This is a genomic window from Acinetobacter sp. S4400-12 (genome assembly GCF_024129495.1).
Taxonomy (GTDB): domain Bacteria; phylum Pseudomonadota; class Gammaproteobacteria; order Pseudomonadales; family Moraxellaceae; genus Acinetobacter; species Acinetobacter lwoffii_C.
The window spans coordinates 1-40,909 of the sequence record NZ_JAMXYB010000024.1; the positions used below are offsets into that span (position 1 = coordinate 1).

Below are 40,909 nucleotides of genomic sequence, written 5' to 3' on the forward strand. Positions count from 1 at the left end.
TGTATCGCTTGAACTGTGTTTCAGAAAGCTTCTTTGAATCGATGTATTCCATCCGCAGATTATGCACGAATGCCAAGAAATCTGGAGTGCAAATATCAACCAAAAAGAAGATCATTTTTTGATTTATGAAAGAGATCTAGTTGTCATCATAATCGCCTCTATACCATCATCAAACCTGTTGAAGCTCTGAGAGCGGTAAGCAAGAAATATTAGAACTATAGCCGACACTTATTAAAACGATAATAAAATTCTGGTACTTCAAAACCTAAAAAGTCTAGCTCAACTCACATGACTGACCAAGCCTGAATATTATCTGTGGATATAATACTGGGGAAAAATGATCAGTACTGCTGTACTACTTTCCCCGACAGATAAGAAAATAAAAAATCCCTCAGGTGAGGGATTTTTTAATGATGTATTCTTTAACCTGGCAAAGGAATGTATTGTGAAGAACTATTTTGTGTCTTACGCTCACTTACCACCACGTCCAATATCAGGATTTTACCGTTACGTTCGACTTCAACCTGCATCGTACTGTTAGGCGCCTGTATGGCGACAAAGTTAATCAGATGCGATGCCGAAGTAATCACTTCATTATTAACCTTCAGAATTTTATCGCCACGCTGGATACCAGCCTTGGCTGCTGGACCATCTGCAAGTACTTCCGCAACCATGACACCAGTTTCTTTCGGCTGTAGCACATCATTTCGCTCACTTGGCAATAAGCTAATCCCCAACCAGCCACGCACTACACGCCCATCTTTTAAAATTGCATTCATGACCTGCTGACAAATTTTAGCCGGAATGGCAAAACCAATACCCAAAGATCCCCCAGTTTGCGAGAAAATTGCGGTATTTACACCAATCAGATTACCCGCCACATCAATTAATGCGCCCCCTGAATTACCCGGGTTAATGGCCGCATCCGTTTGAATAAAGTCTTCATAGGTATTAATCCCTAAATCCGAACGACCAGTTGCCGAGATAATCCCCTGAGTCACAGTTTGTCCCACACCAAAGGGGTTACCAATCGCCAGAACCACATCACCCACCTCATTGCCACTAAGCTTGAATGGCAGTACCGGCAATTGTTCCAGTTCAATTTTAATGACAGCCAGATCAGTATCAGGATCGGTGCCGACGACTCTGGCTTCAGCACGACGGCCATCATGTAACGCAACCACAATCTGATCTGCCTGAGCAATCACATGATTATTCGTTAAAATATAACCATCCGGACGTACAATTACCCCCGAACCCAGACTGTTTTCATTCGGGCTTTGGCTAAATTGCTCTGGCAACTGGTCACCAAAAAATTCACGAAATACCGGATCAGTCAGTAAGGGATGAGCCTGCTGTTTCACCTTTTGAGTGGTAAAAATATTGACAACGGCTGGTGCCGCGACTTTTACTGCTGCGTTATAAGAAACAATTCCACCTGAACGTGTCGTATCAATCAGGGGTTCTACTTTTTCGGCTGGCATTTTGACGCCATCAGGCGCAATTGGTGCTTTCGGTTTTTGCAGTTGTTGCCACCCCAAAAAACCGATAATGACTAAAATCAGTAATACCCATGGTAACCATGTAAAGGTCCGGCGCACGTTGCAATCCTCTAAAATATTTTAATTCGTTGATGGCTAAGTAATTTGTGCTCTATTGTAATGCCAAATACATAACTAAACACAAAAATATGCCAAGATATTTGTGCAGCTTTAGTTACAATTAATCTTATATTTTAATGATGACAAGTTTTTAAACTGGCGGAAATTTTATGGCGGATTTAAACGATATTATTCAGTGGTGTAATCAGACTTTACTTACGCATGAGTTCAAGGATTATGCACCAAATGGTCTACAGATCGAAGGCCGCGCTGAAGTAAAAAAAATTGTATGTGCAGTCAGTGCCTCACAAGGCGCAATTGAAGCAGCGATTGAACAGGGCGCCGATTTGTTATTGGTGCATCATGGCTATTTCTGGAAAGGTGAACCTTACCCCATTACCGGTATGCGCGGTAAACGGATTAAAGCCTTAATCCAAAATGATATCTCTCTGGTTGGCTATCATCTGCCTTTAGACAGTCATCCAACTTTAGGCAATAATGCGGCGATTGCAGATTTATTAGGGCTGGAAAATATCGAACAGTTGGATCCGAGTGAACGCCATCCAATTGGCAATATTGGCTATTTAAAACAACCGATGAGTCCTGAATATTTTAAAAGCCATGTTTCAGAAAAACTTGGCTTTGATGCAATTCATCTTCCTGCGGACAAGAATCAAATTCATAAAGTCGGTTTCTGTACCGGTGGTGCGCAGGATTATATTTATAAAGCAGCGGCCGCAGATTGTGATGCCTATATTTCTGGCGAAGTGAGCGAACGTACTTTTTATGAAGCTCAGGAACTGAATGTACATTATTATGCCTGTGGCCATCATGCCACTGAAAAATACGGTGTGCAGCGCTTGGCCAAAGCGATTTCAGAACAGTTTAATATTGAGTATGCTTATTACGAATTAAACAATCCGATTTAATTCTCGCTGACAGCATTTTCTAAGAGCTTTATTTATATATTTTCAGGATTTATTGTGTATTGTTATTTATACGCAATGCCCATTTTGTCCGATTATCTATTACAATAAAGCCACTTATTGTTAAAACCCAGCTAAATGCAAGGAATTGAGAACATGACAACCATTACTTTACCTGCTCTACCTTACGGTTATGAAGATCTTGCTCCTCATATCAGCAAAGAAACTTTAGAATACCATCATGATAAACACCATAATACTTATGTGGTTAACCTGAACAACCTGATCAAAGGTACTGACCTTGAAGGTAAAACTTTAGAAGAGATCATCATGGCAACTGCTGGTGATGCATCTAAAGCAGGTGTGTTCAACAACGCAGCTCAAGTTTGGAACCACACGTTCTACTGGAACTGTATGGCTAAAAATGGTGGCGGTAAAGCAACTGGCACTTTAGCTGCAAAAATCGACGAAGCTTTCGGTTCTTACGAAAAATTTGCCGAAGAGTTTGCAACTGCTGCAACCACTCAGTTTGGTTCAGGCTGGGCTTGGTTAGTAGCTGATGAAGTGAATGGTAAACTTTCTATCATGAAAACTTCAAACGCAGATACACCAATGGCTCACGGTAAAGTTGCAGTGTTAACAATTGATGTTTGGGAACATGCTTACTACATCGATTTCCGCAATGCGCGTCCTAAGTACATCTCGACTTTCTTGGAAAGCTTGGTAAACTGGGATTACGCAAACGCAAAATATGCTGGCCAACCTGCTGGTGTTGAGAAATAATTTTTTATTTCCTGCATAAAAATCACCCTTTATGGGTGATTTTTTTATTTTTAAGGCCAAGCTGCATATTAAAAAAGCAAATGATTCATTTCTTTACATGAATTGATTGACGGCTTTTGGTTTCCTGCCTAAAATGCCCCTCAGATTCTCCAATAGCTCAGTCGGTAGAGCGACGGACTGTTAATCCGCAGGTCCCTGGTTCGAGCCCAGGTTGGAGAGCCAATCTATTCTCCCATAGCTCAGTCGGTAGAGCGACGGACTGTTAATCCGCAGGTCCCTGGTTCGAGCCCAGGTGGGAGAGCCAAGATTTTTATAAAACCCACTCATTACGAAGTGGGTTTTTTTATATCTGTTTTTTTCAGCTTTAGTTTATATCAGGTAGGGCTAGCCTCTGACCTCATCATCTTCAAGCTCGTTTTCAAAGATGAGCACCCAGCTTTATATTCCTACTCAAGCTTCGATCTAAACATAACAGCTTGAACTACAACCATTTCCGATTACTTTTAAAACACTTGAGTCAATTTCTTTGGCTTTTTTTTAAAAGTGTCTTGACCCCTTTTTAAATCCCTCTATAATCGCTGTCAGATTCTCCAATAGCTCAGTCGGTAGAGCGACGGACTGTTAATCCGCAGGTCCCTGGTTCGAGCCCAGGTTGGAGAGCCAATCTATTCTCCCATAGCTCAGTCGGTAGAGCGACGGACTGTTAATCCGCAGGTCCCTGGTTCGAGCCCAGGTGGGAGAGCCAAGATTTTTATAAAACCCACTCATTGCGAAGTGGGTTTTTTTATTCTTCCCTGTTTTAGTCTGTGTTTAATTTGAGTCAGTTTATATTTTTTGTGATTGGCTGCATGGCGAGTTTTGCCTTAATTTGCCTGCTCTTTCCACGCCTGTTTACCCGTCGGCAGAAGTTTTATCCCAAACCGGTCATTACTGCTTTTGAAAGCAGAATGTTTGTACGCCTAAAAGAAGCTTTTCCTCATCATCATATTTTGGCACAAGTTGCATTTAGCGCCTTAATCACTCATGACCACATGAAAATGCGCAATCAATTTAACCGTAAAGTAACCGATTTTGTGGTACTGGATCGTGAGTATAAGGTGGTTGCCATTATTGAGCTGGACGACCCCAGCCATATCGGTAAAGAACAGGAAGATGCGGAACGTGATGCCATGCTAATTGCAGCAGGTTATACAGTCATCCGCTATACAGACATTCCAAGCATCCGACAATTACAACAGAATTTAAGATAAGCACAACAGCTTATACTCAGCGGTATTTTAACTTCAAAACTCGCCTGATGGCCAAGGATTCGATTTTGAATCTTTTGGCTGCTTGCCTGCCCCAACACAACTTATCATTTTCCTGATTAATCGCCCTACTTTTAAAAAGTTGCCTTTTAAACTTTTCTTTGTATATTTTTAGGGTGATAAAATTTAACTTATCGTTTTATAATCTCTTAGAAAATAACATATAAGTAAGATGCAATGAGCCAGCTATTGCATTTCCGGTCATGATCATCTTACTTATTTTAATACTCCTTCTTATTCAGTGATCGTCCATTTATGCAAAACTCTATTCGTATTGGTATCGCAGGTTACGGTAATCTTGGCCGTGGTGTTGAAACTGCAATTCACAAAAATCCTGATATGCAACTTGTGGGTATTTTCACTCGCCGCGCACCTAGCAGTGTTACTCCCTGCTTTGCAGAAACTCAGGTTTATAGCATGGATGCATTATTAAATGATTTTAGCGATAAAATTGATGTGCTTATTCTTTGTGGCGGCTCTAAAGATGACCTACCGCAACAAGGCCCGATTTTTGCAAGTAAATTCAATATCGTAGATAGCTTTGATACCCATGCACGCATTCCGGAATACTATGCAGCAGTAGATGGGCCTGCAACTGCCAATAATAAAACAGCCCTGATCTCTATTGGTTGGGATCCAGGCATGTTTTCAATTAATCGTTTATTTGGTGAAGCTTTATTGCCAGATGGTGAAACCTATACATTCTGGGGTAAAGGCTTAAGTCAGGGCCACTCCGATGCAGTCCGCCGTGTACCAGGCGTGAAAGCCGGTGTTCAATATACCATTCCATCTAGCGATGCAATTGAACAGGTACGCAGTGGCGCTCGCCCTAACTTAAGCACTAAAGATAAGCATCATCGTGAATGTTATGTGGTATTAGAACAAGGTGCTGATGCTGTAAGAGTTGAACAGGCTATTGTAACAATGCCGGATTACTTCGCCGACTATAATACGACTGTGAATTTTATCAGTGAGGAAACCTTACTGAAAGATCACCAGCGTATGCCACATGGCGGTTTTGTTATCCGTAGCGGCAATACCAGTGATGAGCAGGCTCAAGTCATTGAGTTTTCTTTGAAACTGAATAGTAATCCTGAATTTACTGCAAGCGTTTTAGTGGCATATGCCCGTGCCTGCTACCGCCTGCATCAAACTCAGCAGTATGGTGCCAAAACAGCATTCGATGTAGCACCTGGATTGCTTTCAATCAAAACACCTGAGCAATTACGTAAAGAACTGCTCTAAGGCCATTTAAATATAACCACTGATCAGGTGATCAGTGGTTATATCCTGTCTATTTAAGCAGAATGCTGTGATGCAACATTAAATATTTATAATGAGATCAGACAATACTCGTATGCGGATGGCATGAGCCTTCAACATTTGAAACAAGAAAAAGAAATCTCGTCCCGGATGCTCTGCGCCTGATAGCCAACTATGCAGCTGTTCAGTATAGACCTATAAAGTATCAAACCATCACCCCACTATTGAAGATCATAAGAACAACTAGTAAGGAGAAGCCTATTGGGTTTCAGAAGCAGCTTGACTCGCCTGAGCTTGCGGCTCTACCTTTAATTTCTCGGCGGCCTCTCGTGCTTCAATACGCGCGATCATCTCAGCTTGCTGCTGCTTATATTTTTCCTGATTTTTCGCATCACTGTTGACGGCCAAAAATGCCATGGTAATTAAAAAAATCGGGATACATAAAGCCAGTGTTCCAAGAATCACCAGCTTTTTAATACTGCGCTGTTGTGGCTGTTGCGACATAAACCGACCTGCTTTTCTCTATCATTCATTGCGCTGCCCAATATAACAAAATAAAGCAATTGCTCAAGCTATAAAAAGGAGCCGAAGCTCCTTTGGTATTAAGGACTGACACCAGCCGGCATATGCGTTTCAATAAACGATACCAGCAGATCATTACTTTTTACAATAGCTTCGGTATGCGTTGCATTTGACACAGGTACAAAAGTGACAGCGGTACCCATATTTGCCAAGTTTTTCTGTAAAGCATCAGTGATTATATAAGGCACTGCCGTATCTGCCGTTCCCTGGATAATCATGACTGGCACATTGATTTTTTCAGTTGCAGGCTGGTTTTCAAGCAGGAACTTTTTGACTGAAGAATTATCCTGAAAGTTCGCAACCAATCCTGGATAATCAATAACAGTTTTCCCCGGATTAGTATTCAGGTAAAGATTAATATCATTAATATATTCAGTAATTAGAGGCTGTAGACATAATCCATTTTCCCCCGTCGTCCCTTCGGCTTTTTCAGCAACAATGCCAGCTCGTTCCGAAAAAATATTGCGATAGTTAAAAGCTGGTTCATAGGCCTTAATCCCGACGCCCACATAGGCTGCATAAGCCAGCAACTCAGCATAGACCGCTTTGGCCCTCTCATCTTGCCCAGCATCCACCATAGCTTTTAAAGCTTGTGGTGCTATTTCACCAATAATACGTCCTAAGCTTGATGCCGGAGCTGCTGCAACTGCTGCCTTATAATTTGAATCACGATCCGCAAACTCTGCTGTTGCCAGAGAGGCATGCCCTCCCTGAGATTGCCCGACAGATACCCAAGCCCCATTAAATCTACTGCCCTGCTGCTGTTTAAATGCTTTTACTGCATAAATTGCTGATTGAGCAGCACTATCCAGATTCAAATAAGGATGGATTCCCTGGGTGCCCAAGCCCTCATAATCTGGTGCCACAATGACATATCCTTGTGTAAGCAGGCTACGTGCAAGCACTTTAAGGTTAGAGTTGAGCAGGTTATTCGTTGGCGCACATGAATCGCCACTACCTACCGTACCATGCTCCCAGACAACGACACGCCAGCCATCTTTTGGCTGTGGTGTATTCGGATACAAAACCATCGCCGTAGCCTCAGCCCGCTCACCACGTACATTTGGCATGTTATAGCGCATGACCTGAATATTGGATGCTTCCGCAAGTATATCTGCACTATAGGCTTTCTGACCCAAGAATACTTTTTCCTGGGGCTGAAATGACCTGTTATCATCATCGTTATGACACGCCGTCAGGAATAATGTCATTGAACACATCACTGCCAGACAGGTCTTTTTAAAACCGTTTTTCATTATCTTATTCATATGGTAATCCCTTATTGTTCTTTATAATTCTCATGCAAGAGCTTTGAATAAAACATAAAAAAAAGCATCCTTATAGGATGCTTTTGTAAGTCTGCAATCACCAGTTTTTTTACCAGAGTGCCAGAAAAATTCCGGTGAATATTATCAAACCTACCCAACGATTATGACGAAATGCCCAGAAACACCAGTGCGGCTCTTTCTCTTTGGTTTTAGTCCATTGATAGATAAAATCTGCAATCACCACCAGTAAAGCAATCAGGCCAAATGGCACCAACAGGTGTTCTATATATAGTGCACTACCTATGAGCACAACACTCACAGCCTGTAGCGCAGAAATCATTGTAATATCGTATTTCCCAAAAAGAATAGCGGTCGATTTTACCCCGATTTTTAAATCGTATTCACGGTCAGTAATTGCATATTGAGTGTCATAAGCCACAGTCCAGGCCAGATTACCAAAATACAGCAGCCAGCAACTCCAATCGAGCGGCTTGCCCATTGCTGTGAATGACATGGGAATTCCCCATGAAAATGCCATGCCCAGCACGACTTGCGGCAAATGCGTATATCGCTTCATAAAGGGGTAAATAAACGCAAGCGCCAGACCAGCAAGCGCGCAATAGAATGTCGCTATGGGCAGAAAAAACAAGGTGCAGGCGCTGGCAGCGACCAGAGCCAAAAATACCCAAACCGCTTCACGTGCTGAAATAACTCCGGTTGCCAGCGGCCGGTTTTTGGTGCGGTCTACATGAGCATCCACTTTTCGGTCGGCAAAATCGTTGATCGCACAACCCGCAGCTCGCATAAAAATAGTGCCTAAAATCATGGCAATTAAGATGGTTAAATCAGGAACACCTTCCGCAGCAATCCATAACGCCCACATGGTTGGCCAGAATACCAGTTCTGTACCAATCGGCTTATCAAAACGACAGAGATAATAATAAGCCTCAAAACGCTGACGCCATGTGATCGTTTGCAAAGTTGCCATGTTTATCCTTAACGATGTTGTAATGAAGTCTGATGTTGTAAAAACTGCTCAAAACTGGGCAAAAAAGTCTCTTGCACAATAAATTTACAACCGTGCCAAGTATAGCAGCTCTGCCTGGTCCAGCCATCTTCAAGCCATAACACACGGCGCTCACACTGAGGATTGGTACGTTGAAATAAAAACCAGCCAATCGGCTTTTTACCAATATGCTGAAAAATCCGTGCCCGTTTTTGCAAACTTAAAATAGGAAAAATACTTTTTGCTTTCACCCAAGGCTGAGCTTCACAGCCATATAAATGGCTTTCCCGTACCCATGAGGTATGCTGATGTGGCATTCCCATCCACCGTGCATCACTGAAGCTTAAGCGCTGAAAATGCTCTTTGACTGGCTGAACATTGAATTTTCCATTCGCTAAATCTGTCAGCTGCTGCGTTAAAGACCCTGAAGCATACAGCCATGATTTCAATTCAGCAGGGATTTGCTGCATAAGTTTACCTGTACACTCAATCTGCAAGATATTTGACTGCTTAATATGCATCTTGCAATTTATTCCATAACCAATGTTTAGCCATTGTCTGTTTTGGCAATAATTTCAAATTGACCATTTGCCTTTTTCTGCAAGATAAAACCCTCAGCACTTAAATAAAAACTTTGCGGATAATCACAATCCAGTGCCAGCTCAGGGTTTTTCAATGCAATAAATTGCGCCTGTTTATAGCCTTCGGGGGTACGTCCAACTTCAATATAAGTTACTTCTGAAAAATTGAGTTTGAAACCTTTTGCATGATCGTTCGGATCATTCCAGGGGAAAAATCCTGTGTGCTTTTTACGTTGCGCCATATTATCTACTAATTGTAAATCTCTAAACAGATGATACAAAAAAACCCGCGCAAGGCGGGCATTTTTTACAGTGAAATTCTATAAAGAATTAAAGACTGTAGTACATATCGAATTCAACCGGGTGAGTTGTGGTATTTAAACGGCGAACTTCTTCCGTTTTAATTTCGATATAGGCATCAAGCATATCTTTAGAGAACACGCCACCTTTTAACAGGTAGTCATGGTCAGCTTCGAGTGCCTCCAGTGCCATTTCCAGACTATGAGCCACTGTAGGGATTTTTGCTTCTTCTTCAGGAGGAAGATCATACAAGTTTTTATCAGCAGCTTCACCTGGGTGGATCTTATTTTGGATACCGTCCAGACCTGCCATCAACAAAGCAGCAAAACCCAGGTACGGGTTCATCATTGGATCAGGGAAGCGCGCTTCAATACGTTTGCCTTTCGGGCTAGATACGTATGGAATACGGATTGATGCAGAACGGTTACGCGCTGAATAAGCCAGCATAATGGGTGCTTCAAAATGTGGTACTAAACGCTTGTACGAGTTAGTAGAAGGGTTAGTGATCGCATTTAATGAACGCGCATGTTTGATGATACCGCCAATGAAATACAGGGCCATTTCTGAAAGGCCTGCATATTCATCACCTGCAAACAGGTTCTTGCCATCTTTAGAGATCGACATGTGAACATGCATACCAGAACCGTTATCGCCAACCATCGGTTTAGGCATAAAGGTTGCAGTTTTCGCGTATTGATGGGCAACGTTCCAAACCGCATATTTGAACTGTTGAACTTCATCAGCTTTACGCACCATAGTATTAAAGCTCACCCCAATTTCTAATTGGCAAGATGCAACTTCGTGGTGATGTACTTCTACACGGCCTGGCCCCATAATATCTTCAATTTTTGCACACATATCTGCGCGCATATCTTGTGAAGAATCTACAGGAGGAACCGGGAAATAACCGCCTTTAACACGTGGACGGTGACCAGAGTTACCGGCTTCATAATCGTTACCGGTTGACCATGCAGCTTCTTCAGCGATCAATGTATGGCGTGCGCCAGACATGTCGATTTCCCATTTTACTTCGTCAAATACGAAGAATTCTGGTTCTGGGCCAAAGAATGCTGTATCACCAATACCTGTCGACTTTAAATACTCTTCTGCACGGCGAGCGATAGAGCGTGGATCACGGTCATAACCCTGACCAGTCGATGGTTCAATGACATCACAAGTTACAACAACTGTTGGCTCTGCGAAGAACGGATCTAAGAAGCAAGTTTCTGCATCTGGACGTAAAATCATGTCGGATGCTTCAATGCCTTTCCATCCAGCGATTGACGAACCGTCAAACATTTTCCCGTCTTCAAACGTATCTTCATCAATACTGTCTGATGGGTAAGTGACATGCTGTTCTTTACCCTTGGTATCAGTAAAGCGAAAATCGACCCATTTTGCGCCACTTTCTTGTATGAGTTGAAGGACCTTGTTCGCCATGCTCATTTTGCTCCGATGGTTTTTGTTGCACTCGCAAAGTGCGTGTTAGTAGTTGGCATTCATTAATGCAATTATCGTACCAACTCTTAAAAGCATAGTTAAAATTCTGAATTCTTTATAAGAAAACATCTTAAGCTAAAAATACTTTGCGCCTATTATACTGGGAGTGAAAGGAAATGCACTATATTCAGGCACGCTTGATATATTTTATTGGTACTTATTTTCTAACGCACTTAAATAGTGCGCATAACCTTTTTTAAAGATAAAAATATAATTCTTAAACATATTTCTATAAATTTAGTAAATTTTAGCTTAAAGATTGCCCAATTCTGGCAAATAGCCATAAAGCTATAACAATTCAGCAACATAAAAGAGAAGTACACCGGCTGCTCTCTTTTCTGTTTTATATGATTTTTTGCAAAATCCGTACAATTATTCTGCTTTTCTTAGAGTATTGACAACCATTTAAGTGATGCTTTTTAGATCAAATTGTGGATAGGCTGTTTTATCGTTTTTTATTTTTATCCCATCGTTTTTTTTCATTTTTCACCAACAATCTATCTAAAAGTAAGCTTATAACTTTAAGAGAGTCGGTTACTCATTATCAGTTTATATGCAACCTAAAATAATAAGATTCAGGTACATCATTGCTGGAGCATCGCAAAATCCAAGCAGTACGGTTTGCCAAAAATACTATTTCTCAAACACATATCATTCATGAAAAAATATTCCAGGAAGAGAAGTATCCTTAGCATGCTTACATCAAGGCTACTTTTATCATTTTACAGCTATGCCTGAATTAGAGTAACGCTTTGAATTGGGCAGCCCTCACATTGTAGGCTAATAAAAAGAAAATGATTGTGAATCAATCACAGCCTCTAAAAAACAAAGCATAAGAAATAAATAGCACCCAAATAATTGGACGAATGAAATCATCACAAGACATTCAAAAACTGCTAAAGTAGCCGCTTGATAATGCAGCTATCTTAATGCCTGCAAAATCAATCACTTTATACAAAGTGAGTAACATTGTGGTCAACAAACTCCCGCAGTGTTATAAAATATATAAACTTCAAGAGGTTATGCTCAAAATGCTTCTCATGATCGACAACTATGACTCTTTTACTTATAACATCGTCCAATATTTTGGCGAACTGCAACAGGAAGTAAAAGTAGTCCGTAATGATGCCGTGACTTTGGAGAATATTGAGCGATGGCAACCGAAGTATCTGGTCATTGGTCCTGGTCCCTGCTCTCCAAGTGAAGCGGGTATCTCTATTCCGGCCATTCAGCACTTTGGCGGGAAAATCCCTTTACTCGGCGTCTGCCTAGGTCATCAAAGTATTGGACAGGCCTTTGGCGGTGAGATTGTTCGCGCCAAACGCGTAATGCATGGACGTTTGTCTGATATGTATCACAGCGATACCGGGATTTTCAGTCACCTGCCTTCTCCCTTTTCGGCGACCCGTTATCACTCTTTGGTGATTGATCAAGCGACGTTACCGGACTGTCTGGAAGTGACTTGCTGGACCAACGAAACAGATGGTTCGATGGAAGAAATTATGGGAATTAAACATAAGACATTGCCGATCGAAGGCGTGCAGTTTCACCCGGAATCCATCCTGAGCCAGCATGGTCATCAGATCTTTAAAAACTTTCTTGAAATTTATGCATAATGGGCGAAGCACAATAAATGAACATTCAACAAGCATTAAGTAATATTACAAAAAATATTCATCTGACTCAGGAACAAATGGAAGATGTGATGCGTAGCATCATGTCGGGCGAAACTACCGATGCACAGATTGGTGCCCTACTCATGGGTTTACGCCTGAAAGGTGAAAGCATTGATGAAATCACCGCCGCAGCACGGGTCATGCGTGAACTTGCAACTAAAATTGAAGTCAGCGACATACCGCATCTGGTCGATATTGTCGGTACGGGTGGCGATGGGCAGAACCTGTTTAACGTCTCTACCGCCTCGGCCTTTGTGATTGCGGCGGCAGGCGCAACTATTGCCAAACATGGGAACCGCGGAGTTTCCAGTAAATCTGGTTCTTCTGATTTACTGGAACAGGCCGGTATCCATCTTGACCTGAACATGCAGCAGACTGAGCGCTGCATCCGTGACATTGGTATCGGCTTCCTGTTTGCACCCAATCATCATAAGGCCATGAAATATGCGATTGGTCCACGTAAAGAGCTGGGTATTCGCAGTATTTTTAACTTACTTGGCCCGCTTACGAATCCGGCCGGAGTAAAGCGTCTGGTGATTGGTGTATTTTCTAATGAATTATGCCGCCCAATTGCAGAGGTCATGAAACAGCTCGGGGCAGAACATGTGATGGTGGTGCATTCACGTGATGGTTTAGATGAAATCAGTCTGGCTTCTGCAACCCATGTGGCCGAGCTTAAAAATGGTGAAGTGAGTGAATGGGAAATTACGCCTGAACTGGTGGATATTGAATCCCAGACATTAACTGGCTTAATTGTGGAAGATTCTGCAACAAGTCTGGCGTTGATTAAAGATGCACTCGGCAAGAAAAAATCCGAGATTGGTTATAAGGCAGCCAATATGATTGCTCTGAATGCAGGTGCCGGAATCTATGTATCTGGTTTAACCACCAGCTATAAGCAAGGTGTGGCGCTGGCGCATGATATTATTTATGGCGGTCAGGCACTTGAGAAAATGAGTGTACTTTCTGAATTTACAAAAACCATTAAGCAATATGAAGTTTAAACAGGTCAGGAGTTTTTATCATGGTTGATATCGCCAATACAATTTTAGGTAAAATTATTGACCGCAAGAAAGAAGAATTTGCGCTACGTTTAAAGCAGCACAGCTACAAAGACCAGGAAGAGCTGGCACAGGCAGCGACGCCAGTGCGTAGTTTTACCCAATCGCTCCTGTCTAAACGTCCCGGGGTGATTGCTGAAATCAAGAAAGCCTCACCTTCAAAAGGGATTATCCGGGAAAATTTTAATCCTGCAGAGATTGCACAGCAGTATGAAGAAGCTGGTGCAGCCTGTTTATCGGTACTGACCGATGAAGATTTTTTCCACGGTGCAGATGCAAATATTCAGATCGCACGTTCACATTCTAGCCTGCCCGCCCTGCGTAAAGACTTCCTGATCGACCCGTATGGAGTCATCGAGGCACGTGCCCTGCATGCTGACTGTATTTTGCTGATCGTGGCATCTTTATCAGACCAGCAATTAGAGGAAATGTCCAAGACTGCATTTGAACATAATCTTGATGTGCTGGTCGAAGTACATGATGAGGAAGAGCTAGGACGTGCCTTAAAACTTTCTGACCGCTGTCTGCTTGGTGTGAATAACCGTAATTTAAAAACCTTTGAGGTGGACTTAAACACCTCAATTCGGCTGAAAAAATTACTTGATCCGTCACGCTTACTGGTCACTGAAAGTGGTATTGCTACACCTGCTGACGTCAGCATGATGCAGGAACAGGATATTCATGCCTTTCTGGTCGGTGAAAGCTTTATGAAACAGCCGCGTCCTGACCATGCTTTCTATGAGTTATTTGGTGAGCCAGAAACTGTTTAAGAATTAACAAGCTTTTAAAAAACCCGATTTCAGAATCGGGTTTTTAATTTTTCACTCAAGCTTTACTATGGCCTAAGTATCAACAGCAGCTCTAAGCGCTTAAGTAAAAAAGACCCTTTGATAATACAATAAGCGCATATGGGCCAGCTGCTGCTTTCATCCTCTCCACATAAATAGCTCTTCTGACAAGTCCTTCTGATTATATTTTTGTCTACTCAATCCCCCTGATAGAGACTTAAATCATACTTCTTTATCCTCATAACTACGTGAAGATCTTATGATTTCCCTGTAACTCTCCGGCCTTAATTTTTTCTATATGCAGCTATAAATGCAAGTCAGTTCTCTTTTATGCAATTCAGGACTATAATTTAGTTAAATTTTGCATTTCTCTCCTGTTTTTTTCATTATGAGCAAACACGATTCTTCACTTTCCAAAGACCAGTTCAATTTGCTGAAACAGTTTAAAAAACAAATCAGCAATCCACACCCACAGGTGGCTCCTGTTACGCCTGTTGAAAAGACACCTGAACAAGCGCAGGAGGAGGATCTTGAGCTGTTTCGCAAGCAGATGCAGGGAGTGCAAAAAATAACTCAGGGCAATATTGCCAAAATAGAGAAAATGCCAAAAAAGAAAGTGGATGCCCAGACGCTGGCCAAGCGTGCAGCTGCCGAAGGCCCAATGGAAACGGATGAGGCCGCGTTATCCGATACTCAGGCGATGCTCAATCCTGTTGGAAGTCAGGCAAACTTAAGTTACCGTATTGCAACTTTACAGCACAAAGTCTTTGAAGATTTAAAAGCCGGCAATTTACGCTGGTTTGAAGCTGTTGACCTACATGGCTGTACTGTCGAGGAAGCCCGTCAGGCTGTACTCCAAATTATTCAGATGGCCAAAGACGAAAACCAGAATGTGATCAAAATTGTTCATGGCAAAGGTCCTGAAGCAATTTTAAAAACCTATGTCAACGGCTGGTTACGTCAACATCGTGATGTTCTGGCCTTTGTCAGTGCACCGGAAAGACAGGGAGGCACTGGTGCCGTGCTGGTTCTGCTAAAACGCGCAGAAAAAAATCCAAAGTTTAAACATTAATCGGATTCCACCCTAAAATAAGGCATTGTAATAGTTTTCTGCTACAATGCCCTCCTTGTTTCATTCTCAGTTTAAGTGAATATGTCATATGACTATGCAGCAATCCTACGCAAACATTCTTACTGCCGTTGGTGAAGATTTAAATCGCCCTGGCCTCAAAGATACGCCCATGCGTGCTGCGAAAGCCTTTTCGTATTTGACCTCAGGTTATAGCCAAGTTCTTGAAGAAGTCACCAACAGCGCGGTGTTTCCTTCGGATAACCGTGAAATGGTTTTGGTAAAAAATATCGAGTTCTATTCACTCTGTGAACATCATTTATTGCCATTCTATGGTCGTGTACATATTGCCTATCTGCCTGAAGGTCATGTGCTCGGCTTGTCCAAATTTGCCCGTATTACCGAAATGTTTGCGCGTCGCCTGCAAATTCAGGAAAACCTGACCCAGCAAATTGCCGAAGCTGTCGCAGAAGTGACCAAAGCGCGCGGTGTTGCGGTCATGATCGATTCTGCACATATGTGTATGATGATGCGTGGTGTAGGCAAACAGGAATCAACGACACGTACGGTTTCTTTTATCGGAGATTTTAAAACCAATAAAGAAGAACGTCGTGAATTTTTAAGTGCTGTGCCAGAAAGTTATTAATCCCTCAAAGCCTCAACGCATGTCGAGGCTTTTTTTATCCGGATAAGGTTATCAGAATGTCAATTTGGATTGCAGGTCAGGGTTTAAGTCAAACTGAGGCCAGTGTCGACTATCCAAGGCCGGAGCGTCTGGTTCAGGGAAATCCAAAACGTCTGACCTATAGCGCTTATGAGCATCCACATATGGACTGCGGAATCTGGAATTGTGAAGTAGGGGCATGGAATATTCAATTCGCTGAAAATAAACAGGAATTTTTTCAGGTGATTGAAGGTGTAGTCCGTATACATGATACCCAGAACCAGTCATTTATTGAGGTAAAAGCGGGCGAAGCCGGTATCATTCCCCCTGCATTTACCGGCACGTTTGAAGTCGTCGAAGCGGTTAAAAAGTATTATGTGGTGGTTGAATACTAAATATCTTTTACACAATAAGAAATTTTAAACTGTTTGATTCAGCCCCTGACTCCTTAATGCTGAAATCATTTCAGTGTTAGTCCATTCAAAACAATCATAAGAATCAGCTACTTTTGCTTTATTTTAAATTGATAATACATTTCCTGCTATAATGTCCTACTGATTTTTTACTGCTCCCCTTGCATCATATATAGCACTTCTATTTGCTGGAGTAGTAAAGGCATGAACAAGAAACCGTTAGATCCACCTAAACGTACTTCACGTGTATATTCATCTAGCTTTGATTATTCTCTTGATTTTAAAAAGATCGATTTTCGCAAGCGTCCGGATTTATACCGGATTGGTCGTGGAGAACAAGGTGTGTTGTTGGTCGAGCCTTATAAATCGGAAATTTTGCCGTACTGGCGCTTTGCCGATGCAGAAAAAGCTCAGCTTAGCAGCGCAAAAATTTATGCTCTATTCTTAGAATATTTACAGCAGAATGATTTTGTAGGCGCAGATATGGCACGCAAGTTTTTGCAGATGGGTTATACCCGTGCCCGGCGTTATGCCAATCATAAAAGCGGTAAAAAGTATGCAGGCCCTGTACCTGAAGATAAAAAAGGGTTAAGCGGTTCACATGGCCGGGATGAACTCCCACGAAGTCCAGAAGACCCTGTCAAAGCAGCGGCAGCAAAAATATTTAAGCAAAAGTGGGATGAAGCCAAAGCTCATCCCGATTATATTCAGCTAAAACAAAAGTTTCTGGCTTTTATCCAGCAGCAGCCCTCAGATTAAAACATACGCTCTCCAGCATTTAAGCCCTTCTTTGCTGTTTAATCTGTCCACAAGATGGAGACTTAGCCATATACACCAGATTTCGGCCAGTATTTTTTGCCATATACAATGCAGCATCAGCTGCATCCAGGAATTTCTGATAATCAGGATGACCATCAAATAAGACACAGCCGATACTGACCGTCAGTTTAAAGCACTGTCCCTGTCCGTCATTGATCAGGCTATTTTCCACATATTGACGAATACTCTCTGCAATATGGCGCGTACGTTTCTCATCGGCATCTACTAGCAGCAGTAAAAACTCTTCGCCACCGAGACGAAAAGCATAATCACTGCCCTGACTATACCTCTGCAACGCTTCAGCAATAAATTTCAGCGCAACATCCCCCGCTGCGTGACCAAACTTGTCATTAATATTTTTAAAAAAGTCGGCATCAATTGCCAATAGGGACAAAGGTGTCTGGTTTTGCCGCGAGTAGCTGATTTCACGAGAAATAATTGTATTTAAATAACGGCGATTGAGCAGCTGAGTCAATGAATCATTCCCGGCTTCAATATAATCAGCCACCTGAAACAATTGGTCTACCAGATGCTGGATTTCACGGTTAATATCACGGATGTGTTGAATCAACCCCAGCATGTTAGTGTTTTCTGTACATTCCCCTACAGCTTTATTCACTTCATCAACCTGATAAATCCGCTTGATGACCAGATCGACCTGATCTGACTCCGCAAAAGCATAGGCTGCCTTATGAATAAACCAAAGTCCAAATTCAGACTTGGACAACATCGGATGTCTGAACGGGCCAGTGCCTGAAAACACCTTGAACATCAAATCATTTTCCCAGTCCAGCAAGGCACTGCGCTGCTTGTCTTTTTGTACTGCAACATCCTGCATCGCAGAAAATACACGATAGCTATGCTTGATTTCCTGATTCGCTACTGTTTTAGCCTCATAGGAGCGGCACATAATTTCTGTAGCAAATCCCATGACTTCTATAATATAACTACAGGTGGTAAAAGCATGGGCAGATGGGTTTAAACCCAATAATTGAAAGACCATATACTGGATTTCACGCACACCGCGCATAATGAGCCAGGCAGGAATACCAATACGCGCATGGACATGGCCGACCATCGCCTGTCTTTGTACCGCTTGCATATAATCCTTATTTACCGGAACACTAAAACTTTCCGATAACCATTGGATTAAGGTCGTATGCAAGCGCTGCTGGACCAGTTTATCTGTTAAAAATTGTGCAGATTCTTTTTCGAGCAGCATATTTTTATAAAACTCATCCACCAGAATAACCGAATGCTCCTGAACAAACTGTAAGGCTTGTAATAAAGCATCAGATGAATAATTTTGACATATCTGTTCCCACTGCTCGGCCAGCATTGCCATATTTTCATTATTCATAGGATGGAGTTCCTGATATTTGCAATTTTCAATGACATTATTTAACAAATACAATACAATTTATACATTATAGTATGAATATTATCACCATTATTCAAATAATGGTGATCAAGTTAACAAAATAACCAACCACCCCTATAATAATACCGCCTATATTTTAAGCTCAGGTCAAAAGTTAGAATAGCCAACTCAATTTTTATTCTCTAGAAATAACGGATCAGGCTCAGACTCCACTGTTCCCAATCTTGATGGTTTTGTCGCTGATATTCCCAGCCCCCCCGAATTGCATATTGTGGGGTCCAGGTATACTGAAATTGGGTCTTCAATTTCAGCTGCCATTGATGTGAATCTTCCCAATATGGCAATTCTACTTGTATCAGACTATTGAGCTGCTCATTCCAGACATTCTGACAGCCGATGGTCGGACCAGCTCCTACACGCCAACCTTGATCCAGGGCTTTGCCTGCCTGTAAATGATTTTGTAGCTGTGTATAACATAGATGTTCACGTGTTGCATTGGCCCAGCTATAACCGGCCTGCACGTTTAAGTTAGCGACCCCATGCTGGCTTTCACGACTAAAATGGCCCGCTGAATCCAGAGCTTCTTGTTGCCAGCCGAAGTTAAATCCCCAGGATAAGGGCGTTTTAAAAGCATGAATCGGATTATAGGAATTGACGGTTAATAGATCCAGATGCTTCAGCTTCAACCGATCCTGGCGATATTGCAGAGCACCATCCAAAAACAGCAGTTGGGTTCCGGTACGCAATCCTCCTTGTGGATCAATCAGGTCATGATAAGCCTGACGATGACCGATCTCGACAAAGGTCTGGCCTTGAACCTCACCAGCTTTAAAAGAAAGATGACGTGCATCATGCGCTTGCACAGGATTGGTCTTGGGTACGGCGACATTCAGGCGTTGCTTCTCAAGGGCCAACTGGCTTCGTTGCACCAGAATCTGTCTTAAACGTGGCTGCGCCACCTGAGGATCAATTTTTCGGGCGAGAAAATGCAGATACAAGTCGTCATAGGCCATTTCCAGAATCTTGGCCTGGTTTTCAGCTGAGTAAGATTCGAGTATCTGACCATGTTCCCGCGGTTCAGACATGGCAATTTGATGGGCTACTTTTGCCAGCTTGTGACCATGCTGTCTGGCCTGTGCCAGTAACTGGGTTTCCAGAGCAGGACGATATACCACGTCTTTGATCAGCTGTTCATCATCCAAGGCTTTAATAGTCTCAAGCGGAATGGAGACTGCCTTAAACTGCTGCTGCAAATTGGCGTGTGGGCGTACCAGATCAATTAAGCCTAATAAACGGTAAGCACAATTGTCCTGAATAAAATAATAGGGAAATTGTACATGTTTCATTTCCCAAATATGCTGGACCAGAAATCTGGTTTCTTCTGGACTTAAAGCCAGTTCATATTCCCAAAGGTCGCGACTTTCGAAATCCCCATATTCTTTAACTTTACGATAATACGGCATCAGGGAATATTCACCTGGATACTGCCCGGTTAAACCTTTCCAGGCATAAGACCAGTTTTGCTCACCTTCGACGGTGGCCGCATAGTTCACCGCATAAGACACCAGATTTAGCTGTTGCTGGTCTTTAGGGTCCAAACGCAGCAAAGTATGTCCGAACATTGAGCTAGGATTGCCCATAAAGTCGGTGGCATAAATCAGCGTCGCTTTATACGGTTTAATTTCGGTCAGCCACTGATTCAACTCAGGGCAAGCCACTTCTGGTAAAGCAGCATGAGGTATCTTTAAGCTTTCAATGAGAAACTGGCTCCGCGCCGGGAAACGACAACGAATAGATTGATCAGGTTCAGCCGTTTGAAACAGTGCCTGAATATTACTGGCCAACTCCAGTTCCAGATTTTGGGCACCCTGTTCATGATAGAAATAGCCTGAATAGCTCACTTCGCTATGCTGTTTGGCATCAGCGTACATTAAACGTTGCCAAGTGATATCTTGAGCCAGCTTATTACTTTGAGCCTGTTGAATAAATGGATCTGCCGGACTAGCAAAGGATGGACAACTTAGTGTAGACAGTGCAGCAAGGACAATAAGGGCAACGCAAGATTTCATATTAGAACAGGAAATTTATTTTTAGATAGAAAAAACCCTGTCAAGCGACAGGGTTTTTGACATATTAAACGTAAGCTTTTAATACGTCGTCATTTGCCATGACAGTTTGCAGAGAAGATAATACTTCTAGTGAAGTTTCATTTTCAGTTGCATAGATTGAAGCAAAGTTTTGCTTAGAAATAGCGAAGAAACGTGCTTTATCTTCAGCTTTGATATTTAGCAATTCAGCCAATACGTTTAAGCTTTCGCCCTGACCAACCGCCATATCACGCGCGAGTGATTCAGCATTTTCATTGGTAAATGTAACCACTTGGGCGGTTACTGTACCTGTACCACTACAACCCAAAGTACCAAAAGTGATACCGAATAACTGGTTAGCAAAAATACCGTTGGTCGTTGCTGCCAAAATTTTAGGCACTTTACCAGATTGACCTGCCCATACTTGACTTCCAATACCACAACCTGCATCACGGTCAGCAAATGCTGCAGTTGAACCCACTGCAAGTACTGCAGCTAAAGCTAGTTTTTTCAACATGATTACTTCTCCAAAAAGTTTATCTAAGTGTTTTTAATTATTCACAATTAGGTAATTTTTATTACACCTTGGCTAGAATAACGTCAACGGTGCTTAAAGGCAAAACATTTTGTTTCAAGTTCGACAGGTTGCTTTCTCAGCAACCAGCTCAATCTTGTTCTTTTAAATGCCAGGCTCCATCGAGCTGACGTTGCCCGAGAATTTTCAATACCAGCACCAGACTGAGCAGTAGCAGCAAGTACCATGAGCCGAGTTTCCCCCAGCCCACCATATGCCATTGTTCAATCTGACTCGGATAAAGCCAGATCTGATAAAAGGTACTGATATTTTCAGCGACCCAAATGATAAATGCCAATAGCAGCAGCACGGGCAACATCGGCAACTGAAAAGTATGTCGATTCAATTGAAAACGGATTTTGGTTTTCCAGAAAATCACCACACTCCAGGCAAATAAAATCATCCGGTAATCCGGAATAAAAAATTTGCTCATAAAGTTGATATAGGACAGAACCGCCAGCGCCAGCATATTAGCAAAGCTCGGTAATCTCTCAAATGACACCTGATAAAGACGTAAGGAACGCGCAAAGAAGCTTCCGACAGCCGAATACATAAATCCGGCAAATAAAGGCACAGTCAGAATTTTAAAAATGGCGGGTTGCGGGTAATGCCACGAGCCAATCGCCGGATGGGTCAGGAAAATTTCCATCACCATGGCCATCAGGTGAAACAACGCAATCACTTTCGCTTCTGCCCAGGATTCCAGCTTGGTATATAGCAGAACCACCTGAATCATCAGGGCAAAAAACAAGAGATAGTCGTAACGATAGAAACCATACAGCAGTTCGCTTCCCATGGAAGCTGTCAGGGCAAAGGCGAGCAACAGTAGAATCCCAAATAAGGCAGCCGAAGCTGCCTTATAAGTAAATTCAAACCCTGATTTTATAAAATCGATCAAGGCTTACATCCTACAGGTACTTGGCACTATACTCATGTACGGTATCAACAAAGGCTGTCGGGTTGGCCGGATCAACCCACTGGGTAATACCATGCCCCAAGTTAGCGATATAACCTGTTTTTTCGCCATTGGCATAGGCATCATCCAGCATCAGCTTGGTGGCTTTCACAATCGACTCATGGGATCCATACAAAGTTGCCGGATCAAGGTTACCTTGTAGCGCGGCACGGCCCGCAACGGTTTGGCGCGCTACATTCAGTGGCGTCGTCCAGTCCAGACCAAAAGCATCTGCACCAGTAGCAACCATTGGCTCCAGCCACTGTCCGCCACCTTTGGTGAACAGGATGACCGGAATCTTGCGACCATCTTTCTCACGCTGCAAGCCAGCCACAATTTTCTGCATATAATTCAGTGAAAACTCAATATATTCACGGTGCGCCAACGCCCCGCCCCAGCTGTCAAAAATCTGTACGGCCTGGGCACCTGCGTCAATCTGGGCATTCAGATATTCGATCACTGCATCAGCCAGACGCTGTAACAATGCATGCATGACTTCAGGCTGGGCATACATCATGTGTTTGGTAAAGCGGAAATCTTTGCTCGAACCACCTTCAACCATATAAGTGGCCAACGTCCATGGACTGCCAGAGAAACCGATTAATGGCACCTGCCCCCCCAAGGCCGAACGGATGGTAGATACCGCCTTCATGACATAGTCCAGGTCAGACTTGGCATTAAATGCAGGTAAATTTGCTACATCCTGCTCGGTGCGGACTGTCTTATGAAACTTTGGACCTTCACCCGCTTCAAAATACAATCCCAAACCCAAAGCATCGGGTACGGTCAAGATGTCTGAAAACAGGATCGCAGCATCCAGATCATAGCGGCGTAAAGGCTGTAAAGTGACCTCACACGCCAACTCAGTATTTTTACAAAGAGAAAGGAAGTCTCCCGCCTGGGCACGGGTTTCACGATATTCTGGTAAATAACGGCCTGCTTGACGCATCATCCACACAGGTGTGGTATCTACAGGTTCACGTAATAATGCGCGCAGAAAACGATCATTTTTTAAGGTCGTCATTCACTTTCCTATCTATACTTGAAGATGAAACCCATCATAACAAAAAGCCCGCATTTTGAATAACTTCTCATAACTTTAAAAACCGATCATGAGAAATGGCAAGGGATAGATTTACACAAAAGAACTACTGCATCTACACATTTTTTCTGTAATACTTACAGTGTTTTTTCACATAGTTAAAGAAGTAAATTAAGGTTGAGTTACATGTTCGTTCGCACAATGCTCGCTGTGAGTCTAGGTTGCATTTTCGCAGGTACTGTTTTCGCTGCGTCTACTGCTGAACAACCATTGAACCCGCAAATGGCCACTGATGTTTCAGTGCAAGACCCTATTGATCCTCTGGCACTTGAGTCCTCGGCGGCACAAGCTCCTGCAACCCGCCAGACGACCAATGCCCCAACAGAAGAAGCTCAAATTACAGCACAAGAAAAAAAAGAGCTGGATCAAGCATCTGCAGCTTTAAATACCTTGCAGAATACTGAAGACCAAAATGCCGATAGCGGCGTTGCACCTGCAGCTGCCAGTAAAAATGCCAGTTCGGTAGCAACTAAAGCGTCGTGGACCCTAGATGGTCTCAATAACGCCACCTGGTATGAAAATATTGGTGCGGGTCAGTTCCCGGTATATGCACGTGCGCATGTCATGTTGAATAATGCTCATGCTTCACCAGGTGCAATTGATGGAACCAGCGGTAAAAACACCCTGAAAGCTATCGCGTCTTTTCAGCAAATGAACGGCATTAAGCCTACAGGTGTACTGACCAAAGAAACCTGGGATAAACTGATTGAACGTCAAGGTTCCAAGCCTGCTTTTGTTGAATACACTATCACTGAAAAAGATCTGGCGGGTCCTTTTGTCAAGTCTATTCCTTCCAATTACGCTGAACAGGCAAAAATGAAAGGCTTGTATTACACCAGCTCGCTAGAAATGCTTAGTGAAAAGTTCCATATGGATCAAAACTTCATGCAGAAGTTAAACCCGAATGCGAACTTTAACAAAGTCGGCCAAAAAATTCTGGTAACAAATGTACGTAATGAACTTCCAGAAGGTATTCATTTGATCGTGGCGCATAAAGGTGCAAAACAGCTGTACTTATTTAACAGTAAAAATCAAATGATTGGTTCATTCCCTGCCAGTATCGGGAACACCAGCACCCCTTCACCAACGGGTACATACAAAATTACTGGTGTTGCGCCAAACCCTTGGTATAGCTACTCACCGTCAAACTTTATTCAGGGTAAAAACTTAAAGCCGCTGTCTTTACCACCAGGTCCAAACGGTCCGGTAGGGAATATCTGGATTGGCTTGAATAAAAAATCATTTGGTATTCACGGTACACCGAATCCTTCTCTGATTTCCAAATCTTATTCACACGGTTGTATCCGCCTAACCAACTGGGATGCTAATGACCTGGGTAAAAAAGTAAAGTCTGGTGTGACTGTTAAGTTCCTTGAATAATCTTTGAATATTCAAACAAAAAGCCAGTCGTGAAGACTGGCTTTTTGTTTGAGAATCTAAATTGATAATTGGTTTTTTATTGCATCTCGGCAATTGCGGTACCCTTTTGCTTAGGGTCAGTATTTCCTAAGGCCGGATTGGCAATTGCATTTTCACACTGCTTTTTGTCCCGTCCATAATCTGCCTGCTTTTGAGCCACACTACTCCCATTTTCCAGGGTAGTGCGTGCCCAGATTTCCAGACTGGTTAAGGCCTTACGGCATAATGCGTATTTACCTTCAGTCACCGAGTCGGTCATTTTGACATTAATCCGCCAGTCGGTGCTGAGCTTACGGGCAGGTTCACGTACCTGTTTTTCCAGTTGATCAAGCTGTCTGTTATACACCAGAGGGTCGACTTCATTGATCAGTTTCCAGGCCGCATTGGCATAGGTCGTAGCATCATTTGTCAGCTTTGGTGCAGGTTTAATCTGAGCTTGTTCAGGCGACTGGTGGTCATTTCCACAAGCTTGCAGCAACAATACACTGCTTATTAAAGAAACAGTCAGCAGTGCACGTGTCTTAAACATCAGCATATCAGGCTCGCCTTTTTAAAAAAATTCGGCACTATGCTAGTAAATTCGCGTACAATACACAATCTTCATTTGACCTCTTGTTCAACTCTCCTGCAGGTGTTTCGTGACAGAGCACAATCCATCCGCAATGCAGCCTGCCGGATTCTGGCAAGGTGCAAAAGACAGCCAGGCGATTATCTTCACCTATCTGCCGGTGTCGTTTGCTTTCGGTGTTTCAGCGACTCAATTCGGCTTTACGGCCTGGGAAGCCCTGTTCCTGTCCTGTTCGATGTATGCTGGTGCCAGTCAGTTTCTGGTGGTTGCGTTACTCGGCAGCGGTACTTCCATCTGGATGACGGCGCTGACTGTCATTGCTTTAGACATTCGTCACTTGTTGTATGGCCCTGCCCTGCAAAACCTGATTCAGGATCGTCTGAACCTGAAAAAAACAGCTGTCTGGTCTTGGGGTCTGACCGATGAAGTCTTTGCTTCTGGCATGATCAAACTATCACAGCGGCGTCAGGAATGGTCTGAATCCTGGATGCTTGGCCTCAGTCTGTTCAGCTGGCTATCATGGGCATTGGGTTCTTTTCTGGGTGGTTTATTTGCCGATCAGGTCAGTAATTTACTGCAATTTTTGCAAGCAGCACTGGACTTCTTGCTCCCTGCCTTATTCCTGAGTTTTCTGCTGGCAGCCTTTGAGAAGAAACATAGCTTTGTCGTGGCAGTTACCATTATTGTCTCGGCTGTTGCCTGCTATCTTATTGACCTGTCCGCAGCCATTTTTATCGGTATCAGTTCCGGTATTTTTGCTGGCCTGTTCAAGCATTATGTTTTACAGAGACCTGATCCTGAACATACAGGAGACCCTCGATGAATCTCGAAATTATTCTGGTCGGAATTCTGGTGGGGATTGCCAATTTTGCTTCCCGCTTTGGGCCATTTTTTGTTATTCAAAAATTTCAGCAAGGCTCACAAAAACGTGGTGCCTTATGGTTAAAAATTGCCTTGGGTTCCATTGGAATTGCTGCAATTAGTTCGATGCTGGTCGTTGCAACCTTGCCCCCCCTTTTAGAAACGCCCAATAAAAGTTTCGCCATGCTGATAGGCTTCATGGTGCTGAGTAGTCTGTATTTTAAATTTAAGAAAATTGTCATGGCGACCTTGATTGCCGCTTTAACCTACGGTCTGGTTTATACCTATGTTCCGGTGTCTTTTTAATTTTTTATTCAATAATCCAAGCACATAAAGCCTTATGCTATTAATAGCATAAGGCTTTATAAGTCAGAAGAAAAACATGAAAATCATTGTGCAGAGCATGAAAAGTCTTTATTCATCTTAAGCAGGATGACACTCTACCTATTTTCAAAACAAATTCCCGAGCAGTTATTTTGAGTGTGTCATCAATGCACAAAATTTTAGTGGCCATTTCACTGAAGTTCATTACCATGCTGCCGATCTGATTCCTATCATTTATCTTCAAAAACATGATCAAAATAAAATCATTGCCATGCTGACTTAAACCCAGCTGGTTCTACACTTATGTCCTAAAAATAATTATTAGTCTTTGGAGTCTAATTTCCTCCACTCTTCCCACTATACATTCAAAATACTCTGACTTTTTCTTGCTGATGAAAGGAAATTTCACTCAATTGCTTAATGATGCAATGTTTTTTACAGGTGTCGAAAGCGGCTTAGCTCTCCTCTTTATCGCTCTACCGCTAGGCCGTTTGTATTATTTTCGGCGCATGCAGACTTTAAAAACGTGTACTGCTTGGTCTTCAGCCCAATCAAATCCTCTAAGTGGAAAAACCCATCCTCAAAGCTGTATTTATCCCCTGCAAAATTTCCCCAACAGCCAACCGAAACCTGCGCCCACATCAACATAATAAAATGATCAGAACCTTATGAATAAAGCTGCTGGGCAATATCATAATTTTATGTGAATCAAGGGTTATCTGAACACGCAGTTCTGCTATGCTAAAAGCCCATAAAATCAAGCATGGATAATACACATGAACGTGACGATTGGTACTCCACTACAGGCTTCAGCGTATAAAGTTCTTTTACTGGGTTCAGGAGAACTCGGCAAGGAAGTGGTTATTTCACTCCAACGTTTGGGTGTTGAAGTCCATGCGGCTGACCGTTATGCGGACGCGCCTGCCATGCAGGTGGCCCACTATTCCCATACGCTCAATATGGCAAATGCCACAGAACTCAGACAGTTGATTCAGCAAGTTCAGCCTCATCTGATTGTTCCGGAAATTGAAGCGATTGCCACCGAAGTTCTGCTAGAAATTGAAGAACAGAAAATTGCAACGGTGATTCCTTCTGCTAAAGCGGTGAATCTGACCATGAACCGTGAAGGTATTCGCCGTCTGGCCGCCGAAGAACTGGGCCTGCCGACCTCCGCTTATCGTTTTGCAGATACCCTAGAATCGTTCCGTGCTGCCTGTGATGACATTGGTTATCCAAACTTTGTGAAACCGGTGATGTCATCTTCAGGCAAAGGTCAGTCCCGCGTAAAAAGCTTTGCAGAAGTAGATGCTGCCTGGGACCATGCACAGACTGGTGGCCGGATCAATCATGGTAAAGTGATTGTTGAGTCGCAGATTGATTTTGATTTTGAAATTACTTTGCTGACAGTACGTGCAAAAAATCCGCAAACCGGTGTAATCGAAACATCCTATTGTGATCCAATCGGGCACCGTCAGGATTCAGGCGATTATGTGGAAAGCTGGCAACCTCAGCCGATGACCCCGGCTGCACTGGAAGAGTCGCAACGCATTGCCCATAAAGTCACAACAGCACTCGGTGGCTGCGGGATTTTCGGTGTGGAACTCTTTATTAAAGGTGACAAAGTATGGTTTAGTGAAGTTTCACCGCGCCCGCATGATACTGGTCTGGTCACCTTAGCTTCACAATTCCAGAGCGAGTTTGAACTGCATGCCCGTGCGATTCTTGGCCTGCCTGTCAACACCGAACGTCATAGCATTGCAGCCAGTGCCGTGATTTATGCAGGTGTAGATGACCATAATCTTTCATTTTCTGGCTTAAATCTTGCTTTAGCAAATCCGAATACGGATGTGCGCCTGTTCGGCAAACCTGAGGGCTTTAAGCGTCGTCGTATGGGTGTGGCGACTGCACGCGCAGAAACCATTGACCAGGCACGCGAACTGGCCCAGCAGACTGCCGACCAAATTAGCGTTCATCAAAATTAAGCTGAAATACTAACGGATCCCTGTTCATGATCAATACCTTACCTTTGCTGAATTATATTCAAAGCAACCATGACATTCAGGCCATTAACCAGTGGCGTAGCGATGTTGAAAATCAGCTGCAGGAATGTTTTGAAAATGGACAGTCGATTCGTGACATCATTCTGGCGCGCTCCAACCTGATTGATGAAGCCTTGCAGTTCCTCTGGAAACATGCCGCGCTGGATCAGACGGAGCTCAGCCTGTTTGCTGTAGGTGGTTATGGCCGCCGCGAAATGCTGCCTTATTCCGATGTCGACATCATGATCCTGTCCGAAAATAAGATTGTTCCTGAACAGGAACAGCGTATTTCGACCTTTATTTCCTCTCTTTGGGATGTGGGTAATTTCAAGCCCGGCATCAGTGTCCGTACGATTAATGAATGTGTGACTCAGGCAAGCAGTGACTTAACAGTGGCCACCTCCCTGATTGAAGCTCGTCTGATTATTGGCAATGAAAACCTGTCTAAATGGCCTCGGCGGATTGTTTCACAGACCTGGACGGATAAGACCTTCTTTGATGCCAAGGTCAATGAACAGCATAAGCGCTATGCTCAGCACAATGACACCGAAAGCAATCTGGAACCAGACATCAAAAATGCCCCAGGCGGCATCCGGGATATTAACCAGATTGGCTGGATTGCCAAACGACATTTTCGGGTCAACCGTATTTATGACTTGGTGCATCTGGGTTTTATTTCAGAATTTGAACTGGCCGTACTTGAAGAGGCAGAAAGCTTTCTCTGGGAAATCCGCCATCATTTGCACCGTCTGACCAAGCGTGATGAAAACCGCCTGCTGTTTGATTATCAGCGGGAAATTGCGGCCAAATTCGGTTATGTACGCGAAGAAGGCCATCATCAGAATTATCCGATTGAACAGTTCATGAAGCGCTATTATCGCAGCGCACAACAGGTATCTACCCTGAATGAAATGTTGCTGGCTTACTTTAGTGAATCGGTGATTACGCCACGTTTACCGCAGTATGAACGTCAAATTGAAGAAATTAACGAAAACTTCAAGCTGGTCGATGGCAAGCTTGCCGTTCAGCATCACAAAGTTTTTTCAGAAAATCCCAGCGCTATCTTGGAAATTTTTTATTTACTGGCCAACCGCCCGGAAATTGAAGGTATCCGTGCCCGCACATTGCGTCTGCTGACGCTGGCAGCGAAACGGATTGACCAGAGTTTTCGCGATAATCCAATTCATCAGGCACTTTTCATGGCAATTATCCGCTCGCCATATCGCCTGTATGACACTCTAGTGACGATGAAGCGTTATGGCGTACTGGGCAATTATATTCCAGCCTTTGGCCAGATTACCGGCCTGATGCAATATGACCTATTCCATATTTACACCGTGGATGCTCATACTCTGCTCTTACTGCGTAATCTGAACCGCTTTAAGGAACCCGGTTTTGCCAAAGATTTTCCAGTGGTCAGCTCTGTGTTCCAGCGTCTCAGCCGCCGCGATATTGTCTATCTGGCTGCTATTTTTCATGATATTGCCAAAGGACGTGGCGGTGACCATAGCGAACTCGGAGCAGCTGATGCCATCAAGTTCTGCCGGACGCATGGCTTTACCGAACGCGAATGTAATCTGGTTGCCTGGCTGATTCAAAACCATCTGCTCATGTCAGTTACTGCACAGAAAAAAGACATTTCTGACCCGGATATAGTACGGGAATTTGCAGAAAAAATGGGAGATATGGAACATCTGGATTATCTATATACCCTCACCGTCGCCGATATCAATGCAACCAATCCAAAACTCTGGAATACCTGGCGTGCCTCTTTGATGCGTCAGCTATACACCCATGCCCGTGATGTCATTCGGTCCGGTCTGGGCCGCCCGGTCGACTATAGAATGCTGATTGAAGATACCAAGTTTGCAGCCAGTGAACTCTTGGTTAATGATTTCTCACTCTACGATGTAGAAACCGTCTGGCAGGAGCTGGGTGATGATTATTTCCTGAAAGAATCAGCCGATGAGATTGCCTGGCACACACGCGCCATTTTGGAGCATGGGGACAATCCTGCACCTTTGGTATTAATGCGCGCGCACCGCAAATATGCACAAGATGCAGTCCAGATCTTCATTTATACCCAAGACAAGCCGAACCTGTTTGCCACCACTGTGGCTATTTTGGACCGCATGAATCTGGATGTGCAGGATGCCCGGATTATTACTGCGACCAAAGCCTTTAGTCTGGATACCTATGTGGTGCTGGACCGTTTTGGCACTCTACTCACTGATCCAGAACGTGAAGCAACTGTCATTGACGCCCTGAAAGAGGCCTTGAGCCATTCAGATGAATATCCGGGCCTGATGCAGCGTCGTATTCCTCGCCAGTTACGCCATTTTGATATTGAAAATACGGTCGATATTACTTTAAACCCGGCCTTAAATCAGAATATGGTTGAAATTGCGACGCTGGATCAGCCGGGTCTGCTGGCCAAGATTGGCGGCCTGTTTATGATGCGTGGCCTGGATATTCACTCTGCCAAGATTGCCACCCTAGGCGAACGTGCTGAAGATATTTTCTTCGTCACCAAAAAGGATGGAATTCCGATGACTCAGGCTGAGTCGCTTAGCTTTGCAACTGCGCTCAAAGCGGCTTTGGATGAGGCGTCTCATCAGGTCAATGCTCAACACTAACCCTTTACTCGGGAATATACGCATGAACTCCAGCTTGTCTTTATTACATCCTTATCCCTTTGAAAAGTTAAACCAGCTTTTTGCCGGCATTCAGCCCGCGGATCTGCCTCTGATTCCTCTGTCTATTGGCGAACCCAAACATCCTGCACCTGAGTTTGTAAAACAAGCAATTATTGATAATTTACAGCACCTTTCGACTTATCCAAATAGCAAGGGTCTACCCGAGTTACGTATCAGTATTGCCAATTGGCTGAGCCGACGTTTCAAGCTGAATACAGTCAGCGCTGAAAGCCATATTTTGCCAGTTTCAGGCACCCGTGAAGCAATTTTTTCCTTTGTTCAAGCACTCATTAACCGGGAAGATGCCCCTTATGTGGTCATGCCCAATCCCTTCTACCAGATTTATGAAGGGGCGACCTTATTGGCAGGTGCCCAGCCTTATTTCATTAACTGTACCGAAGAAAATGACTACTTGGGTGATTTTGATGCTGTGCCGGCCGCAGTCTGGGAAAAAACTGCCCTACTCTTTGTCTGTACGCCTGGCAATCCGACAGGTGCGGTACTGTCCAAAGAACAGTTTAAAAAGCTGATTGCCCTTTCAGATCAATACGGTTTCGTAATTGCCTCAGATGAATGTTATTCCGAACTCTGGTTTGACGAAGCCCCGACCGGCTTATTGAAAGTTTGTGCTGAAATTGGCCGTGATGATTATAAAAACTGTGTGGTCTTCCATTCGCTGTCTAAGCGTTCCAATCTGCCCGGGATACGTTCAGGCTTTATTGCAGGTGATGCGGCATTACTACACTCCTATTTACAGTACCGGACCTACCACGGCGCAGCCATGCCGGTCCAGCATCAACTGGCTTCTATTGCAGCCTGGAATGATGAAACCCATGTGGAAGAAAACCGCATACAGTACCGAGCCAAGTTTGACCTGTTCCAAAACGAGCTAGGCACTTTATTGCCCCTCAAAAAACCAGATGCCGGTTTTTACTACTGGCTAAAAGTCGATCATGACGAAGAATTTGCTAAAACTCTGATGAAAAAAGTCCATATCAAGGTGCTGCCGGGCCGTTATCTGTCGCGTGAAACTCCAGCGGGCAATCCGGGTGAAAATCATGTACGTTTGGCTCTGGTTGCTGACCTTGCCCAGTGTGAACAGGTGGTGCAGCGTTTAAAAATGATTCTCTGATTGTAGTGCCTCAATCAAAATAAAACCCACTTGCCAGAAGTGGGTTTTTTCATGAAGGTTTATTTTAGTTTAGATATTTGTAGTCAGAATCCCTACGCCTTAGCTTTCGATTTCACTTCAATCACAACGCCTTTTGAATCTCTTCTTCCAGATCTTCCGGCTTGGTCGTGGGTGCAAAACGGTTCAATACTTTGCCATCACGCCCTATCAGAAATTTAGTGAAGTTCCATTTAATGCCATTGCCCAGAATGCCTTTAGAATTATTGGTCAGATAACGGAAAATCGCATGAGCTTCCGGACCTTTTACATCGACTTTGGAAAACATCGGAAAAGATACTCCGTAATTCTTCTGGCAGAATGTACCGATCTGCTCATTCGTACCCGGGTCCTGGCCGCCGAACTGGTTACACGGAAAACCCAATACTTCCAGCCCTTGTTCCTTATATTTCTGGTACAGTTTTTCTAATCCGGCGAATTGCGGGGTAAAACCGCATTTACTTGCAGTATTCACGATTAAGAGAACTTTACCTTCATAATCTGCAAGGCTTTTATTTTTTCCATCTAACAATTCAGCTTCAAGCTGATAGATGCTGGTCATGGATAGGTTTCCTCATCATTTTTTTCTTGTGTTTTTAAGTCTAAAGAGGCTGAGTTTACACAATAGCGTAAACCTGTCGGTTCTGGGCCATCTGGAAAAACATGCCCTAAATGTGCGTCACAATGATGACAGGCAATTTCAGTTCTGATCATGCCATGCGAATGATCTGATATTTCTTCAATGGCCGAGTTATTTACCGGACGAAAGAAACTTGGCCAACCAGAGCCGCTGTCATATTTTGTCTCTGAAGAAAAGAGCGGCGTTCCGCAGCAACGGCAGACATACACGCCATCCTGTTTGGTATTCCAGTACTTCCCGGTAAATGCCGGCTCGGTTCCTTTCTCGCGAGTAATGCGAAACTCTTCTGGTGATAACTCTCTTTGCCATTCCCGGTCGGTTTTATTGAGTTTTCCCATCACTAACTCCTTTAAATCTTTGACATTCAGTGTCATGCTTCAGTACTTCCATATTTACGCTAGAGATGAAAAAAATTCTAGCGAAATTTCAGCATAGATTGTGACATTTGCGTAATCTATAGTTTTAAACTCTAAATTAATTGGATGGAATTATGTCCGGCATTGCTAACACAACCCCTCGCGAAATCAAAAAATCATCTAAGCTCGAGCATGTTTGCTACGACATTCGCGGACCTGTGTTACGAGCGGCCAATGAAATGGAAGAAGCCGGACATAAAATTATCAAGTTAAATATTGGCAACCCCGCCCCCTTTGGCTTTGAAGCGCCTCAGGAAATTATTAATGATGTTGCGCTCAATCTGCCAAATGCAGTCGGTTATACCGACTCTAAAGGGATTTTCCCGGCACGTAAGGCCATTTGCCAGTATTATCAGCAGAAAGGCATTCTGGATATGCACGTTAATGACGTGTATGTCGGTAATGGTGTTTCCGAGCTGATTGTAATGGCCATGCAAGGCCTGCTGGATGATGGCGATGAAATGCTGATTCCGATGCCGGATTATCCGCTCTGGACTGCGGCAGTCAATCTGTCTGGCGGTACAGCCATCCATTATAAATGTGATGAAGAAAATCACTGGTATCCGGATATTGCGGATATGGAAAGTAAAATCACGCCAAATACCCGTGGTATCGTGATTATTAACCCGAATAACCCGACCGGTTCAGTTTATCCGCGCCATGTGCTGCAACAAATTGTCGATCTGGCTAAAAAATATGACCTGATCCTGTTTGCTGACGAAATTTACGACAAAATCATTTATGACGGGATTGAGCATGTTTCTGTCGCTGCTCTGGCCGGTGACCAGCTATGTATCTCGTTTAACGGTTTATCCAAGGCCTACCGTATTGCAGGTTACCGTTCTGGCTGGATGGCAATCACGGGCGACAGATCACGTGCCATGGATTATATCGAAGGTCTGGACATGCTGGCCTCAATGCGTCTTTGTGCCAACCATCAGGCACAATATGCAATTCAAACGGCGCTCGGCGGCTATCAATCAATTAATGACCTGATCCGTCCAGGCGGACGTTTATATGAGCAGCGCAATATTGCCTGGGAAATGCTGAACGAGATTCCAGGTATCTCCTGTGTCAAACCTGAAGGTGCAATGTACTGCTTCCCGAAACTTGATCCAAATGTCTACCCAGTCGAAGATGATGAAAAACTGATGCTTGATCTGCTACGTGCCGAGAAAGTTTTACTGGTTCAAGGTACGGGCTTTAACTGGCCAACCCCAGATCATTTCCGGGTCGTCTTCCTGCCAGCTGAAAATGAACTGCGTGAAGCCATCACCCGCTTGGGCCGTTTCTTCGCAAAAATGCGTTAATTTTCCAGAGCCCAATAAAAAAACCGCATATATCTATGTGGTTTTTTTATATCTGCAGCAAATTTCCAGTGTGTACCGTGGCTGAACTCTTTAAAACTGGCCTCTCTAGAGGCCATTTACTGAACCCATGGGTTCCTTAAACGGTGATTTTTGCCACAAACCCGACTATTCATGCTATTTTTTAATCAAATATTATAATTTGATGAGCACATGGATGTCCTCAAATACAATCAAACTCAGTCTGTTTCTCTGCCTGAGCATGTGCCTCGGCATTGGTATCCTGCGCTTTTCTTATACGGCACTTTTGCCTGGCACCCGAGAAGCATTTGCCTGGACGACAAATTTTGCCAGCCTGCTGGGCAGTGCCAATTTGCTCGGTTACCTGATCGGGGCGTTTACAGCCATGCGGCTGCCGCAAGACCGGAGCATGGCTCATTATATTCAAATGGCAGCCATTGCAGGCGTGTTCAGTTTACTATGCTGTGCTTTTTCAGGATTTTCCGAGATTTGGTATATCTCTTGGCGTGTCATTTCCGGAATCAGTGGTGGACTCTTGATGATCTTATCGCCGAGTGTGGTGGCGCAGTGTTGCGACCTTCAGGATCGGCTGAAAATCAACTTTATTGGATTTAGCGGAATTGGCCTAGGTGTGCTAGTCGCCACCCTGTTCCTGCCTTATCTGGATCAGATGTCTATCCAGACTGCCTGGCTCATCTTATGCGGTTTTGCCTTGTTTATTTGTTTATGTTTAAGTTTATTGCTCCAACAGTTTAAACCCTATTTGTCCACACAAGCAGCCACCAATTTACCCAAAAATTCTCTAAATTCAGTTTTTTATAGCTTATTGACCGTTTACGCCTGTAGTGCGTTTGCCTATATTCCGCATTCACTTTTCTGGGTTGATTACTTAAGCCATCAGCTCGAACTCAGTTTATTCTGGATTAACTTTAACTGGATTTTATATGGCCTAGGAAGTGCATTAGGTGCCTTAACGGCCTATGCACTGGCGAGAAAATTCGGTAACTTTAGCGCCCTGAAAATTCTTTACAGCTTGTATATTGTCGCTATATTACTGGCAACAGCAAAACAGAGTTCTCTACTCACTTTCGGCTCTTCTTTTTTTACCGGCCTGCTTAACCCGGCGGTGGTGTTTTTGACTTCTTATACCATTTTACAGCTGTACGGACTGGCTTATAAAAAGCTCTGGAGTATCGCCACCCTATGTTTTGCTGCTGTTCAACTGATTGGTGGCCTTAGTTTTAGTGCTTTGCAATATTTAGGCTTAAGCTATTATCAGCAATTTGTATTGGCTGCGTGTGTGCTTTTGTTGGGAGCACTACAATTATTCTGGTGCACACGCCCCGCCCGATTCAAGCCTCATGAATCCACCCGCTCTCTTGCTGCTCAGGAGGAAGGTAGCAAATAGGGATAGGGATTAGTGGCGCCTTGCTTGCTAAAGTAAATACCATAATGCAAATGCGGTGGAGTGTTTTTGGCATTGCCCGTATTCCCCACATAAGCAATGACTTCTCCGGCTTCCACCCAGTCACCCTCCTGAATGTGTGCAGCATAATCTTCCAGATGGGCATAATAATGCTGGCTTAAATTCGGCCCAGTTATCCAGATGACTTTTCCACCCAATGAATTGGTTCCCACACGGCGAACAATCCCTTGGGTTGTACTCAGCACAGCTGTTCCACGTCTGGCAAAAATATCAATTCCCTGGTGTTTACGTCCTTCACTGCGCGCAGCACCCCAGGTATCTTGAATCTGGCCGGGTTGAATGCCTTGTACCGGCATGGTCAGCGGTCCGACCAGTTCCGCTTTCTGCAACTGCCAATAGAGATAAGGCGTCTTCCAGCTTCCAGCCTCACCTGAAGGGGGTGGCTGACAGGCCATTAAAAGCACCGCCAAACTGAATAGCATAATAATGGTTTTTATAATTTTCACTCCTACTTATATACCAAGTTTTCCGTTTCCCCTCTTAAGTAAAAATCTCAATATATTCGGGTCTGTTATTTTGAGTGATGATTCTTATAAGCAAAAGACTAAAACAAAGCCCTCACAAGAGGGCTTTGTTGTTTAAATGAGGGTTGAGAGAAATCTATTTACGCTTTTTCGCACGAGATGGCTTGGAAGGTTGTTGCTGTTGCTGTTGTTGCTCGTCATTCTGAATATTATCTTTTTTGTCCTTTTGCTGGACTTGACGATGTTTAGCCTTGGTTTTTGCCATAAGTTACACTCCTTTGGAGAAGATCTCTATCACTGGAAGTTCATTCATCACTCTAACGTTTATATGAAATAAGCCAATCACCAAGCTGTATCTAAACACGTCAATGTAAAATGACTTCCATTAAACGCTTGAAATTATGTGGGTACTTTTTTAGTTTTTTACAAATTTTACATAAAACTTCATGCTGATACCTGTTTTAACTTTTGTTTGTTTTTTAAACCCAATTTACTTAAGTCTCCCAGTTTCTTTTTATAAAAAACCCGCATTAAATACGGGCTTTGCAGGACAGTACACCGCGCCCTATTCATCCATATTGTCAATAATGGCATCACCAAATTCGGAACAGCGCAATAAGGTAGCATCTGGCATGAGGCGTTCAAAATCATAGGTCACAGTTTTATCGGCAATCGCACCAGAAACCCCCTTGATGATCAGATCGGCTGCCTCAGTCCAGCCCATATCACGGAGCATCATTTCGGCGGAAAGAATGATTGAACCCGGGTTCACCTTATCCTGTCCGGCATATTTAGGTGCTGTACCATGCGTGGCTTCATAGACCGCAATCGAACCGCCAATATTGGCACCTGGAGCAATACCGATACCACCCACCTCGGCTGCAAGCGCATCGGAAATATAGTCCCCATTCAGGTTCAGGGTCGCAATTACAGAATAATCAGCAGGACGCATCAGAATCTGCTGCAGGAAAGCATCTGCAATCACATCTTTAATAATAATGTCTTTACCTGTTTTAGGATTTTTAATTTTTACCCATGGGCCGCCGTCGAGCAGTTCACCGCCAAAGCGCTCTAGCGCGACTTCATAGCCCCAATCCTTAAACGCCCCTTCGGTATATTTCATGATATTGCCTTTGTGCACCAGCGTTACACTTGGCTTGTTATTGTCAATTGCAAACTGGATGGCCTTACGTACCAGACGCTGCGTCCCCTCTTTAGATACCGGTTTAATGCCAATTCCGCAATTTTCCTCAAAGCGGATTTTGGTCACGCCCATTTCTTCTTTTAAAAACTTGATGACTTTTTTAGCTTCTGGTGAGTCCGCCTTCCATTCAATACCCGCATAAATATCTTCGGAGTTTTCCCGGAAAATAACCATATCGGTCAATTCAGGATTTTGTACAGGACAAGGTACGCCTTCAAACCAGCGTACCGGGCGCACACAGACATACAGGTCTAATTCCTGACGCAATGCAACATTCAAGGAGCGAATCCCACCACCCACAGGGGTAGTCAGCGGGCCTTTGATGGAGATTACATAATCACGTAGCGCTTCAAAGGTTTCTTCCGGCATATAGATGCCATAAATCTTGTTGGCCTTTTCACCGCAATAAACCTCCATCCACTCAATGGAACGCTTACCTCGATAAGCTTTTAAAATGGCAGCATCTACCACTTTTTGCATGGTCGGGGTAATATCTACACCAATACCGTCACCCTCAATAAAAGGAATGATAGGATTGTTGGGTACATTTAATGAGAGATCTGCATTGACGGTTATTTTATTCCCATCCGCAGGCACCACGATTTTTTGATAACCCATTGTACAAGCTCTCCCTTTGTAGCTGGCGAATTTAAAAATATTTGCCAAATAGACAATACGTTCAACTTTTCTTCACGCATCATATTCTAATCGTATTTTAAACTGTTCGAGATTTATACGGGCAATAGCCACATTTCCCGGTTAAATAAAACGCAACGTTTTGCAGTTTTATGTAATTACAGAAGCCATTTCCTATGAAAATCTTCATTCTCAACAACTCTATATCAGATTCTGTCTTAATCGATATTAGTCTGTGAGAACCGCCTGGCTTTGTTACATACCGCTGCTCTTAAAGGCCTCTTCAACACGATCATTTCACAATCAAGAAGCCAGTATCTACAATCTATCGCACCACCCATTGCTCTTCTTATAACCAAGCTTTAATTGAGCCAGGCAATCTCTCCATCTGGTTTGATCCTAAGACTCAAGGATATGGCCCAGCCATAAGGTAAACACGGGCAAATCCAACTTATGCTGACACAGTGCTTCAATGCTGTAGACAATTGATTCAGATCGTTCAGCACATGCCATGATTCCTCCAAGAAAAAATGTAAAGCCTTAGAAAGACAAAAAATTGGATCTTGAGAGAGAAATGAATTATTGAAAATCATCAAACGTCCAGGAAGAGCGATTGGGAAAATAGTTTGAGTCTCATCACCGCAGCTTGGTCGAAACTAAGCTGCATTGCATCCAACTATTGAGCGATAAATTAAGGGCTAGAAACTTTCCTGGTCAGGTGGATAAAATTCACACACGTTTAGCAGTTCTCAACAGATTCACAGAATTAGGTCAACCTCATACCCATATTGTGTCTTGGATTTGAATTGTTTGGGGTAACTCTGACTTCTAAATCTTTATGCAACAAAGCCAGTTTTAATTTTACCGAATACTCACAATTTTGAAATTGCCCATTAATCCTTATCCGCTGCCGATAAAAAAATCCCCCACCAATAATGCATATTTAGCAGGGTTTTGTATGCTGTAATCTGTCTGACGAAAAATATAAAACTATACGACTAATACCGAAGATCCGTCTTCGGATTTTCCAGATGAGTTCACTTAAATTATTAGATTTGACGACTGGATAGAATTTTGTGTTACTTTTCATTTGGTTTTCTTACAGAACCAAGACAAACAATAACACCCTCCAAGTAATTTCTTCATTAAGGTTTAGTCTTATTTTTTTGTCTAATGTAAGAGTAAATACATGAATAATTTATCTAAAATCGCTTTAGCTACTTTAATTTCTGCTAACTGTGCAATTGCTGTTGCTGCTGAAGCTCAACCTACTGAAGCTCCTGCATCAGAAGTCGCGACTCAAGAAGCTAGCGCTTCTGAAGCTACAACCAACGAAAGTGCTGCAACTCAAGAAGCAACAAAATAATTTTAATCCAGGTCTGCACAAACCTAAAGAACCCACATATTTAGTGGGTTTTTTTATTTTATCCAAAACACTTTGGCATAGACCTAAGCAGAGCAAATTACAGGTTTGCACAGCGCCATACTTTCTGCGAATTATTAAATGTCTCTCAAATAATCCCGACACACTTTAATTTTTTCATCATTAACTGTGGACTCAATTTCAGGCATACTATGCAAGCCAAATAGGCAAAACCAGAATTAATAGCTTTATTGAAACTGATTCTATAAAACCTCCCGCAGGAGGTTTTAAAAATAATGAATGCTGCAGCTTATTTTTTATAAATCGGATCAGGTAAATCCATTCTATTTTCAGACATTGCTTTTCTGGCTACATCTGGCAAATCGGTAATAACACCATCCACACCAATACCGATCAAATGATTTATAGTTTCAATATCAGATACAGTCCACGGAATAACTTTTAAATTATTTTGATGTGCTTTTTCCACCATTTCTTTAGTAAGCATCCGCTGAACGCCATCGCCAAGTTTTAACGGGGTTCAGGTTTCCAGCGGTGAGGTAGTAATTCTTCTATTTGGGGCACTTTATG

General features: G+C 43.3%; 39 protein-coding genes, 4 tRNA genes and 1 pseudogene. 25 read left to right on the forward strand and 19 right to left on the reverse strand.

Annotated elements, in window-relative coordinates:
- Positions 1-422 precede the first annotated feature (422 nt).
- Positions 423-1,601, reverse strand: coding sequence for a trypsin-like peptidase domain-containing protein (locus tag NI461_RS09950; protein ID WP_174659584.1), 1,179 nt, complete (start codon positions 1,599-1,601; stop codon positions 423-425).
- A gap of 170 nt (positions 1,602-1,771) precedes the next feature.
- On the opposite strand from NI461_RS09950, the gene NI461_RS09955 reads away from it, so the two are divergent.
- From NI461_RS09955 to NI461_RS09990, 8 genes are all read left to right on the forward strand, one after another.
- Positions 1,772-2,530: a Nif3-like dinuclear metal center hexameric protein gene (locus NI461_RS09955; RefSeq protein WP_174659583.1), complete on the forward strand. Its 759-nt coding sequence runs from the start codon at positions 1,772-1,774 to the stop codon at positions 2,528-2,530.
- 153 nt (positions 2,531-2,683) lie between these two features.
- Positions 2,684-3,310 carry a superoxide dismutase gene (locus tag NI461_RS09960; RefSeq protein ID WP_151203848.1) on the forward strand — a complete coding sequence of 209 codons (627 nt, stop codon included), beginning with the start codon at positions 2,684-2,686 and terminating at the stop codon, positions 3,308-3,310.
- A gap of 146 nt (positions 3,311-3,456) precedes the next feature.
- A tRNA-Asn gene (locus NI461_RS09965) sits at positions 3,457-3,532 on the forward strand.
- Between the two features lie 6 nt (positions 3,533-3,538).
- Positions 3,539-3,614 (forward strand) — tRNA-Asn (locus NI461_RS09970).
- 283 nt (positions 3,615-3,897) lie between these two features.
- Positions 3,898-3,973, forward strand: a tRNA-Asn gene (locus NI461_RS09975).
- 6 nt (positions 3,974-3,979) lie between these two features.
- Positions 3,980-4,055: transfer RNA gene (locus NI461_RS09980), tRNA-Asn, on the forward strand.
- A gap of 61 nt (positions 4,056-4,116) precedes the next feature.
- Complete coding sequence (locus NI461_RS09985; protein ID WP_151203849.1) at positions 4,117-4,560, forward strand: DUF2726 domain-containing protein; 444 nt, start codon at positions 4,117-4,119, stop codon at positions 4,558-4,560.
- Between the two features lie 312 nt (positions 4,561-4,872).
- Complete coding sequence (locus NI461_RS09990) at positions 4,873-5,862, forward strand: diaminopimelate dehydrogenase (RefSeq protein ID WP_253157178.1); 990 nt, start codon at positions 4,873-4,875, stop codon at positions 5,860-5,862.
- Positions 5,863-6,138: 276 nt separating this feature from the next.
- On the opposite strand, the gene NI461_RS09995 is transcribed toward NI461_RS09990, so the two are convergent.
- The 6 genes from NI461_RS09995 to glnA all read right to left on the reverse strand — a co-directional run bounded on the left by NI461_RS09995 (position 6,139) and on the right by glnA (position 11,063).
- Positions 6,139-6,384, reverse strand: coding sequence for a hypothetical protein (locus NI461_RS09995; protein ID WP_151203851.1), 246 nt, complete (start codon positions 6,382-6,384; stop codon positions 6,139-6,141).
- A 98-nt stretch (positions 6,385-6,482) separates the two neighbouring features.
- Positions 6,483-7,730 (reverse strand): lipase family protein, encoded by a 1,248-nt coding sequence (locus NI461_RS10000; RefSeq protein ID WP_228723976.1) that lies wholly within the window; start codon positions 7,728-7,730, stop codon positions 6,483-6,485.
- 109 nt (positions 7,731-7,839) lie between these two features.
- Positions 7,840-8,718 carry a 4-hydroxybenzoate octaprenyltransferase gene (gene ubiA / locus NI461_RS10005; protein ID WP_174659581.1) on the reverse strand — a complete coding sequence of 293 codons (879 nt, stop codon included), beginning with the start codon at positions 8,716-8,718 and terminating at the stop codon, positions 7,840-7,842.
- A gap of 8 nt (positions 8,719-8,726) precedes the next feature.
- Positions 8,727-9,206 carry a chorismate lyase gene (locus tag NI461_RS10010; RefSeq protein ID WP_174660562.1) on the reverse strand — a complete coding sequence of 160 codons (480 nt, stop codon included), beginning with the start codon at positions 9,204-9,206 and terminating at the stop codon, positions 8,727-8,729.
- A 77-nt stretch (positions 9,207-9,283) separates the two neighbouring features.
- The gene (locus tag NI461_RS10015; RefSeq protein WP_174660561.1) at positions 9,284-9,559 is read right to left on the reverse strand and encodes a hypothetical protein; all 276 of its coding nucleotides are present in this window, start codon (positions 9,557-9,559) and stop codon (positions 9,284-9,286) included.
- A gap of 88 nt (positions 9,560-9,647) precedes the next feature.
- A complete protein-coding gene (gene glnA / locus NI461_RS10020) occupies positions 9,648-11,063 on the reverse strand; it encodes a type I glutamate--ammonia ligase (RefSeq protein ID WP_171480655.1) in 1,416 nt (471 codons plus the stop codon).
- A gap of 1,085 nt (positions 11,064-12,148) precedes the next feature.
- Here glnA and NI461_RS10025 point away from each other — a divergent pair.
- The 7 genes from NI461_RS10025 (at position 12,149) to NI461_RS10055 (ending at position 17,547) form a co-directional block, all read left to right on the forward strand.
- Positions 12,149-12,733, forward strand: coding sequence for an aminodeoxychorismate/anthranilate synthase component II (locus NI461_RS10025; protein ID WP_253157180.1), 585 nt, complete (start codon positions 12,149-12,151; stop codon positions 12,731-12,733).
- A gap of 17 nt (positions 12,734-12,750) precedes the next feature.
- Positions 12,751-13,797, forward strand: a complete 1,047-nt coding sequence (gene trpD / locus NI461_RS10030; RefSeq protein ID WP_151203856.1) for an anthranilate phosphoribosyltransferase — start codon at positions 12,751-12,753, stop codon at positions 13,795-13,797.
- Between the two features lie 20 nt (positions 13,798-13,817).
- The gene (trpC, locus tag NI461_RS10035; protein WP_174659580.1) at positions 13,818-14,624 is read left to right on the forward strand and encodes an indole-3-glycerol phosphate synthase TrpC; all 807 of its coding nucleotides are present in this window, start codon (positions 13,818-13,820) and stop codon (positions 14,622-14,624) included.
- Between the two features lie 406 nt (positions 14,625-15,030).
- The gene (locus NI461_RS10040) at positions 15,031-15,714 is read left to right on the forward strand and encodes a Smr/MutS family protein (protein WP_174659579.1); all 684 of its coding nucleotides are present in this window, start codon (positions 15,031-15,033) and stop codon (positions 15,712-15,714) included.
- A 94-nt stretch (positions 15,715-15,808) separates the two neighbouring features.
- On the forward strand, positions 15,809-16,357 hold the full coding sequence (folE, locus tag NI461_RS10045) for a GTP cyclohydrolase I FolE (RefSeq protein ID WP_171478796.1): 549 nt from the start codon (positions 15,809-15,811) through the stop codon (positions 16,355-16,357).
- A 56-nt stretch (positions 16,358-16,413) separates the two neighbouring features.
- Positions 16,414-16,770, forward strand: a complete 357-nt coding sequence (locus tag NI461_RS10050) for a cupin domain-containing protein (RefSeq protein ID WP_174659578.1) — start codon at positions 16,414-16,416, stop codon at positions 16,768-16,770.
- A gap of 222 nt (positions 16,771-16,992) precedes the next feature.
- Positions 16,993-17,547, forward strand: coding sequence for a DUF4385 domain-containing protein (locus NI461_RS10055; RefSeq protein ID WP_174659577.1), 555 nt, complete (start codon positions 16,993-16,995; stop codon positions 17,545-17,547).
- A gap of 19 nt (positions 17,548-17,566) precedes the next feature.
- On the opposite strand, the gene NI461_RS10060 is transcribed toward NI461_RS10055, so the two are convergent.
- The 5 genes from NI461_RS10060 to hemE all read right to left on the reverse strand — a co-directional run bounded on the left by NI461_RS10060 (position 17,567) and on the right by hemE (position 23,628).
- Positions 17,567-18,967: a diguanylate cyclase gene (locus tag NI461_RS10060; RefSeq protein WP_174659576.1), complete on the reverse strand. Its 1,401-nt coding sequence runs from the start codon at positions 18,965-18,967 to the stop codon at positions 17,567-17,569.
- A 203-nt stretch (positions 18,968-19,170) separates the two neighbouring features.
- Positions 19,171-21,057 carry a DUF4105 domain-containing protein gene (locus NI461_RS10065; protein ID WP_174659575.1) on the reverse strand — a complete coding sequence of 629 codons (1,887 nt, stop codon included), beginning with the start codon at positions 21,055-21,057 and terminating at the stop codon, positions 19,171-19,173.
- A gap of 64 nt (positions 21,058-21,121) precedes the next feature.
- The gene (locus NI461_RS10070) at positions 21,122-21,592 is read right to left on the reverse strand and encodes a DUF3015 family protein (protein ID WP_151203863.1); all 471 of its coding nucleotides are present in this window, start codon (positions 21,590-21,592) and stop codon (positions 21,122-21,124) included.
- A gap of 148 nt (positions 21,593-21,740) precedes the next feature.
- On the reverse strand, positions 21,741-22,547 hold the full coding sequence (locus NI461_RS10075; protein ID WP_174659574.1) for a DUF817 family protein: 807 nt from the start codon (positions 22,545-22,547) through the stop codon (positions 21,741-21,743).
- Between the two features lie 10 nt (positions 22,548-22,557).
- The gene (gene hemE, locus NI461_RS10080) at positions 22,558-23,628 is read right to left on the reverse strand and encodes a uroporphyrinogen decarboxylase (RefSeq protein ID WP_151203865.1); all 1,071 of its coding nucleotides are present in this window, start codon (positions 23,626-23,628) and stop codon (positions 22,558-22,560) included.
- Between the two features lie 204 nt (positions 23,629-23,832).
- On the opposite strand from hemE, the gene NI461_RS10085 reads away from it, so the two are divergent.
- A complete protein-coding gene (locus NI461_RS10085; RefSeq protein WP_151203866.1) occupies positions 23,833-25,086 on the forward strand; it encodes a L,D-transpeptidase family protein in 1,254 nt (417 codons plus the stop codon).
- Positions 25,087-25,162: 76 nt separating this feature from the next.
- Here the strand turns inward: NI461_RS10085 and NI461_RS10090 are convergent, their stop codons facing one another.
- Positions 25,163-25,660, reverse strand: a complete 498-nt coding sequence (locus NI461_RS10090; RefSeq protein ID WP_174659573.1) for a hypothetical protein — start codon at positions 25,658-25,660, stop codon at positions 25,163-25,165.
- Positions 25,661-25,787: 127 nt separating this feature from the next.
- Between NI461_RS10090 and NI461_RS10095 the strand changes: the two genes are divergently transcribed.
- From NI461_RS10095 to dapC, 5 genes are all read left to right on the forward strand, one after another.
- Complete coding sequence (locus tag NI461_RS10095; RefSeq protein WP_174660559.1) at positions 25,788-26,516, forward strand: AzlC family ABC transporter permease; 729 nt, start codon at positions 25,788-25,790, stop codon at positions 26,514-26,516.
- Positions 26,513-26,860 carry an L-valine transporter subunit YgaH gene (gene ygaH / locus NI461_RS10100; RefSeq protein ID WP_174659572.1) on the forward strand — a complete coding sequence of 116 codons (348 nt, stop codon included), beginning with the start codon at positions 26,513-26,515 and terminating at the stop codon, positions 26,858-26,860. Before NI461_RS10095 ends, ygaH begins: the two co-directional genes overlap by 4 nt.
- A gap of 785 nt (positions 26,861-27,645) precedes the next feature.
- Positions 27,646-28,860 carry a formate-dependent phosphoribosylglycinamide formyltransferase gene (gene purT / locus NI461_RS10105; protein ID WP_171480657.1) on the forward strand — a complete coding sequence of 405 codons (1,215 nt, stop codon included), beginning with the start codon at positions 27,646-27,648 and terminating at the stop codon, positions 28,858-28,860.
- Positions 28,861-28,886: 26 nt separating this feature from the next.
- On the forward strand, positions 28,887-31,553 hold the full coding sequence (glnD, locus tag NI461_RS10110) for a [protein-PII] uridylyltransferase (protein WP_174659571.1): 2,667 nt from the start codon (positions 28,887-28,889) through the stop codon (positions 31,551-31,553).
- Between the two features lie 22 nt (positions 31,554-31,575).
- Positions 31,576-32,745, forward strand: coding sequence for a succinyldiaminopimelate transaminase (dapC, locus tag NI461_RS10115; protein WP_174659570.1), 1,170 nt, complete (start codon positions 31,576-31,578; stop codon positions 32,743-32,745).
- 121 nt (positions 32,746-32,866) lie between these two features.
- Here dapC and NI461_RS10120 read toward each other — a convergent pair whose 3' ends face one another.
- Both NI461_RS10120 and msrB read right to left on the reverse strand, forming a co-directional pair.
- On the reverse strand, positions 32,867-33,343 hold the full coding sequence (locus NI461_RS10120) for a glutathione peroxidase (protein ID WP_174659569.1): 477 nt from the start codon (positions 33,341-33,343) through the stop codon (positions 32,867-32,869).
- Positions 33,340-33,759, reverse strand: a complete 420-nt coding sequence (msrB, locus tag NI461_RS10125; protein WP_151206759.1) for a peptide-methionine (R)-S-oxide reductase MsrB — start codon at positions 33,757-33,759, stop codon at positions 33,340-33,342. Before msrB ends, NI461_RS10120 begins: the two co-directional genes overlap by 4 nt.
- Before the next feature lie 152 nt (positions 33,760-33,911).
- On the opposite strand from msrB, the gene NI461_RS10130 reads away from it, so the two are divergent.
- A complete protein-coding gene (locus NI461_RS10130) occupies positions 33,912-35,147 on the forward strand; it encodes a pyridoxal phosphate-dependent aminotransferase (protein ID WP_151204751.1) in 1,236 nt (411 codons plus the stop codon).
- Between the two features lie 214 nt (positions 35,148-35,361).
- The gene (locus NI461_RS10135) at positions 35,362-36,573 is read left to right on the forward strand and encodes a YbfB/YjiJ family MFS transporter (RefSeq protein ID WP_174659568.1); all 1,212 of its coding nucleotides are present in this window, start codon (positions 35,362-35,364) and stop codon (positions 36,571-36,573) included.
- Here NI461_RS10135 and NI461_RS10140 read toward each other — a convergent pair.
- The 3 genes from NI461_RS10140 to icd all read right to left on the reverse strand — a co-directional run bounded on the left by NI461_RS10140 (position 36,552) and on the right by icd (position 38,937).
- The gene (locus NI461_RS10140) at positions 36,552-37,046 is read right to left on the reverse strand and encodes a M23 family metallopeptidase (protein WP_227548224.1); all 495 of its coding nucleotides are present in this window, start codon (positions 37,044-37,046) and stop codon (positions 36,552-36,554) included. The genes NI461_RS10135 and NI461_RS10140 overlap by 22 nt on opposite strands.
- Positions 37,047-37,251: 205 nt before the next feature.
- A complete protein-coding gene (locus NI461_RS14215; protein WP_257234961.1) occupies positions 37,252-37,380 on the reverse strand; it encodes a hypothetical protein in 129 nt (42 codons plus the stop codon).
- 300 nt (positions 37,381-37,680) lie between these two features.
- Positions 37,681-38,937, reverse strand: a complete 1,257-nt coding sequence (icd, locus tag NI461_RS10145) for an NADP-dependent isocitrate dehydrogenase (protein ID WP_174659567.1) — start codon at positions 38,935-38,937, stop codon at positions 37,681-37,683.
- A 320-nt stretch (positions 38,938-39,257) separates the two neighbouring features.
- On the opposite strand from icd, the pseudogene NI461_RS10150 reads away from it, so the two are divergent.
- Together NI461_RS10150 and NI461_RS10155 are read left to right on the forward strand one after the other, a co-directional pair.
- Positions 39,258-39,760 (forward strand): annotated as a pseudogene (locus NI461_RS10150) (hypothetical protein).
- A 384-nt stretch (positions 39,761-40,144) separates the two neighbouring features.
- A complete protein-coding gene (locus tag NI461_RS10155; protein WP_174659566.1) occupies positions 40,145-40,321 on the forward strand; it encodes a hypothetical protein in 177 nt (58 codons plus the stop codon).
- Positions 40,322-40,628: 307 nt separating this feature from the next.
- Here NI461_RS10155 and NI461_RS10160 read toward each other — a convergent pair whose 3' ends face one another.
- Positions 40,629-40,826, reverse strand: a complete 198-nt coding sequence (locus NI461_RS10160; RefSeq protein ID WP_253157182.1) for a glycerophosphodiester phosphodiesterase family protein — start codon at positions 40,824-40,826, stop codon at positions 40,629-40,631.
- Positions 40,827-40,909: the final 83 nt, after the last annotated feature.

Excerpts from the sequence above, each read along its gene's own strand:
- NI461_RS09955 (WP_174659583.1), top strand. The coding sequence starts at position 1,772 with ATGGCGGATTTAAACGATATTATTCAGTGGTGTAATCAGACTTTACTT.
- NI461_RS10120 (WP_174659569.1), bottom strand. The coding sequence starts at position 33,343 with ATGACCAGCATCTATCAGCTTGAAGCTGAATTGTTAGATGGAAAAAAT.
- NI461_RS10085 (WP_151203866.1), top strand. The coding sequence starts at position 23,833 with ATGTTCGTTCGCACAATGCTCGCTGTGAGTCTAGGTTGCATTTTCGCA.
- trpD (WP_151203856.1), top strand. The coding sequence starts at position 12,751 with ATGAACATTCAACAAGCATTAAGTAATATTACAAAAAATATTCATCTG.
- NI461_RS10040 (WP_174659579.1), top strand. The coding sequence starts at position 15,031 with ATGAGCAAACACGATTCTTCACTTTCCAAAGACCAGTTCAATTTGCTG.
- NI461_RS10090 (WP_174659573.1), bottom strand. The coding sequence starts at position 25,660 with ATGCTGATGTTTAAGACACGTGCACTGCTGACTGTTTCTTTAATAAGC.
- ubiA (WP_174659581.1), bottom strand. The coding sequence starts at position 8,718 with ATGGCAACTTTGCAAACGATCACATGGCGTCAGCGTTTTGAGGCTTAT.
- NI461_RS10010 (WP_174660562.1), bottom strand. The coding sequence starts at position 9,206 with ATGCAGCAAATCCCTGCTGAATTGAAATCATGGCTGTATGCTTCAGGG.
- NI461_RS10025 (WP_253157180.1), top strand. The coding sequence starts at position 12,149 with ATGCTTCTCATGATCGACAACTATGACTCTTTTACTTATAACATCGTC.
- NI461_RS10155 (WP_174659566.1), top strand. The coding sequence starts at position 40,145 with ATGAATAATTTATCTAAAATCGCTTTAGCTACTTTAATTTCTGCTAAC.
- msrB (WP_151206759.1), bottom strand. The coding sequence starts at position 33,759 with ATGGGAAAACTCAATAAAACCGACCGGGAATGGCAAAGAGAGTTATCA.
- NI461_RS10050 (WP_174659578.1), top strand. The coding sequence starts at position 16,414 with ATGTCAATTTGGATTGCAGGTCAGGGTTTAAGTCAAACTGAGGCCAGT.
- hemE (WP_151203865.1), bottom strand. The coding sequence starts at position 23,628 with ATGACGACCTTAAAAAATGATCGTTTTCTGCGCGCATTATTACGTGAA.
- folE (WP_171478796.1), top strand. The coding sequence starts at position 15,809 with ATGCAGCAATCCTACGCAAACATTCTTACTGCCGTTGGTGAAGATTTA.
- NI461_RS10000 (WP_228723976.1), bottom strand. The coding sequence starts at position 7,730 with ATGAATAAGATAATGAAAAACGGTTTTAAAAAGACCTGTCTGGCAGTG.
- NI461_RS10060 (WP_174659576.1), bottom strand. The coding sequence starts at position 18,967 with ATGAATAATGAAAATATGGCAATGCTGGCCGAGCAGTGGGAACAGATA.
- icd (WP_174659567.1), bottom strand. The coding sequence starts at position 38,937 with ATGGGTTATCAAAAAATCGTGGTGCCTGCGGATGGGAATAAAATAACC.
- NI461_RS10095 (WP_174660559.1), top strand. The coding sequence starts at position 25,788 with ATGCAGCCTGCCGGATTCTGGCAAGGTGCAAAAGACAGCCAGGCGATT.
- NI461_RS10065 (WP_174659575.1), bottom strand. The coding sequence starts at position 21,057 with ATGAAATCTTGCGTTGCCCTTATTGTCCTTGCTGCACTGTCTACACTA.
- NI461_RS10055 (WP_174659577.1), top strand. The coding sequence starts at position 16,993 with ATGAACAAGAAACCGTTAGATCCACCTAAACGTACTTCACGTGTATAT.
- NI461_RS10015 (WP_174660561.1), bottom strand. The coding sequence starts at position 9,559 with ATGGCGCAACGTAAAAAGCACACAGGATTTTTCCCCTGGAATGATCCG.
- NI461_RS10130 (WP_151204751.1), top strand. The coding sequence starts at position 33,912 with ATGTCCGGCATTGCTAACACAACCCCTCGCGAAATCAAAAAATCATCT.
- NI461_RS09990 (WP_253157178.1), top strand. The coding sequence starts at position 4,873 with ATGCAAAACTCTATTCGTATTGGTATCGCAGGTTACGGTAATCTTGGC.
- NI461_RS10160 (WP_253157182.1), bottom strand. The coding sequence starts at position 40,826 with ATGCTTACTAAAGAAATGGTGGAAAAAGCACATCAAAATAATTTAAAA.
- glnA (WP_171480655.1), bottom strand. The coding sequence starts at position 11,063 with ATGAGCATGGCGAACAAGGTCCTTCAACTCATACAAGAAAGTGGCGCA.
- trpC (WP_174659580.1), top strand. The coding sequence starts at position 13,818 with ATGGTTGATATCGCCAATACAATTTTAGGTAAAATTATTGACCGCAAG.
- ygaH (WP_174659572.1), top strand. The coding sequence starts at position 26,513 with ATGAATCTCGAAATTATTCTGGTCGGAATTCTGGTGGGGATTGCCAAT.
- NI461_RS14215 (WP_257234961.1), bottom strand. The coding sequence starts at position 37,380 with ATGGCAAAAACCAAGGCTAAACATCGTCAAGTCCAGCAAAAGGACAAA.
- dapC (WP_174659570.1), top strand. The coding sequence starts at position 31,576 with ATGAACTCCAGCTTGTCTTTATTACATCCTTATCCCTTTGAAAAGTTA.
- NI461_RS10140 (WP_227548224.1), bottom strand. The coding sequence starts at position 37,046 with ATGGCCTGTCAGCCACCCCCTTCAGGTGAGGCTGGAAGCTGGAAGACG.
- glnD (WP_174659571.1), top strand. The coding sequence starts at position 28,887 with ATGATCAATACCTTACCTTTGCTGAATTATATTCAAAGCAACCATGAC.
- NI461_RS09995 (WP_151203851.1), bottom strand. The coding sequence starts at position 6,384 with ATGTCGCAACAGCCACAACAGCGCAGTATTAAAAAGCTGGTGATTCTT.
- NI461_RS09960 (WP_151203848.1), top strand. The coding sequence starts at position 2,684 with ATGACAACCATTACTTTACCTGCTCTACCTTACGGTTATGAAGATCTT.
- NI461_RS10135 (WP_174659568.1), top strand. The coding sequence starts at position 35,362 with ATGTCCTCAAATACAATCAAACTCAGTCTGTTTCTCTGCCTGAGCATG.
- NI461_RS10070 (WP_151203863.1), bottom strand. The coding sequence starts at position 21,592 with ATGTTGAAAAAACTAGCTTTAGCTGCAGTACTTGCAGTGGGTTCAACT.